At 61.2% G+C, this 56,418-nt stretch carries 53 protein-coding genes (2 of these 53 cut by a window edge); 30 read left to right on the forward strand and 23 right to left on the reverse strand.

The window, feature by feature from the left end; translation table 11 throughout:
• Positions 1-841, forward strand: partial view of an MBL fold metallo-hydrolase gene (locus TRP66_RS11900; RefSeq protein ID WP_333402375.1) — the 3' portion only. The gene continues 41 nt to the left of window position 1, outside the view; the window shows 841 of its 882 coding nt (coding positions 42-882); its start codon lies off the left edge, out of view; the stop codon is at positions 839-841.
• Positions 842-907: 66 nt separating this feature from the next.
• On the opposite strand, the gene TRP66_RS11905 is transcribed toward TRP66_RS11900, so the two are convergent.
• Together TRP66_RS11905 and TRP66_RS11910 are read right to left on the reverse strand one after the other, a co-directional pair.
• Entirely contained in the window at positions 908-1,567 is a 660-nt protein-coding gene (locus tag TRP66_RS11905; RefSeq protein WP_333402958.1) for an HAD family hydrolase, read from the reverse strand.
• A gap of 23 nt (positions 1,568-1,590) precedes the next feature.
• Entirely contained in the window at positions 1,591-2,139 is a 549-nt protein-coding gene (locus TRP66_RS11910; protein WP_333402377.1) for a gamma carbonic anhydrase family protein, read from the reverse strand.
• A 76-nt stretch (positions 2,140-2,215) separates the two neighbouring features.
• On the opposite strand from TRP66_RS11910, the gene prlC reads away from it, so the two are divergent.
• Positions 2,216-4,303, forward strand: coding sequence for an oligopeptidase A (prlC, locus tag TRP66_RS11915; RefSeq protein ID WP_333402379.1), 2,088 nt, complete (start codon positions 2,216-2,218; stop codon positions 4,301-4,303).
• Positions 4,300-4,578 (forward strand): YheV family putative zinc ribbon protein, encoded by a 279-nt coding sequence (locus TRP66_RS11920; RefSeq protein ID WP_333402381.1) that lies wholly within the window; start codon positions 4,300-4,302, stop codon positions 4,576-4,578. Before prlC ends, TRP66_RS11920 begins: the two co-directional genes overlap by 4 nt.
• 125 nt (positions 4,579-4,703) lie before the next feature.
• On the opposite strand, the gene TRP66_RS11925 is transcribed toward TRP66_RS11920, so the two are convergent.
• A complete protein-coding gene (locus TRP66_RS11925; protein WP_333402383.1) occupies positions 4,704-4,940 on the reverse strand; it encodes a hypothetical protein in 237 nt (78 codons plus the stop codon).
• A gap of 382 nt (positions 4,941-5,322) precedes the next feature.
• On the opposite strand from TRP66_RS11925, the gene TRP66_RS11930 reads away from it, so the two are divergent.
• The 3 genes from TRP66_RS11930 (at position 5,323) to TRP66_RS11940 (ending at position 8,955) form a co-directional block, all read left to right on the forward strand.
• A complete protein-coding gene (locus TRP66_RS11930) occupies positions 5,323-6,381 on the forward strand; it encodes a PA0069 family radical SAM protein (protein ID WP_333402385.1) in 1,059 nt (352 codons plus the stop codon).
• A 200-nt stretch (positions 6,382-6,581) separates the two neighbouring features.
• Positions 6,582-7,310, forward strand: coding sequence for a carbonic anhydrase (locus tag TRP66_RS11935; RefSeq protein WP_333402387.1), 729 nt, complete (start codon positions 6,582-6,584; stop codon positions 7,308-7,310).
• 112 nt (positions 7,311-7,422) lie between these two features.
• Positions 7,423-8,955, forward strand: coding sequence for a SulP family inorganic anion transporter (locus TRP66_RS11940; protein ID WP_333402389.1), 1,533 nt, complete (start codon positions 7,423-7,425; stop codon positions 8,953-8,955).
• A gap of 196 nt (positions 8,956-9,151) precedes the next feature.
• On the opposite strand, the gene TRP66_RS11945 is transcribed toward TRP66_RS11940, so the two are convergent.
• Complete coding sequence (locus tag TRP66_RS11945; protein ID WP_333402391.1) at positions 9,152-9,802, reverse strand: hypothetical protein; 651 nt, start codon at positions 9,800-9,802, stop codon at positions 9,152-9,154.
• 358 nt (positions 9,803-10,160) lie between these two features.
• Between TRP66_RS11945 and coxB the strand changes: the two genes are divergently transcribed.
• The 4 genes from coxB to TRP66_RS11965 are packed head-to-tail and all read left to right on the forward strand — an operon-like array spanning position 10,161 to position 14,391.
• Complete coding sequence (coxB, locus tag TRP66_RS11950; protein ID WP_333402393.1) at positions 10,161-11,285, forward strand: cytochrome c oxidase subunit II; 1,125 nt, start codon at positions 10,161-10,163, stop codon at positions 11,283-11,285.
• A 49-nt stretch (positions 11,286-11,334) separates the two neighbouring features.
• Positions 11,335-12,927, forward strand: a complete 1,593-nt coding sequence (gene ctaD, locus TRP66_RS11955; RefSeq protein ID WP_333402395.1) for a cytochrome c oxidase subunit I — start codon at positions 11,335-11,337, stop codon at positions 12,925-12,927.
• Entirely contained in the window at positions 12,924-13,490 is a 567-nt protein-coding gene (locus tag TRP66_RS11960) for a cytochrome c oxidase assembly protein (RefSeq protein ID WP_333402397.1), read from the forward strand. Before ctaD ends, TRP66_RS11960 begins: the two co-directional genes overlap by 4 nt.
• A 10-nt stretch (positions 13,491-13,500) precedes the next feature.
• Positions 13,501-14,391 carry a cytochrome c oxidase subunit 3 gene (locus TRP66_RS11965; protein WP_333402399.1) on the forward strand — a complete coding sequence of 297 codons (891 nt, stop codon included), beginning with the start codon at positions 13,501-13,503 and terminating at the stop codon, positions 14,389-14,391.
• Positions 14,392-14,440: 49 nt separating this feature from the next.
• Here the strand turns inward: TRP66_RS11965 and TRP66_RS11970 are convergent, their stop codons facing one another.
• On the reverse strand, positions 14,441-14,644 hold the full coding sequence (locus TRP66_RS11970) for a twin transmembrane helix small protein (protein ID WP_333402401.1): 204 nt from the start codon (positions 14,642-14,644) through the stop codon (positions 14,441-14,443).
• Positions 14,645-14,717: 73 nt separating this feature from the next.
• Here TRP66_RS11970 and TRP66_RS11975 point away from each other — a divergent pair, with 73 nt between their 5' ends.
• From TRP66_RS11975 to TRP66_RS11990, 4 genes are read left to right on the forward strand one after another with little or no spacing between them, the layout of a single operon-like run.
• Positions 14,718-15,452, forward strand: a complete 735-nt coding sequence (locus tag TRP66_RS11975) for an SURF1 family protein (protein ID WP_333402403.1) — start codon at positions 14,718-14,720, stop codon at positions 15,450-15,452.
• On the forward strand, positions 15,449-16,021 hold the full coding sequence (locus TRP66_RS11980) for a hypothetical protein (protein WP_333402404.1): 573 nt from the start codon (positions 15,449-15,451) through the stop codon (positions 16,019-16,021). Before TRP66_RS11975 ends, TRP66_RS11980 begins: the two co-directional genes overlap by 4 nt.
• 12 nt (positions 16,022-16,033) lie before the next feature.
• Positions 16,034-17,206: a COX15/CtaA family protein gene (locus TRP66_RS11985; protein WP_442965194.1), complete on the forward strand. Its 1,173-nt coding sequence runs from the start codon at positions 16,034-16,036 to the stop codon at positions 17,204-17,206.
• The gene (locus tag TRP66_RS11990; protein ID WP_333402406.1) at positions 17,106-17,738 is read left to right on the forward strand and encodes an SCO family protein; all 633 of its coding nucleotides are present in this window, start codon (positions 17,106-17,108) and stop codon (positions 17,736-17,738) included. Before TRP66_RS11985 ends, TRP66_RS11990 begins: the two co-directional genes overlap by 101 nt.
• A 138-nt stretch (positions 17,739-17,876) precedes the next feature.
• Here the strand turns inward: TRP66_RS11990 and TRP66_RS11995 are convergent, their stop codons facing one another.
• Genes TRP66_RS11995 through TRP66_RS12005 form a run of 3 tightly spaced genes read right to left on the reverse strand, consistent with a single transcriptional unit; the run spans position 17,877 to position 20,390 of the window.
• Entirely contained in the window at positions 17,877-18,650 is a 774-nt protein-coding gene (locus TRP66_RS11995) for a MetQ/NlpA family ABC transporter substrate-binding protein (protein WP_333402408.1), read from the reverse strand.
• Between the two features lie 58 nt (positions 18,651-18,708).
• Positions 18,709-19,383 (reverse strand): methionine ABC transporter permease, encoded by a 675-nt coding sequence (locus TRP66_RS12000; protein WP_333402410.1) that lies wholly within the window; start codon positions 19,381-19,383, stop codon positions 18,709-18,711.
• Entirely contained in the window at positions 19,383-20,390 is a 1,008-nt protein-coding gene (locus TRP66_RS12005) for a methionine ABC transporter ATP-binding protein (protein ID WP_333402412.1), read from the reverse strand. Before TRP66_RS12005 ends, TRP66_RS12000 begins: the two co-directional genes overlap by 1 nt.
• 295 nt (positions 20,391-20,685) lie before the next feature.
• Between TRP66_RS12005 and katE the strand changes: the two genes are divergently transcribed.
• A complete protein-coding gene (gene katE, locus TRP66_RS12010; protein WP_333402414.1) occupies positions 20,686-22,836 on the forward strand; it encodes a catalase HPII in 2,151 nt (716 codons plus the stop codon).
• A 79-nt stretch (positions 22,837-22,915) separates the two neighbouring features.
• On the opposite strand, the gene TRP66_RS12015 is transcribed toward katE, so the two are convergent.
• The 4 genes from TRP66_RS12015 to TRP66_RS12030 are packed head-to-tail and all read right to left on the reverse strand — an operon-like array spanning position 22,916 to position 25,719.
• The gene (locus tag TRP66_RS12015; RefSeq protein ID WP_333402416.1) at positions 22,916-23,632 is read right to left on the reverse strand and encodes a PA5502 family lipoprotein; all 717 of its coding nucleotides are present in this window, start codon (positions 23,630-23,632) and stop codon (positions 22,916-22,918) included.
• 38 nt (positions 23,633-23,670) lie between these two features.
• Positions 23,671-24,459 (reverse strand): zinc ABC transporter permease subunit ZnuB, encoded by a 789-nt coding sequence (gene znuB / locus TRP66_RS12020; RefSeq protein WP_333402418.1) that lies wholly within the window; start codon positions 24,457-24,459, stop codon positions 23,671-23,673.
• Positions 24,452-25,237: a zinc ABC transporter ATP-binding protein ZnuC gene (znuC, locus tag TRP66_RS12025; RefSeq protein ID WP_333402420.1), complete on the reverse strand. Its 786-nt coding sequence runs from the start codon at positions 25,235-25,237 to the stop codon at positions 24,452-24,454. Before znuC ends, znuB begins: the two co-directional genes overlap by 8 nt.
• Positions 25,237-25,719: a Fur family transcriptional regulator gene (locus TRP66_RS12030; RefSeq protein WP_333402422.1), complete on the reverse strand. Its 483-nt coding sequence runs from the start codon at positions 25,717-25,719 to the stop codon at positions 25,237-25,239. Before TRP66_RS12030 ends, znuC begins: the two co-directional genes overlap by 1 nt.
• A gap of 67 nt (positions 25,720-25,786) precedes the next feature.
• On the opposite strand from TRP66_RS12030, the gene TRP66_RS12035 reads away from it, so the two are divergent.
• Complete coding sequence (locus tag TRP66_RS12035; RefSeq protein WP_333402424.1) at positions 25,787-26,716, forward strand: zinc ABC transporter substrate-binding protein; 930 nt, start codon at positions 25,787-25,789, stop codon at positions 26,714-26,716.
• 197 nt (positions 26,717-26,913) lie between these two features.
• Here TRP66_RS12035 and TRP66_RS12040 read toward each other — a convergent pair whose 3' ends face one another.
• Together TRP66_RS12040 and TRP66_RS12045 are read right to left on the reverse strand one after the other, a co-directional pair.
• On the reverse strand, positions 26,914-27,864 hold the full coding sequence (locus tag TRP66_RS12040) for a homoserine kinase (protein WP_333402426.1): 951 nt from the start codon (positions 27,862-27,864) through the stop codon (positions 26,914-26,916).
• Positions 27,865-27,900: 36 nt separating this feature from the next.
• Positions 27,901-28,188 (reverse strand): DUF2782 domain-containing protein, encoded by a 288-nt coding sequence (locus TRP66_RS12045; RefSeq protein WP_333402428.1) that lies wholly within the window; start codon positions 28,186-28,188, stop codon positions 27,901-27,903.
• 74 nt (positions 28,189-28,262) lie between these two features.
• Between TRP66_RS12045 and polA the strand changes: the two genes are divergently transcribed.
• Entirely contained in the window at positions 28,263-31,025 is a 2,763-nt protein-coding gene (gene polA, locus TRP66_RS12050; RefSeq protein WP_333402430.1) for a DNA polymerase I, read from the forward strand.
• A gap of 240 nt (positions 31,026-31,265) precedes the next feature.
• Here polA and yihA read toward each other — a convergent pair whose 3' ends face one another.
• Positions 31,266-31,901: a ribosome biogenesis GTP-binding protein YihA/YsxC gene (gene yihA, locus TRP66_RS12055; protein WP_333402432.1), complete on the reverse strand. Its 636-nt coding sequence runs from the start codon at positions 31,899-31,901 to the stop codon at positions 31,266-31,268.
• Between the two features lie 348 nt (positions 31,902-32,249).
• Between yihA and TRP66_RS12060 the strand changes: the two genes are divergently transcribed.
• The 6 genes from TRP66_RS12060 to TRP66_RS12085 all read left to right on the forward strand — a co-directional run bounded on the left by TRP66_RS12060 (position 32,250) and on the right by TRP66_RS12085 (position 39,124).
• Positions 32,250-32,867 (forward strand): c-type cytochrome, encoded by a 618-nt coding sequence (locus TRP66_RS12060; RefSeq protein WP_333402434.1) that lies wholly within the window; start codon positions 32,250-32,252, stop codon positions 32,865-32,867.
• Positions 32,868-33,020: 153 nt separating this feature from the next.
• Positions 33,021-33,662, forward strand: a complete 642-nt coding sequence (gene dsbA, locus TRP66_RS12065; RefSeq protein WP_333402436.1) for a thiol:disulfide interchange protein DsbA — start codon at positions 33,021-33,023, stop codon at positions 33,660-33,662.
• A 9-nt stretch (positions 33,663-33,671) separates the two neighbouring features.
• The gene (locus TRP66_RS12070; RefSeq protein WP_333402438.1) at positions 33,672-34,547 is read left to right on the forward strand and encodes an endonuclease/exonuclease/phosphatase family protein; all 876 of its coding nucleotides are present in this window, start codon (positions 33,672-33,674) and stop codon (positions 34,545-34,547) included.
• The gene (locus TRP66_RS12075) at positions 34,544-36,544 is read left to right on the forward strand and encodes a GGDEF domain-containing protein (protein ID WP_333402440.1); all 2,001 of its coding nucleotides are present in this window, start codon (positions 34,544-34,546) and stop codon (positions 36,542-36,544) included. Before TRP66_RS12070 ends, TRP66_RS12075 begins: the two co-directional genes overlap by 4 nt.
• 106 nt (positions 36,545-36,650) lie before the next feature.
• Complete coding sequence (locus tag TRP66_RS12080; protein ID WP_333402442.1) at positions 36,651-37,430, forward strand: N-acetylmuramoyl-L-alanine amidase; 780 nt, start codon at positions 36,651-36,653, stop codon at positions 37,428-37,430.
• Positions 37,431-37,510: 80 nt separating this feature from the next.
• Positions 37,511-39,124, forward strand: coding sequence for an EAL domain-containing protein (locus TRP66_RS12085; RefSeq protein ID WP_333402444.1), 1,614 nt, complete (start codon positions 37,511-37,513; stop codon positions 39,122-39,124).
• A 4-nt stretch (positions 39,125-39,128) separates the two neighbouring features.
• Here the strand turns inward: TRP66_RS12085 and TRP66_RS12090 are convergent, their stop codons facing one another.
• Entirely contained in the window at positions 39,129-40,916 is a 1,788-nt protein-coding gene (locus TRP66_RS12090; protein ID WP_333402446.1) for a KinB sensor domain-containing domain, read from the reverse strand.
• Positions 40,917-40,926: 10 nt separating this feature from the next.
• A complete protein-coding gene (algB, locus tag TRP66_RS12095) occupies positions 40,927-42,273 on the reverse strand; it encodes a sigma-54-dependent response regulator transcription factor AlgB (RefSeq protein ID WP_333402448.1) in 1,347 nt (448 codons plus the stop codon).
• Positions 42,274-42,458: 185 nt separating this feature from the next.
• Here algB and TRP66_RS12100 point away from each other — a divergent pair, with 185 nt between their 5' ends.
• The 6 genes from TRP66_RS12100 (at position 42,459) to TRP66_RS12125 (ending at position 48,086) form a co-directional block, all read left to right on the forward strand.
• Positions 42,459-43,304, forward strand: a complete 846-nt coding sequence (locus TRP66_RS12100; RefSeq protein WP_333402450.1) for a BON domain-containing protein — start codon at positions 42,459-42,461, stop codon at positions 43,302-43,304.
• A gap of 218 nt (positions 43,305-43,522) precedes the next feature.
• On the forward strand, positions 43,523-43,807 hold the full coding sequence (locus TRP66_RS12105; RefSeq protein ID WP_333402452.1) for a hypothetical protein: 285 nt from the start codon (positions 43,523-43,525) through the stop codon (positions 43,805-43,807).
• Positions 43,808-43,860: 53 nt separating this feature from the next.
• Positions 43,861-44,025 carry a DUF1328 domain-containing protein gene (locus TRP66_RS12110; protein WP_084378456.1) on the forward strand — a complete coding sequence of 55 codons (165 nt, stop codon included), beginning with the start codon at positions 43,861-43,863 and terminating at the stop codon, positions 44,023-44,025.
• A 1-nt stretch (position 44,026) separates the two neighbouring features.
• Positions 44,027-44,491: an inhibitor of vertebrate lysozyme family protein gene (locus tag TRP66_RS12115; RefSeq protein ID WP_333402457.1), complete on the forward strand. Its 465-nt coding sequence runs from the start codon at positions 44,027-44,029 to the stop codon at positions 44,489-44,491.
• A 638-nt stretch (positions 44,492-45,129) separates the two neighbouring features.
• Positions 45,130-46,449 carry a glutamate/aspartate:proton symporter GltP gene (gene gltP / locus TRP66_RS12120; RefSeq protein ID WP_333402459.1) on the forward strand — a complete coding sequence of 440 codons (1,320 nt, stop codon included), beginning with the start codon at positions 45,130-45,132 and terminating at the stop codon, positions 46,447-46,449.
• Positions 46,450-46,844: 395 nt separating this feature from the next.
• Positions 46,845-48,086 carry a nucleoside recognition domain-containing protein gene (locus TRP66_RS12125; RefSeq protein WP_333402461.1) on the forward strand — a complete coding sequence of 414 codons (1,242 nt, stop codon included), beginning with the start codon at positions 46,845-46,847 and terminating at the stop codon, positions 48,084-48,086.
• A gap of 4 nt (positions 48,087-48,090) precedes the next feature.
• On the opposite strand, the gene TRP66_RS12130 is transcribed toward TRP66_RS12125, so the two are convergent.
• The 5 genes from TRP66_RS12130 to TRP66_RS12150 all read right to left on the reverse strand — a co-directional run bounded on the left by TRP66_RS12130 (position 48,091) and on the right by TRP66_RS12150 (position 54,669).
• Positions 48,091-49,224: a DUF5924 family protein gene (locus TRP66_RS12130; protein WP_333402463.1), complete on the reverse strand. Its 1,134-nt coding sequence runs from the start codon at positions 49,222-49,224 to the stop codon at positions 48,091-48,093.
• 70 nt (positions 49,225-49,294) lie between these two features.
• Entirely contained in the window at positions 49,295-50,677 is a 1,383-nt protein-coding gene (locus TRP66_RS12135; RefSeq protein WP_333402465.1) for a M16 family metallopeptidase, read from the reverse strand.
• A 58-nt stretch (positions 50,678-50,735) separates the two neighbouring features.
• Positions 50,736-52,391 (reverse strand): Na/Pi cotransporter family protein, encoded by a 1,656-nt coding sequence (locus TRP66_RS12140; protein ID WP_333402466.1) that lies wholly within the window; start codon positions 52,389-52,391, stop codon positions 50,736-50,738.
• 180 nt (positions 52,392-52,571) lie between these two features.
• Positions 52,572-53,303: a TerC family protein gene (locus tag TRP66_RS12145; protein WP_333402469.1), complete on the reverse strand. Its 732-nt coding sequence runs from the start codon at positions 53,301-53,303 to the stop codon at positions 52,572-52,574.
• Between the two features lie 58 nt (positions 53,304-53,361).
• Complete coding sequence (locus tag TRP66_RS12150; protein ID WP_333402471.1) at positions 53,362-54,669, reverse strand: CitMHS family transporter; 1,308 nt, start codon at positions 54,667-54,669, stop codon at positions 53,362-53,364.
• Positions 54,670-54,962: 293 nt separating this feature from the next.
• On the opposite strand from TRP66_RS12150, the gene TRP66_RS12155 reads away from it, so the two are divergent.
• The gene (locus TRP66_RS12155; protein ID WP_333402473.1) at positions 54,963-55,364 is read left to right on the forward strand and encodes a GFA family protein; all 402 of its coding nucleotides are present in this window, start codon (positions 54,963-54,965) and stop codon (positions 55,362-55,364) included.
• An 84-nt stretch (positions 55,365-55,448) separates the two neighbouring features.
• Here the strand turns inward: TRP66_RS12155 and TRP66_RS12160 are convergent, their stop codons facing one another.
• Positions 55,449-56,418, reverse strand: partial view of an aminoacyl-tRNA deacylase and HDOD domain-containing protein gene (locus tag TRP66_RS12160; RefSeq protein WP_333402475.1) — the 3' portion only. Its footprint extends 428 nt past the window's final position; only the last 970 of its 1,398 coding nucleotides appear in the window; its start codon lies beyond the right edge, outside the window; its stop codon occupies positions 55,449-55,451.

Here is a 56,418-nt window from a genome sequence, read left to right on the forward strand (position 1 = left end):
TGATCGAACGTCCACCATCAGTTATCTGGTGATGGACCGCGCCAGTCGACAATGCGCTCTGATCGACAGCGTCCTTGACTACGATCCCAAATCCGGCCGCACTTCCACCACCTCCGCTGATCGCCTGGTAGAGCGCGTCGGGGCGCTGCAGGCATCGGTGCAGTGGATTCTCGAAACCCATGTCCATGCTGATCACCTTTCGGCTGCCGCGTATCTGCAACGGCAGGTTGGAGGTCGCACTGCGATCGGTAGCCGTATCGACCGGGTGCAGAAAGTGTTCGTCCCGCTGTTCAATGCCGGTGAGGTGGCTCGTGACGGCAGCCAGTTCGATGTGCTGCTCGATGATGAGTCGACGTTCGCCATCGGCACCTTGCAGGCGCGAGCGCTGCATACGCCCGGACATACCGCGGCCTGCATGACTTATGTGGTCGAAGCCGAGGGTGAAGCCGTGGCTTTCGTGGGCGACACGCTGTTTACGCCCGACTACGGCACGGCGCGCTGCGATTTTCCTGGGGCCAGCGCGCGTACGCTTTACCGTTCGATCCGCCGGATACTCGAACTGCCGGACGAGACGCGTCTGTTCATGTGCCACGACTACCGACCCGACGGGCGCGACCTGGTGTACATGACGACCGTGGCGGAACAACGGGCCACCAACATTCATATCCGGGACGGTATCGACGAGGACAGCTTCGTGCAGATGCGCGAAACCCGCGACGCCAGCCTGGACATGCCGGTCCTGATGTTGCCTTCGGTACAAGTCAACATGCGCGCTGGCCACCTGCCCGAACCGGAAGCGAACGGCGTGCGGTACCTGAAAATCCCGATCGACCGGTTGTAGCCTCGCCAGCAAGCTGGCTCCCACATGGGAACGATCCGTAGGAGCCAGCTTGCTGGCGATCAGCGATCACGCGTCAGGCATCGCCACAAAGGCCTCATGCAATTCGGCCAGGGTCGAAAAGTGATAGGTCGGCTTTTCCGCCGTCAGCTCTTCGTGGCTGCCGAAGCCATAGCCCACCGCCGCGACGTCCAGCCCGTTGCGCAGGCCGCCGATCAGGTCATGTTTGCGGTCGCCGATCATCAAGGTGTGCGCCGGATCAAGCTGTTCTTCGGCCAACAGGTGAGCGATCAGCTCGACCTTGTCGGTGCGGGTGCCGTCCAGCTCGCTGCCGTAAATCAGTTTGAAGTGCCGGGCGAAATCGAAATGCCGGGCGATCTCGCGGGCGAACAGCCAGGGCTTGGAGGTCGCGATATAAAGCGTCCTGCCCTGCCCGGCCAGGGTTTCCAGCAGAGCCGGCACGCCCTCGAACACCATGTTCTCGTACAGCCCGGTCACCTTGAAGCGCTCCCGGTAATGACCGACTGCTTCCCAGGCACGGGCTTCATCCATGTCGTAGAACTGCATGAAAGCCTGTAGCAATGGCGGGCCGATGAAATGTTCCAGCCGGGTGATGTCGGGCTCGTCGATGCCCATGCGCGCCAGAGCGAACTGGATCGAGCGGGTGATGCCCAGGCGCGGGTCGGTCAACGTGCCGTCGAGGTCAAACAGGATGTTCTGATAATGCATGGTCATGCCGTTCTGTTGGAGGGTCAGCAAGGCTGGTCGAAACCTTCGGCCAGATGCTGGTCCTTGAGCTTCACATAATTGCTCGCGCTATAGGGAAAGAACGCGATCTCTTTCTCGGTGAGTGGCCGAACCTGCTTGACCGGGCGCCCCACGTACAGATATCCGCTTTCCAGCACTTTGCCGGGCGGCACCAGGCTGCCCGCGCCGATGATCACTTCGTCTTCGACCACCGCGCCGTCCATGATCGTACTGCCCATGCCGATCAGAATGCGGTTGCCGACCTTGCAGCCATGCAGCATGACTTTGTGGCCAATGGTCACCTCATCGCCGATCAGCAGCGGAAAACCGTCCGGGTTGAACGGCCCGGCATGGGTGATGTGCAGCACGCTGCCGTCCTGCACGCTGGTACGCGCGCCGATGCGGATACGGTGCATGTCGCCGCGAATCACGGTCAGCGGCCATACCGAGCTGTCGGCGCCGATTTCTACATCACCGATCACGACAGCCGAATGATCGACGAACGCTCGCTCGCCAAGGGCTGGCGTGTGATCCCGGAACTTGCGTATGGCCACGATAGACTCCTTCTCTGGCAATGATAGGGGGGTGATGCGGGTTTCAATGCTGCGGTCGGCGACGATTGTAATTAAGATGCCTGAGTGTTTCTTCCAGCCAAGGTGCAAAACCGTGAGCGCGAACAACCCTCTTCTGCAACCCTACGACCTGCCTCCTTTCTCGGCGATTCGCGCCGAGCATGTCAAACCTGCCATCGACCAGATCCTGGCCGATAACCGCGCGGCCATCGCCGATATTCTGGCCACGCAGGGTTCGACGCCGACCTGGAACGGGCTGGTGCTCACCATGGACGAGCTCAATGATCGTCTGGGCGCCGCCTGGAGCCCGGTCAGTCACCTCAACGCCGTCTGCAACAGCGCCGAGCTGCGTGAAGCCTATGAGTCGTGCCTGCCCGCGCTGAGCGCCTACTCTACCGAAATGGGCCAGAATCGCGAGCTGTTCCAGGCCTACGAGGCGTTGGTCAACAGCCCCGAAGCATCCGGTTTCGATGTCGCGCAGAAAACCATCCTTGAACAGGCGCTGCGCGATTTCCGCCTGTCGGGTATCGACCTGCCCCCCGAACAGCAAAAGCGTTATGCCGAAGTGCAGAGCAAACTGTCGGAGCTGGGCAGCCAGTTTTCCAACCAGTTGCTCGACGCGACTCAGGCGTGGACCAAGCTGGTAACCGACGAGTCGGCCCTCGCCGGCCTCACCGAGTCCGCGAAGCAGCAGATGGCTGCGGCGGCCAAGGCCAAGGATCTGGAAGGCTTCCTGATCAGCCTGGAATTCCCCAGCTACTACGCCGTGATGACCTACGCCGAGGACCGGGCTCTGCGCGAGGAAGTGTATTCCGCGTACTGCACGCGCGCCTCTGACCAGGGGCCAAACGCCGGCAACAACGACAACGGCCCGGTCATGGAGCAGATCCTCGACCTGCGTCAGGAGCTGGCCGGGTTGCTGGGCTATGCCAACTACGCCGAGCTGAGCCTGGCGACCAAGATGGCCGAGTCCAGCGACCAGGTCCTGAGCTTCCTGCGCGATCTGGCCAAGCGCAGCAAGCCGTTCGCCGTGCAGGATCTCGAAGAGCTCAAGGCGTTCGCCGCTGAGCAGGGCTGCCCGGATTTGCAGAGCTGGGACACCGGTTTCTATGCCGAGAAGCTGCGTGAGCAACGCTACAGCGTGTCTCAGGAAGCGCTGCGCGCCTACTTCCCGATCGACAAGGTACTGACCGGCCTGTTTGCGATTGTCCAGCGGCTGTATGGCATCGAGATCGCCGAGCAGAAAGGCTTCGACAGCTGGCATCCGGATGTCCGACTGTTCGAAATCAAGGAAAACGGCCAACACGTCGGCCGCTTCTTCTTCGACCTGTATGCCCGCGCCAACAAGCGTGGCGGTGCCTGGATGGACGGCGCCCGCGACCGCCGCCGCACCGCTGACGGCACCTTGCAGAGCCCGGTCGCCAATCTGGTGTGCAACTTCACACCGGCCGCGCCGGGCAAACCCGCGCTGCTGACCCACGATGAAGTCACCACCCTGTTCCACGAATTCGGGCATGGCCTGCACCACCTGCTGACGCGCATCGAGCATGCTGGCGTATCCGGCATCAACGGTGTTGCCTGGGATGCGGTCGAGCTGCCAAGCCAGTTCATGGAAAATTGGTGCTGGGAGCCTGAAGGTCTGGCGCTGATTTCCGGTCACTACGAAACGGGTGAAGCACTGCCTCAGGACCTGCTGGAGAAAATGCTGGCGGCGAAAAATTTCCACTCCGGGTTGATGATGGTCCGTCAGCTCGAATTTTCGCTGTTCGACTTCGAACTGCACGCCACCCATGGCGACGGCCGCAGCGTGCTGGACGTGCTCGAAGGCATTCGCGATGAGGTTTCGGTCATGCGTCCGCCGGCGTACAACCGCTTCCCCAACAGCTTCGCGCACATCTTTGCCGGGGGCTATGCAGCGGGTTACTACAGCTACAAATGGGCTGAAGTGCTCTCGGCCGATGCCTTCTCGAAGTTCGAAGAGGACGGCATCCTCAATACCGAGACCGGCCGTGCGTTCCGGGAAGCCATTCTGGCCCGCGGTGGCTCGCAGGCGCCGATGGTGCTGTTCGTCGACTTCCGGGGACGCGAGCCTTCGATTGACGCACTCTTGCGCCATAGCGGTCTGACTGAGGAAGTGGCGGCATGACGGATGCACCGGTGATTGTCACCAAGAAACGCTTCATCGCCGGGGCTGTCTGCCCGGCGTGCAGCGAACCGGACAAGTTGATGATGTGGAGCGAAAACGACGTGCCCCATCGCGAATGCGTGGGTTGCGGCTACAGTGACACACTCAACGAACAGGGCTTGTCGGTTCCCAAGGAACTGGGCACCCGGGTCAACAAGATCGCCGTGAAAGCGATCGATCCTAAAGTGCAGGGCGTGCAGTTCTTTCCGAACCCCAAGCTGAAGAAACCGCAATGATGCAACGGGAAGGGGAACGCCTGCCGTTCCCTTCCCGCAGTATCCGGTAGACGCCAAGTGATTGTTCTCATACTTCGGTATGAGAACGATCATTGATGAAGGTCGTGCGTTCCGGCGGGTCTTTTCTAATTGTATCGGCCCGGTCCGAAGCTGATTTCCTGGAAGGTTTTGGCAAGCGCCAGAAATGTCCGGAAGTTCTCTTTACGGGAACAGCGGACGGCATTGAGTTCGCCATTGCTGTTGGATGAATAGACCGACGCGTCGTACAGCAACTCTTCATCTTCATAAAGTTCAAGCGTTACTACGGGGTTGTCAAAGTCTTCTACATCTTCAGTCGATATCCGAACCTCGTATAGAGCCATCACTCACCTCGCGTTCAGGTAAAGGTTGCCGATGCCATATGCCACGCCAGCCTGAATTCAGACACTAGTCCCAAGTGGAAGATCGGTCTACTGACAAAAATGACAGGTGGCTGTTTATCCAGTCCCGGTTTATTCGTAATCTAGGGATGTGCAAGAGTGATCTGTCAATGCAGTTTCGTCCACCTTATAAGCGGTTATAGGTTGATATCCATAATCCGTACAGATAGTTGCTGTTATTTCAGTGGAAGCCGCCTCCGAATATGCGAACGCGAGGATCCTGGCCCATGCCTTCGGTCAGCTGACGCGCTTTTTCAAGGTCTGGCGATGGAGCGCCCGGTCGCTTTACGGTACTGTACGAATGAACAGTATCAGGATCTCGCTCATGCACAGTCCCGGTTCGCTTCGCGGTCGCGGAACCGTCACCAATCCCCATAACCGCTTTGCCCCGAGCCATTCGGTGGCGGAAGACGACGGCTGGTATCAAGAGGTGCCGCTTACCCAGGGCACGGAGGTGATTTTCGAAACCGCCAAGACCATCATTACCCGCAACAGCTCGCCCGATATCCCGTTCGATCGCTCGATCAACCCGTATCGCGGCTGCGAGCATGGCTGCATCTACTGCTTTGCCCGGCCCAGCCACGCGTATTGGGACATGTCCCCCGGCCTGGACTTCGAAACGAAGCTGATCGCCAAGACCAACGCTGCCGCCCTCCTCGAACAGCAGCTGTCCAGACCCGGCTATAAATGCGCGCCTATTACCCTCGGTGCGAATACGGACCCCTATCAGCCCATCGAGCGCGAGCAGCGAATCACTCGCGCGACGCTGGAAGTGCTCCTGCGCTATCGGCATCCGGTCAGCATCATTACCAAGGGCTCGCTGATCCTGCGTGATCTGGATCTGCTCGCCGAACTGGCGAAGCTGCGCCTGGTGTCGGTTTTCATCAGCCTGACGACGCTCGACGACGAGCTCAAGCGCATTCTCGAACCCCGGGCGGCAGCACCCAAGGCGCGTCTGCGCGCAATCCGGGTCATGCGCGACGCCGGCATTCCCGTTGGCGTGCTGTGCGCGCCGATGATTCCGATGATCAATGACAGCGAGCTTGAGGCGTTGCTGCGCGAAGCCAGGGCGGCGGGTGCACTGAGCGCCAGCTATGTGATGTTGCGTCTGCCACTGGAAGTGGCGCCGTTGTTCGACGAATGGTTGAAGACGCATTACCCGCAACGCGCGGATCATGTCATGAGTCTGATTCGTCAGAGCCGGGGCGGTGAAGTGTATGACAGCCGCTTCGGTTCCAGGATGCGCGGCGAGGGTGTCTTCGCCGATCTTCTGGCGAAACGCTATGCCATGGCAGTCAAACGCCTGGGATTCGAGGGTCGCGAAGCGCTGAAGCTCGATTGCACCGCCTTCTGCCCGCCTGGAGGACAGATGTCGCTGCTGTGACCTTTGGCGTCATGCCTGCGTCAGCCACGGGCCAGAGCGGTTCCTTCAGTTTGATTTAAGCTTCGCGGGTTAGCCTGCGATTTCGGATCGACGCCTCGGGCAACCTTCAACGGACATGATCGTCATGCCAAACAAGGGGTCATCCGGTTTGGTCAGTGAAAGCATGAATAATCCACATCAATCCGTCAGAGGATGCAGACATGAGAGACATGGATAAACAGCCATCGGCTACTTCGGCAAAAAGTGAACACGCAGAGAGTGCCGAAGTAGCGTTGCAGCACATCGTGGATGGCTTCATGCATTTTCGCCATGAAGTATTTCCCCAGCAGCAAGAACTGTTCAAGAAGCTGGCTACGGCTCAGAAGCCCCGGGCCATGTTCATCACCTGCGCTGACTCGCGCATCGTTCCCGAACTCATCACCCAAAGCTCGCCGGGCGATCTTTTCGTCACGCGTAACGTCGGCAACGTGGTGCCGCCTTACGGCCAGATGAACGGCGGCGTTTCCACCGCGATCGAATACGCGGTAGGCGCGCTGGGCGTGCAACACATCATTATCTGCGGTCACTCCGACTGCGGCGCCATGCGCGCGGTGCTCAACCCCGACAGTCTGGAAAAGATGCCGACGGTAAAAGCCTGGCTGCGTCATGCCGAAGTCGCACGCACCGTGGTGGAGCAGAACTGCAACTGCGAAGGCGAGCATGAAACCATGCATGTCCTGACCCAGGAAAACGTCATTTCCCAGCTGCAGCATCTTCGTACTCATCCATCCGTTGCCGCCAAGCTGGCAAGCGGACAATTGTTCATCCACGGCTGGGTCTACAGCATCGAGACCAGCGAAATTCTCGCCTATGACGCTGAGCAGGACCGTTTCGTCCCTCTGGACGGTTCCGGCGCGATTCCGATGGCAACTCCCAAGGCGCGATTCTAGGCGCCTGACTTGCCTCACGACTGACGGTTAAAACCCTTTTTTCGCCTATGGCGGCTGCGCAGGATGCGCGCCGCCAGGCTTTGTCACGTCTGATGAATCCCGGAGAAGTGTCATGGGTGCAACAGCATTGAAATCCGTTTTACCTCGTGAGCTGCTCGCTTCCGTGGTGGTGTTCCTGGTTGCTTTGCCACTGTGCATGGGTATCGCCATCGCTTCGGGCATGCCTCCGGCAAAAGGCTTGATCACCGGCATCATTGGTGGTCTGGTCGTAGGTTTCCTGGCGGGTTCGCCGCTGCAGGTCAGCGGCCCGGCCGCGGGCCTTGCGGTACTGGTCTTCGAGCTGGTGCGGGAACACGGCATGGCGATGCTTGGCCCGATTCTGCTGCTGGCCGGTCTGCTGCAGGTGCTGGCCGGACGTTTCAAACTCGGCTGCTGGTTCCGGGTCACCGCGCCGGCAGTGGTCTACGGCATGCTGGCAGGCATCGGCGTCCTGATCGTGCTGTCACAGGCGCACGTGATGTTCGACAACGGCCCCAAGCCGTCCGGGCTGGATAATCTGGTCGCCTTCCCCTCCACCCTGATCCAGGCGATAGGTCCGGGATCAGGCATGTATGCGGGCATGCTGGGCCTGGGCACCATCCTGATCATGTACGGTTGGGAAAAGCTGCGGCCTCAATCGTTGCGATTCGTGCCTGGCGCGCTCTTGGGTGTCGGTATCGCCACCGGGATCAGCCTCTGGCTGGCGCTCGACGTCAAGCGCGTGGAGGTACCGGCCAATCTGGCCGATGCGATCGACTGGCTGCGACCGACCGACCTCATGAATCTCGCCGACCCCGCAGTGCTCATTGCCGCCGTTGCCGTCGCATTCATCGCCAGCGCCGAGACGCTGCTGTCCGCAGCCGCCGTCGATCGAATGCACAGCGGCCCGCGTTCCGACTTCGACAAGGAACTCAGCGCCCAGGGCGTCGGCAACATGCTGTGCGGATTGGTAGGCGCACTGCCGATGACCGGCGTGATCGTGCGCAGCTCGGCCAACGTGCAGGCCGGTGCGACCACACGGATGTCGACGATTTTCCACGGCCTGTGGCTGCTGGCATTCGTGCTGTTGTTGTCCAGTGTGCTGCAGAGCATTCCGGTCGCCAGTCTTGCGGGCGTGCTGGTATATACCGGCCTGAAGCTGGTGGATCTGAAAACCTTCCGCGGTCTGGGACGCTACGGCCGCATGCCGATGTTCACCTACGCCGCCACGGCGGGCGCGATCATCTTCACCGATCTGCTGACCGGTGTGCTGATCGGCTTTGGTCTGACCCTGGTGAAGCTGGCGTTCAAGGCCTCGCGCCTGAAGATCAGCGTGGTTCCGCTGGAAGCCGATAACACGCTGGAACTGCGTCTGGTCGGCGCGGCGACTTTCCTGAAAGTACCGGCGCTGACCCAGGCATTGGCGACCATTCCGCCAGGCAGCATCGTCCATGTGCCGCTCAATAACCTGAGCTACATCGACCACTCGTGCCTGGAGTTGCTGGAAGAATGGGGACGTGCCAACGCGGCGCATGGGACCAGGCTGATCATCGAGCCCCGCGGTCTGAAACGCCGCCTCGAAGGGCGGGTGTACACCACCACGGGAATCGGTTCCAGCCCGGCCTGAGTCAGGCTGGCGATGGTGGCATAACGCAGTACGCCTGATATACCGGCGTCGTCTTGATCGCCAGCAAGCTGGCTCCTACAACCGATGCAATCCGTAGGAGCCAGCTTGCTGGCGATGGTTTGATAACGCGATCCGCCTGATACACCGCGTCGCCTTTGTCGCCAGCAAGCTGGCTCCTACGCGTGTTGCAAATACGTCAGGCCTGATGCTGTTCCAGCTCCAGGCCTACGCCCAGCTGGCGCGACAGGCAGGGCCAGCGTTTCCAGGCGGCTTCGGTTGCGGGGCTGCCGAGCCGGTCCCGATAGGCTTCGACTGAGGCCAGTTCGAAGCTTTCTTCGTCGAGCATCTGGTCGACCGCCTGATGCACGGCTTCATCCAGATGATTGGCGAACTCTTCGCCGATCAATTGATGCGCAATGACGCTGGCGACCGTGGTATTCGAAGGAATCAGCGGCCGACCGAAATGACGGATATACAGGTCGTTAACCTCCTCCACCAGCCGATGCGCCAGATAGGCCTCGTCCAGCAGGCTGTCCAGCCCTTCGTGGCCAGCCATGATGGCCGGGGGCGCGATAAAGAAGTGTTCGGCGATCTTCAGGACGGGCTTGATCTGACTTTCGATGCCCGCTTCGACGGCGACCGCATGCGCGGCGTCGAGCAGGTCAGGGACCAGGTCGATATAAGCCGTTACGAAACGGGTCAAGGTGCCTTTCGCATCCACATCGGGTAAATGGATCGCGGGGTGAAGGTGCGGAAGCTGCGCTGCAACCTTGTGCAGCAACTGGCCCGTAGCGGCCTCATGTTGATGGGCGTGTTGAATCAGCTCGCGCAATGCGGCGGTGTTCATGGTTGCTCCTGACGGCACAATACCAGGTAGGTGTAATGAAACGTCATACGGTAGCCTGCTTGGCCCGACAGCTAAGACGTATTTGTCATAACCGATACATATTTATATGCATTGGCTATAAAAGCCCATTCCGGGCGATCTGGATCAGAAATCAGCGGCTGAGAACGACCGTCATGCCGCCAATCCATTCGAATGGCGTGGCTTCCTGCGCTGGCTATACTCGGCTTTGAAGGAAGTCGGCTCATGACCCGGCCTTGCGCTCCAAAGCCTGCCGGTCATCACGTCATTGCAATCGTTGGCCCACTCCCTTGAACGCAGGTATGTCCTGCGGGACGACAAGAGCTTGGGGGAACGCGCGATGATGCGACATCCACACGTCTGGATGAGCTTCCTGCTGTGGTCGATCGTCAGTCCGGCTCATGGAGCCTGGACGACCAACATGGCGCCTGGCGCTTCTGTGGTCAGCAATGCGGTCTACGACCTGCATATGACCATCTTCTGGATCTGCGTGGTCATCGGCATCGTGGTGTTCGCCGCCATGCTGTGGTCAATGATCGTTCATCGCCGTGCAACTGGTCAAACAGCCGCTCACTTTCATGAAAACACCCGCGTCGAAATTCTCTGGACCGTGGTGCCGCTGCTGATTCTGGTGGCGATGGCCATTCCAGCGACGCGCACGTTGATCAGCATGTACGACGCGGCCGAGTCCGATCTGGACATTCAGATCACCGGCTATCAATGGAAATGGCACTACAAGTACCTGGGGCAGGACGTCGAGTTCTTCAGCAACCTGGCGACGCCTGCGGACCAGATCCATAACCGCGATACCAAAAGCGAACACTATCTGCTGGAGGTGGATCAGCCGCTGGTGCTGCCCGTCGGCTCGAAGATCCGCTTTCTGGTGACCGGCGCCGACGTCATTCACTCCTGGTGGGTACCGGCGTTTGCGGTCAAGCGCGATGCCGTGCCGGGTTTCGTGCACGAAGCCTGGACCCGTGTCGAAAAGCCGGGCATCTATCGCGGGCAGTGCACGGAGCTGTGCGGAAAGGATCATGGCTTCATGCCCATCGTGGTCGATGTCCGGAGCCAGGCCGACTACGACGCCTGGCTGGCCGAACGCAAGCAGGAGGCCGCGCGGCTCAAGGAACTGACCAGCAAGGACTGGACCCGTGAAGAGCTGATTGCCCAGGGCGACAAGGTCTATCACACGGTCTGCGTCGCCTGCCACCAGCCCGAAGGGCAAGGCCTGCCGCCCATGTTTCCGGCGCTCAAGGGCTCGAAAATCACTACCGGCCCCATCGCCGACCACCTGGACATCGTTTTCAACGGCAAGCCGGGCACCGCCATGGCGGCGTTCGGCAAGCAGCTTTCCGAAGTGGACATCGCCGCCGTCGTCACCTACGAGCGCAATGCATGGGGCAACGACAAAGGCGACATGATCACGCCAAAGGATGTGCTCACCCTCAAGCAGGCCCAGCAATGAACGCCCCGGCACACGTCATCGCGCGATACCGCGTCGCAGGAGAACCGACATGAGCGCCGTCATCGACGATCATGGTCACGCCGACCACGATCACACGCACGGCCCGGCGAAGGGGCTGATGCGCTGGGTGCTGACCACCAACCATAAGGACATCGGCACGATGTACCTGTGGTTCAGCTTCAGCATGTTCCTGCTGGGCGGTTCGTTCGCGATGGTGATTCGCGCCGAGCTGTTCCAGCCGGGTCTGCAGATCGTGCAGCCCGAGTTCTTCAACCAGATGACGACCATGCATGGTCTGATCATGGTGTTCGGCGCGGTGATGCCGGCGTTCGTCGGCCTTGCCAACTGGATGATCCCGCTGATGATCGGCGCGCCGGACATGGCCCTGCCCCGGCTGAACAACTTCAGTTTCTGGCTGCTGCCCGCGGCTTTCCTGCTGCTGGTGTCGACCCTGTTCAGCCCTGGTGGCGGCCCGAATTTCGGCTGGACCTTCTACGCCCCGTTGTCCACCACCTACGCGCCGGAAAGCGTGACCTTCTTTATCTTCGCCATTCACATGATGGGCATCAGCTCCATCATGGGTGCGATCAACGTGGTGTCGACCATTCTCAACCTGCGCGCGCCGGGCATGACGCTGATGAAAATGCCGCTGTTCGTCTGGACCTGGCTCATCACCGCCTTCCTGCTGATCGCGGTCATGCCGGTGCTCGCCGGGTGCGTGACCATGATGCTCATGGACATCCATTTCGGCACCAGCTTTTTCAACGCCGCGGGAGGCGGCGACCCGGTGCTGTTCCAGCATGTGTTCTGGTTTTTCGGTCATCCCGAGGTGTACATCATGATCCTGCCGGCATTCGGTGCCGTCAGCTCGATCATTCCGGCGTTCTCGCGAAAGCCGTTGTTCGGCTATACCTCGATGGTCTATGCGGTCGCCGCCATCGCGTTCCTGTCGTTCATCGTCTGGGCGCACCACATGTTCGTGGTTGGCGTGCCGCTGGTGGGCGAACTGTTCTTCATGTACGCGACCATGCTCATCGCCGTGCCCACCGGCGTGAAGGTGTTCAACTGGGTCAGCACCATGTGGCAGGGCTCGCTGAGCTTCGAGACGCCCATGCTGTTTGCCGTGGCCTTTGTCATCCTGTTCAGCATCGGCGGTTTTTCAGGGCTGATGCTGTCGATCGCGCCGGCCGACTTCCAGTATCAGGACACTTACTTCGTGGTCGCGCATTTCCACTATGTGCTGGTGCCGGGCGCGATATTCGGCATTTTCGCCTCCGCCTACTACTGGCTGCCCAAATGGACAGGGCATATGTATGACGAAACGCTGGGCAAGCTGCACTTCTGGATGTCCTTCGTCGGCATGAACATGGCGTTCTTCCCCATGCATTTCGTGGGGCTGGCCGGGATGCCCCGTCGCATTCCCGACTACAACCTGCAATTCGCCGACTTCAACATGGTGTCGAGCATCGGCGCCTTCACCTTTGGCGCGACCCAGTTGCTGTTCCTGTTCATCGTGATCAAGACCATTCGCGGTGGCCCACCCGCACCTGCCAAGCCCTGGGATGGCGCCGAAGGACTGGAGTGGAGCCTGCCCTCGCCTGCGCCGTACCACACGTTCACGACGCCGCCGGAGGTGAAATGAACGCCAGGGAGCAGTCCCGTTCGCTGAGATGGCTGATCGCGCGGCTGCTGTTGTTGGTGGTGGCGATGTTCGCGTTCGGTTTTGCGCTGGTGCCGTTGTATGACGTGATGTGCAAGGCGTTCGGCATCAACGGCAAGACCGGGGACGCTTACCGGGGCGAGCAGGTGATCGACCAGACGCGGCAAGTCCGCGTGCAGTTTCTGTCCACCAATGCGGCGGACATGGTCTGGGCGTTCTATCCCCGAAACGATCAACTGGAGGTTTACCCCGGCGCCGTGAACGAGATGATCTTCATCGCCCAGAATCCCACCGACCGGCCCATGACCGCCCAGGCGGTGCCCAGCGTATCGCCGGGTCCGGCGGCGGCCTGGTTTCACAAGACTGAGTGCTTCTGTTTTACCCAGCAGCATCTGGCGCCGGGTCAGCGGATCGAAATGCCGGTGCGCTTCATTGTGGATCGGGAGCTTCCGCCGGAAATCAGACATCTGACCCTGGCCTACACGCTGTTCGATATCAGCGCGAGCCGGACGCCTGCTGCCCCCGTCGCCGGTAATGGCGGTTGAGGAACCTGACATGTCGACACCTCACGAACACTATTACGTCCCGGCACAAAGCAAATGGCCGATCATCGCTACCCTGGCGCTGCTGGTCACGATGTACGGGCTGGGTACCTGGTTCAACGACATGAAGGCCGCGCGGCCGGACTCCAACGGGCCATTGATCTTCTTCATCGGCGCACTACTGGTGGCTTACATGATGTTCGGCTGGTTCGGCGCGGTGGTGAAGGAAAGCCGCGCCGGGCTCTACAGCGCGCAGATGGATCGCTCGTTTCGCTGGGGCATGGCGTGGTTCATCTTTTCCGAAGTGAGCTTCTTCCTGGCGTTCTTCGGGGTGCTGTTCTATATCCGAGTGCTGTCCGGGCCGTGGCTGGGGGGCGAAGGCGCGAATGCCGTCTCCAACATGCTATGGCCCGACTTTCAGTACACCTGGCCGATGCTCGCCACGCCCGATCCCAAGCTGTACCCGGCGCCCAAAGGCATCATCGACCCCTGGCAGTTGCCCTTGATCAACACGGCCCTGCTGATCAGCTCCAGTGTGACCATCACCTTCGCGCATCACGCGCTGAAGAAGGGAAACCGCACGGCGCTCAAGCGCTGGCTGGCGCTGACCATCCTGTTGGGCTGGATCTTCCTGATCCTGCAAGCCGAAGAATATATCCACGCCTACCACGAACTCGACCTGACCCTGGGTTCGGGTATCTACGGCGCGACCTTTTTCATGCTCACCGGCTTTCACGGCGCCCACGTCACCATCGGTACGCTCATTCTGTTCGTCATGCTGATGCGAATACTGCGCGGGCATTTCGATGCCGAACACCAGTTCGGATTCGAGGCTGCCAGCTGGTATTGGCATTTCGTGGATGTGGTCTGGGTGGGGTTGTTCATCTTTGTGTATGTGTTGTAGCGCTGATTCTGTAGGAGCCAGCTTGCTGGCGATCTGGTGCGCAAAAAATTTACCACGTCCCATGAGAAACCAACTGACCGCTGTAAAACCCCCAGGCAATAAGCGCCAGCGTCAACGCCGCAAGTATGACGCGCAGGGTCAGCGCCTTGATCAGGCGAGTGGACTGGCTGTCGTCCTTGATCAGAAAGAACAGGCCGCTGAACAGGCTGGTGATGGTCGCGGCCAACATAAGAACAATCGCTGCTTTGAGCATGTGAAACCCCGGGAGCAATCGCGATGGTGGATGGGAGTATAGGCAGGCCTGTGGAACCGGTCGGGACGGTGTCATGAAGCGCTTCACGCCTGGTTTGCTGCCAACCGTCGTGGTGCTTTTGCTGCTGCCGACACTGATCTCTCTCGGCTTCTGGCAATTGAGCAGAGGCGAGGAGAAACGTGAAATCCTGCGCGACTATGCCGAGCGCCGCGCGGCGACCCCGGTCAGTGCCGCGCAAATGCTCTACGCGCCGGAGCCCGCCTGGCGTCGGGTGCGTTTGCTGGGCCGGTTCGATGCCGATCACAGCCTGTTGCTGGACAACGCCATTCGCGACGGCAAGGCCGGGGTCGAACTGCTGCAACCCTTTCTGGACCATGCCAGCGGCCTGTGGCTGCTGGTCAATCGCGGCTGGCTGCCCTGGCCGGATCGCCGCTCTCCACCGACGTTCGAGACACCGGATCGACCGCTGGAACTCAGCGCCTGGGTTTACGACGTGCCCGGCAAAGTCTTTCAGCTGCGACCCGACACACCCTCTTCCAGCTGGCCCAAGCTGGTGACCTCGATAGAGCCGGAAAAACTCTGGCTCGAACTGGGACGTGAAGGTTTCCCCCACGCGCTGCGTCTCGAGGCCGGCCCGGCCGCCAACCGGGTCGACTGGCCGATCGTGGCGATGATGCCGGAAAAGCACTCGGCCTACGCGGTGCAGTGGTTTTCCCTGGCGCTGGCGCTGCTGGTTCTCTACGGCTATCTAGGCTGGCACCAGGGCAGGCAGCGTCAGACAACCTCCATCGAGCAGGAGTCCACATGAATCCCACCGTCATCTCTGAACCGCGCATCCGGCGACGCGGACGTCTGCAACTGGTGTTTCTGATCATGGTCGCGGTGGTGCCCATGTTGTTGGCGACCAGCATGTATCAGTTCGGCTTCTGGGTGCCCGAGGGGCGCACCTATCACGGCCAGCTCATTGCAACCGGCCAGAGTCGGGCCGACCTGGGGGTAAAGGCCGATGAGCGTCGCTGGCAACTGCTGGTCAGCGCGCCGAGCCGCTGTGAGGCTGACTGTCAGCATCTGGTGTATCTGGCCCGTCAGGTGCAGATCGGCCTGGGACGAGACGCCGCCCGCGCCAGTCATGCGCTGGCGACCAGCCAGGTTCTGAGCGTCGACTACGCCGAGAAACTGGAGCGCGAATACGCCGAGATCAAGCGCTACCCGCTTGAACCCGTGCGTTACTGGCAGACCATGCCCGGCCTGGATGAGCCGCAACTGTGGATCGTCGACCCGCACGGCAATCTGGTTTTGCGCTACGGCGCTCAGGTGAATGGCAAGGACCTGCTGGATGATCTGCGACGATTGCTGAAGTTATCGAATATCGGATAAGGGGAGGCCGCCATGACCCGGCCCGGATTCCGTCTCGCCCTGCTCGCCACCCTGCTGGCGCTGATCGTGGTGTTGCTCGGCGCCTGGACTCGGCTCACTCACGCCGGATTGGGCTGCCCGGACTGGCCCGGCTGCTACGGGTTCATCGCCGTCCCGGCGAGCGAAGCGCAACTGGCTCATGCGCAGCTGCATTTTCCCCACGTGCCGGTCGAAGCCGGAAAAGGCTGGAGCGAGATGGTGCATCGCTATTTCGCCGGCGCGCTGGCGCTCACCATTCTGGCCCTGGCCTTTCGGGCCTGGCGGACGCGGCATTTGATCGGACAGCCGCTCAAATTGCCGCTGCTGATCCTGGCCGTGGTTATCGCCCAGGCCGCATTCGGGATGTGGACGGTGACGCTCAAGCTCTGGCCGCAGGTGGTGGTCACCCACTTGCTGGGTGGCTTCGCGACGCTGGCCCTGCTGCTGGTCCTGACCTTGCGTCTGGCCGGGACCGGCCCGGTTCGGGGCGATTACGACGCACGACTGCATCGTCTGGCCCGGTTCGCCTCGCTGATGGTCATTACGCAGATCGCATTGGGTGGCTGGGTCAGCGCCAATTATGCGGCCATGGCCTGCACCGATCTGCCGACCTGTCAGGGCCAGTGGTGGCCCGATGCGGATTTCGCCAACGGCTTTCACCTCAGCCAGCATATAGGCCCGAACTACCTGGGCGGTCGACTCGACAGCGAAGCGCGCACGGCCATTCACCTGACCCACCGTCTCGGCGCGGTGCTGGTAGCTCTGAGTCTGACGACACTGGCCTGGCAACTGCGGAGAGCCGGGTTCAAAACGCTGGCCGCCGTGCTGATGCTCGCGCTGCTCATGCAGCTTGGGCTTGGCGTCGCCAACGTGTTGCTGCACTTGCCGCTGCCCGTTGCGCTGGCCCACAACGCCGGTGGCGCGGCACTGTTGCTGTGCCTGGTGACCATCAATTACCGGCTGGCCTGTACCATGGCGCAGCCCTCGACGCCTTCAAGTATTCTGTCGGGCATCCGCCGCCGTTTTTCGTCGCGCCATCCACTGATCACTGTCGACTGCCGAACCCATGACCCGAACCCAGAAAACCGTATTCATCCTGGTCGCCATCGTAGCGCTGATCATGGGCCTGACTGTCCAGCGTGTGCTGCTCAACCAGAGCGCCGGTGACCAGACTGCTCTGATCGACGCCGGCATTATCCTGCTGCCGCAAAGCCGCGTACTGCCGGCATTTGAGGTCACCGATCAGAACGGTGCTCCGCTAGCGCTGGATTCGTTCAAGGACAAATGGACGCTGATGTTCTTCGGCTACACCTTTTGCCCGGACATCTGCCCTACGACGCTGGCGCAGATCCGTCAGATCAGGTCCGAGCTGAGTGCCGAACAAGCCGAGAAGCTACGTGTGGTGCTGGTGAGCGTCGACCCCGAGCGCGACACGCCGCAGCGGCTGAAGGAATATCTGGGATTTTTCGACAAGGGCTACATCGGCATCACCGCGCCGGTGGCCGACCTGCAAAAGCTGGCGAACGCGGTGAGTGTCCCCTTCATCCCCGCCGATACCAGCAAGCCGAACTATACGGTGGACCACAGCGGCAACCTCGCGCTGATCGGCCCGGACGGCACACAACGCGGGTTTATCCGAGCGCCGTTGAACGGCCAGAAACTGGTGGCCAGGCTGCCGGAGTTGCTGGAAAGACAATGAACCCGCGCATACCTGTAGGAGCGAGCTTGCTCGCGATCTGCCGCAAAGCGGCAGTAAAACCGGAGGGCGCGATTTTCAGGTAGAGCGCGTTATCGTTTATCGCCAGCAAGCTGGCTCCTACAGGTGGTGTGCGAATCCTTAGAACGCCGGCACGACCGCGCCTTTGTATTTCTCGACCAGGAAAGCTTTGACTTCCGGGCTGTTCAAGGCGGCGACGAGTTTCTTCATCGCGTCCGAATCCTTGTTGTCCGGACGGGCGACGAGGATGTTGGCGTAGGGCGATTCAGCGCCTTCAATGACCAGCGCGTCCTTGGTCGGGTCCAGCTTGGCGCTCAGGGCGTAGTTGGTGTTGATCAGCGCCAGATCGACCTGAGTCAGCACGCGCGGCAGCGTGGCGGCTTCCAGCTCGCGGAATTTCAAGTCCTTGGGGTTGTTCACCACGTCCGAAGGCTTCGCCAGGATGCTGGTCGGGTCCTTGAGCGTGATCAGGCCGGCCTTGGCCAGCAGCAACAGCGCACGGCCTTCGTTGGTGGCGTCGTTCGGCAGGGCCACGTTCGCGCCGCCTGGCAGATCCTCGAGCTTCGTGAATTTCTCGGAGTACGCACCGAAAGGTTCGACATGGACTTTTGCCACCGCCACCAGGTCGGTGCCCTTGCCCTTGTTGAACTCATCCAGATACGGCTGATGCTGGAAGAAGTTGGCGTCCATGCGCTTCTGGGACACCTGAACGTTCGGCTGGATGTAGTCGTTGAACACCTTGATGTTCAGGTCCACGCCCTCTTTCGCCAGCGTCGGTTTGACGAATTCCAGGATTTCCGCGTGGGGCACGGCCGACGCCGCGACGGTCAGGGTTTCATTGGCCTGCGCAGACATCGCTGTCACGGCGGCAAATACGGCCAGTAGTTTTTTCATTCGATAACTCCTTTGAACGGCCCGCTCGCCCTGGAGCGGACCATTGCCAACTGTTCGATCAACGATGAGTGAAGTGAGCAACCAGCCGGTCGCCGACGGTCTGCAGGATCTGCACCAGCACCAACAGCAATACGACCGTCACGAACATCACATCGTTCTGGAAGCGCTGGTAGCCGTAGCGAATCGCCAGATCGCCCAGCCCGCCCGCGCCGACGGCACCGGCCATGGCGGTGAAGGACACCAGCGCGATCGCCGTCACGGTAATGGCCGCGAGAATGCCAGGCCGGGCTTCCGGCAGCAGCGCCTTGAGGATGATCTGCCGCGTGGTGGCACCCATGGCCTGGGTAGCTTCGATGATGCCGCGATCCACTTCGCGCAGCGCGGTCTCTACCAAACGCGCGAAAAACGGCGTAGCGCCGGCGATCAGCGGCGGTAAGGTGCCGAGGATACCCAGCGATGTGCCGGTGATGATCTCGGTCAGCGGCATCATGACGATCAGCAGAATAATGAACGGCAGCGCCCGCAGCATGTTCACGACCAGCCCGACCGTGGCGTAAAGCGGCTTGTTTTCCAGCAACTGGCGCGGCGAGGTGAGGAACATCAGCACGCCCAGCGGCAGGCCGAACAGGATGGTGAAGCCCAGCGAGACACCGAGCATGATCAGGGTATCGCCCGTGGCGACCCAGATTTCGTACCAGTCGACGTTGGAAAACAGATTCAGAAAAGCGTCCATCAGCGCAGGACCTCCATATGCACGTCCGCAGCCTTGAAGCGCGCGAAGGCGGCGTCCATGTCGCCGCCGGTGATGGCCAGCGTCAGCTGCCCGTAAGGCGTGTCCTTGATGCGGTCGATGCGACCGGCCAGGATGCTGTAGTCGACGCCGGTTTCCCGGGCGACCGTGCCCAACAGCGGCGCGTAGGTCGCCTCGCCCTGGAACGTCAGGCGCACGATACGGCCCTGGACGTGAGCGAAGTCATCACGCTGTTCGTTTTCATCGACCTGCTCGTCTTCCTGCACGAAGCGCCGGGTGGTCGGATGCTGGGGATGCAGAAATACATCCGCCACCCTGCCCTGCTCGACGATCACGCCGGCGTCCATTACTGCCACCTGATCGCAGACCCGGCGGATCACATCCATCTCGTGAGTGATGAGCACGATGGTCAGCTTCAGCTCGCGGTTGATCTCGGCGAGCAGTTGCAGCACCGACGCAGTGGTCTGTGGGTCGAGCGCGCTGGTGGCCTCGTCGCACAGCAGAATCTTGGGCTTGGTCGCCAGGGCGCGGGCAATGCCGACGCGCTGCTTCTGGCCGCCGGACAACTGGGCCGGATACTTTTTGGCATGATCGGACAGGCCGACACGCGCCAGCAGTTCGGCGACCCGCTGATCGATCTGCGCCCGAGGCATGTCGCCGGCCAGAGTCAGCGGCATGGCGACGTTGTCCGCCACGGTGCGCGAAGCCAGCAGATTGAAGTGCTGGAAGATCATGCCGACCTGCTGGCGGAAGCGACGCAGACCATTGGCGTCGAGTGCGGTGACGTCTTCACCATCGACCACGATCTGCCCGCCGCTTGGGGTCTCAAGACGATTGATCAGGCGCAGCAGCGTGCTCTTGCCGGCGCCGGAGTGGCCTATCAGGCCGAATACCTGGCCATTCTCGACCCGCAGGCTGGTGGAATGCAGGGCCGGGATTTCCTTGCCTGCAACCCGATAGGTTTTGTGGACGTTATGAAACTCGATCACGGAGCGAACCTTGTGGGGGCGCGTTAAGAAATCAGCGCAGTGGACAGGGTGCCACTTGCTTCGTAGCCCGGCCGGATTGAGCCGGGCGCGCATTTTAGCCTGTCCGCGCGGTCGTGCTTAGCATTAATTTATCGGCCGGGCCACACAAGTGACATAAGGCGTCGCGCAGGCCGGTTGCGATTGCGACGGGGAACGGCTGTTTCCACAGCTTGTCACTTCTCCATTACCGTGATTCCCGCGCTCGCGGGGATCTGACCGAACCCGGCTTCACGAGCGGGAAGATATGGAGCAGACGATGGCTGACGAGAAGAATTCACCACTGGGCAATACCGCTAAAAGCGAAATGGCCGGCACCGACACGCTCGATCGCGGCAACACCAATGCCAAGCTGGACGACCTCGAACAGTTTCGCTCGGACGCCACCGGGCAGGCGCTGCGCACCAACCAGGGCGTGAAGATCGCCGACAATCAGAACACGCTCAAGGTTGGCAGTCGCGGCCCGTCGCTGCTCGAAGACTTCATCATGCGTGAGAAAATCACGCACTTTGACCATGAGCGCATTCCGGAACGCATCGTTCACGCGCGTGGCACTGCCGCCCATGGCTATTTCCAGACCTACGAGGATCATGGCGCGATGAGCAAGGCCGGCTTCCTGCGCGATCCGGGCAAGAAAACTCCGGTCCTGGTGCGCTTTTCCACGGTCCAGGGGCCGCGCGGCTCGGGCGATACGGTCCGCGACGTGCGCGGTTTCGCGGTCAAGTTCTACACCGACGAAGGTAACTTCGACCTGGTCGGCAACAACATGCCGGTGTTCTTCATTCAGGACGCCGTGAAGTTTCCGGACTTCGTGCACGCGGTAAAACCCGAGCCGCATAACGAAATTCCTACTGGCGGCTCCGCGCACGACACCTTCTGGGATTTCGTTTCGCTGGTCCCGGAATCCGCGCACATGGTCGTGTGGGCCATGTCCGATCGCGCCATTCCGAAAAGCCTTCGCACCATGCAGGGCTTTGGCGTGCATACCTTCCGCCTGATCAGCACGGAGGGCAAATCGACCTTCGTCAAATTCCACTGGAAGCCCAAGCAGGGTGTCTGCTCGCTGGTATGGGACGAGGCTCAGAAGCTGGCCGGCAAGGATACCGACTACCACCGTCGCGACCTCTGGGAATCCATCGAGATGGGCGATTACCCGGAGTGGGAGCTGGGCGTACAGATCGTGCCCGAGGAAGACGAGCACAAGTTCGACTTCGATCTGCTCGACCCTACCAAGATCATTCCCGAAGAATTGGTGCCCGTCACCCCGCTGGGCAAAATGGTGCTCAACCGCAACCCGGACAATTTCTTCGCCGAAGTCGAGCAGGTTGCATTCTGCCCTGGCCATATCGTGCCCGGCATCGACTTCACCAACGATCCGCTGCTGCAGGGTCGCCTGTTTTCCTACACCGATACGCAGATCAGCCGCCTGGGCGGGCCGAACTTCCACGAAATTCCGATCAACCGCCCGGTTGCGCCGAACCACAACGGACAGCGCGACGGACAGCATCGGATGACCATCAATCGCGGGCGTGCGTCGTACGAGCCGAACTCGATCGATGGCGGCTGGCCCAAGGAAACTCCCGCAGCTGCGGAAGATGGCGGCTTCGAGACCTATCACGAGCGTATCGAAGCGCATAAGGTGCGCGAGCGCAGCGAATCCTTCTCCGATCACTTCTCCCAGGCGACGCTGTTCTATCGCAGCATGAGCCAGCACGAGAAGGAACACATCATCGCCGCCTACAGCTTTGAGCTGGGCAAGGTGGAGCGAGAGTTCATCCGCGCGCGGCAGGTCAACGAGATCCTCGCCAACATCGACCTGGAACTGGCGGGTCGTGTAGCGGCCAACCTCGGCCTGCCCGCGCCGACCGCTCGCACCGTGCCTGAACGTCAGACCTCGCTTCAGGAATCGCCGGCGCTCAGCCAGGACAACTTGCTGTCCGGCGATATCGTCTCGCGCAAAGTCGGGATTCTGGTCGCCAACGGCGTGGATGCAACGGCCGTGGAAACCATGAAGGCTGCACTGGCCGCCAAAGGCGCGCACGCCAAAGTCCTGGGTCCGACCTCCGCGCCGGTCACCACGGCCGATGGCAAGACGCTGCCTGTAGATGCCTCGGCCGAAGGCCTGCCTTCAATCGCTTTCGACGCGGTGTTCGTGCCCGGCGGTGCCGAGTCGGTCAAAGCGCTGAGCACTGACGGCGTGGCGCTGCACTTCATCCTCGAGGCCTACAAGCACCTCAAGGCGATTTCGCTGTCCGGCGAAGCGCGCTCGCTGCTGGACCTGCTGCACCTGGATGAAGACGCCGGCCTGCTGGTGGTGTCCGACAGTGCATCGTTCGAAGCCTTCTTCGACGCTATCGCCCAGCACCGCGTATGGGCGCGTGAGCCGAAAGCCAAGGCCGTTCCGGCGTGATGCATTGAGGTCTTCGCGGATGAATCCGCTCCTACACGGTCTGTAGGAGCGGATTCATCCGCGATATGCCGCAGCGGTATCAGGATCTGGCAGGTGTCAGCACGATCCGTGCGGATTGATGGCGGTCGATCTGGCGACGCAGGTCCAGCTCGAAACTCGGATTGATCCTGACCACGCGCTTGGTCAGCAAGGTCGCCAGCCATGGGTAGTCATCGGTGCGCGGAACGACGATCAGGACGTCGCAGTTGAAGGCTACGGTATCGGCTGCGATGGCATCCAGCTGACGACGCAGCTCGGGCATGTCGCCGATCTTGAGTTCGATGGTGGTGTTCTCGGCCGCCGGATCGATCAGCTTCGCCTGACGGCGGGCCTCCGCGGCTCGCAGTTCGGCCTCGGCTTTTTCCAGCTCGGCTTTGCGCGCGTGGGCAATTGCGCTGTTCACGCCACTGGTCAACGCCGGCGCCTTGGGCATCAGCGAGCGGGCGCGGGTCAACGCAGTGGCGGCGGCATTCATGTCGCCCTTCTGCAAGCCGATCTGGCTGCGGCTCAGGTAAGCCTCGGCCAGGCGACGCTGCAAGGCTTCCACGCGAGGATCGTCTGCATTGGCGGCCTGCAAGGTTGCCAATTGCTCTTCGGCGGTCGCCAGTTCATTGCCTGCGATGCTTTGTTCAAGCTGTGCGAACCCGTCGGGCTGGGTATCGGCCACGGACGTCTCAACCGTCGGCGTGCTCTGGCAGGCACCCAACAGGACGGAAAATGCGACCAGCAGCAGATAGCGTGAGGCGAGCGGCTTCATTCCTGCGATTCTCTAGTTTGCGCAAAAAACGAGCAAGTCTACACCGCTCGCTTGGGGAGAACAAAGCTGAGCAAGAACAGCGCAGCGGCGCAGACCACGATGGACGGGCCGGCGGGCGTGTCCTTGAACCACGACAACGATAGCCCAATACCTACCGCCGTCACGCCCAACAGACTGGCGCCCAGGGCCATTTGTTCCGGCGAGCGGGCGTGACGTTGTGCCGCGGCAGCCGGGATGATCAGCAGGGATGTGATCAGCAGCACGCCGACGATTTTCATCGCTACCGCAATCACCACCGCGATCAACAGCATCAGCGTCATGCGCAATGCAGCGACGGGCAGTCCCTCGACCTTCGCCAGCTCTTCATGCACGGTGACCGCCAGCAGCGGCCGCCACAGCGCGACGATGAGCACCAGCACCAGCGCACTGCCGCCCAGGATCCAGGCCAGATCGGTCGGGCTGATCGCCAGCAGGTCGCCAAACAGATAGGCCATCAGGTCGATGCGCACTTCATGCATGAAGCTCAGCACCACCAGGCCCAGCGACAGCGTGCTGGGCGCGAGAATGCCCAGCAGCGTGTCGGAAGCCAGCGGCTGGCGCTGCTGCAAGGTGACCAGCAGGACCGCCAGCAGCAGGCAGCCGCAGGTGACCGCAATGGTGGGACTGACATCCAGCAGGAAACCCAGCGCAACACCGAGCAATGCCGCATGGGACAAGGTGTCACCGAAATACGCCATGCGCCGCCAGACCACGAAGGAACCGAGAGGACCAGCCACGATGGCCAGCGCCAGGCCTGCGAGCAAGGCATAGAGTAGAAAATCAGCCATGCTTGCAGCTGTCTCCGTGAACATGAGGATGAGGGGTTGATGTGTCGCTTACCACCTCGCCATGCAGATCGTGGGCGTGATCGTGATGATGGTGATAAACCGCCAGACTCGGCGCGTTCTGGCCGAACAGCTCGACGAACGCCGGGTCGTGGCTGACCTGCTCGGGATGGCCCGAACAGCAGACATGCCGATTCAGGCACACGACCTGATCAGTCGTGCTCATCACCAGATGCAGATCGTGGGACACCATCAGCACGCCGCAACCATGCCGGTCGCGCAATCGGGTGATCAGGCTATACAGCTCGGCCTGCCCGGCGACGTCAACGCCCTGCACCGGCTCGTCGAGCACTAGCAGTTCAGGTTCGCGCAACAACGCGCGGGCCAGCAGTACGCGCTGCATTTCACCACCGGAGATGCCTTGCAACGGACTGTCGATGACTTTCTCGGCGCCCACTTCTTCAAGCGCGGCCAACACCGCGGCGCGGTCCACTCCAGGCACCAGACGCAGAAAACGCAGCACCGAGAGCGGCAAGGTCTGATCGACATGCAGCTTTTGCGGCATGTAGCCGACGCGCAATTTTGGCTTGCGCCATACCGTACCGGAATCCGGCTTGAGCAGACCTAGCACGGCGCGTACCAGTGTGGTCTTGCCCGCGCCGTTGGGCCCGATCAGGGTCACGATCTGCCCTGGCTCGACGCTCAGATGAATATTGTCCAGTACGTTTTGCCCCGAGAGCGCGACCGCCACCCGCTCAAGGCGAATCAAGGCTGTCCTCATCAGGCAGCCTTGCAACCAGAACATATCCCGACGATTTCGACAGTCTGCCCTTCCACGGCAAAGCCGACTTCCGCCGCCGCGTCGACAATGCTGCTGCTGATGCTGGGGTGTTGCAGTTCGATGGCGGCGTGGCATTCACGGCAGATCAGGAACTGGCCCTGATGCGCGTGAGTGGGGTGATTGCAGCCGGTGAAGGCATTCAGCGACGCGATGCGATGCACCAGGCCGTTTTCCAGCAGGAAATCCAGCGCCCGGTACACGGTAGGCGGCGCGGCGCGGCGGCCGTCTTCTTCGCTGAGGACACCCAGGATGTCGTAGGCGCCCAGCGGCTTGTGGCTTTGCCAGACCAGTTCCAGCACCCGGCGGCGCAGCGCGGTCAGGCGCAGACCCTTGCTCGCGCACAGGGAATCGGCTTCGGTAAGCGCTGAATGCACGCAGTGAGAGTGGTCGTGGGGACGGCTGGCCAGAGGTGTAATGATCATGAGCGGCGACGATAAGTGACAAGGACGTTATTATGTTACCCGTTCCTGCCTTACATGAGTGGATCACGTGCGCCGTCTTCTGAAGTTTTTTGCATTTATCTCGACCAGTCTGCTGGTTTCTCTCTCAGCCCAGGCCGATGTTCAGGTCCTGACCAGCATCAAGCCCTTGCAGCTGATCGCCGCCGCCGTACAGGACGGCGTCGGCAAGCCCGATGTGCTGCTGCCGCCCGGCGCATCCCCGCATAACTATGCCTTGCGGCCGTCCGACGTACGACGGGTAAGGGGTGTGCAATTGTTCTACTGGATCGGACCGGACATGGAGAGCTTCCTGCCCCGCGTGATCCAGAGTCGCAGCCAGCCGGCGGTGGCCGTGCAGAGCCTGCCAGGCATGAAACTGCGTCATTTTTCGGCCGACAGCTCGTCCCATGACGATCACGACGAGGGGGGTCACGATCACGATCATGACCACATGCCGGGAAGCCTGGACTCGCATTTGTGGCTGTCGAGCGCGAACGCCCGGGTCATTGCCCGCAAGATGGCCGATGACCTGAGCGCGGTCGATGCCGCCAATGCCGCGCGTTATCGGCAGAACGCCGATGCGTTCGTCGACCGTCTTGACGCGCTGGATGCGCGGATCAAGAGCCGGGTCAGCGGTATCGCCGATAAGCCATATTTCGTGTTTCACGAGGCATTCGATTACTTCGAAGATGCTTACGGGCTCAAGCACGCCGGTGTGTTCGCCGTTGCCGCTGAAATCCAGCCCGGCGCTCAACATGTGGCAGCCATGCGCGAACGCTTGAAGGAAGCGGGCAAGACCTGTGTGTTCAGCGAGCCGCCAATGCGGCCCCGTCTGGCGCAGACCCTGACCGCGGGCCTGCCGGTCAAGCTCGCCGAGCTGGATGCGCTGGGTGGCTACACCCCGGCAACCGCCCAGGGGTATGAGCAGATGCTGCAAAAGCTGGGCGATGACCTGGCGGGGTGTCTGGAAAGCCTTTGATCACATGGGTTTCAGATAACCGCAAGGCCCGTAGGAGCGGCTTTAGCCGCGATCTGCCGCAGAGCGGCAGCAAACGGGCGACGCGGTGTTTCGGGTAGACCGCGTTATCGTTTATCGCGGCTAAAGCCGCTCCTACAAACCCAGCACCATCCGTAGGAGCGGATTTATCCGCGAAAAATGCAAATCCAGTGCGGGCTTTAAAGGGCGAACGGCAGGTTGATGCCGACGCTCTGGCGCTGGGCCAGGCGCTTTTCGAATTCCACCGGATCATGGATCAATACGTCCTGCCCGGCGAACGATTCGGCCGCGATCAGGCGTGACAGCCAGAAGCGCACGCAGGCGACGCGCAGCATGACCGGCCATAGCTGCGCTTCCGCGGCGGTGAACGGACGCAACGCCGCGTAGGCACCCAGCAAGGCGCGGGCATGCACGAGATGCAACTGGCCGTCTTCGTCAGAGCACCAGTCGTTCAGCGCGATGGCCAGGTCGTACAGCATCGGCCCCGAGCACGCGTTGTAGAAATCGATGACGCCTGTCAGGTGGGTGCCTTCGAACATGGTGTTGTCGCGAAACAGATCACCGTGCAGGTTTGCCCGAGGCAGGGCGAGAATCTGCGGCTTGAACGCTTCGATCTCTTTTAGCGCCTTGTCCAGCAAAGCGCGCTCGCGCTCGCCCAGGTGCGAGAGGAAGTTGTTGCCCTCTTCCAGCATCCAGTCCAGACCACGGTCGGTCTTGCGCTCGATCACCCGATCGCAGGTCGCCAGATGCAGCTTGCCCAGCAGGCCGCCGATCTCGATGCAATGCTGGGTATTGGGCTCCTTGATGTGCTTGCCCGCGAGGCGCGGCTGCAACAATGCAGGTTTGCCGGCCAGTTCGCGCAATGCCTGATTGTCGGTGGTGCGCAAGGCATAAGGCACCGGCAGGTCGGCGTCATGCAGCACGTCGAGCAGTTCGATGAAAAACGGCATCTCCTGCACGGGGCCACGCTCGACCAGCGTCAGTACGAATTCGCCCTGCTCCAGGCTGATGAAATAGTTGGTGTTTTCACTACCGGCGGCAATGCCCTGAAAGTCACGCAGACGGCCGAGCCCGTAAGGGGCGAGAAATGTTTCCAGCTCGGGCCGAGCCAGGGGTGTAAAGACGGACATATCGAGATTGCCAACCCGTTGAATGAATGAAAGGTCTTACCAGCTGAATATTTCCCATTGGGGAATCAGCATGTCCGGTTGATCCGAACGAATGAAATTGGGGCTTGTACCATCGGCGCGCACAAGGAAATACGGCTTGCCGCCTTTCGGCGTGATTTTCACGGCGTAGAGAAATCCGTTCTGGCGATATTCCTGGATGGTCCGGCCACCGTCAGTGCGGATAGTCACTTCAGGGTCCGGCGACGGGGCATCTTCGGCCGCGAACGCAATCATCGGACAGAACGCCAACACGCCGGTCAACAACAGTCGATTCGCTGTGCGCATGATAACCTTACGCCTTTGTCGTCAATGGTCCTCGCATTCTAGCGCCGACCCCGCCGAAAAGGTTGATTCTGCTCATGAGCCAAGCCCCCCTCGTCCTGGTAGACGGTTCTTCGTATCTATACCGCGCTTTCCATGCACTGCCGCCGCTGGCGACCTCCAAGGGCTTGCCAACCGGCGCCGTCAAAGGCGTGCTGAACATGCTCAAGAGCCTGCGCCGGCAATATCCGGAAAGCCCGTTCGCCGTGGTGTTTGACGCCAAGGGCGGCACGTTCCGTGACGAGCTGTACGCCGAGTACAAGTCCAACCGGCCCAGCATGCCGGACGATCTGCGGGTGCAGGTCGACCTGCTGCACGCCTGCGTCAAAGGCCTGGGCTATCCGTTGTTGTGCATCGAAGGCGTCGAGGCGGATGACGTGATCGGCACTCTGGCGCGCAGCAGTGCGGCGGCGGATCGTCCGGTGATCATCTCCACCGGCGACAAGGACATGGCGCAGCTGGTGGACGGCCATATCACCCTGGTCAACACCATGACCGGCAGCGTGCTAGACGTCGCGGGCGTAAAGGAAAAATTCGGCGTAGGCCCCGAGCACATCATCGATTACCTGGCGCTGATGGGCGACAAGGTCGACAACATTCCGGGCGTGCCGGGCGTGGGCGAAAAAACCGCCGTGGGCCTGCTGTCCGGCGTCGGCGGCGGCCTGAAGGAGCTGTACGACAATCTCGAAGCCGTGGCAGGCCTGCCGATCCGCGGTGCCAAGACGCTGGCGGCCAAGCTCGAAGAGCACCGGGCCATGGCGTTCCTGTCCTATGAGCTGGCGACCATCAAGATCGATGTGCCGCTGGATATCGAACTCGACCAGCTGCATTGCGGCGAGCCGGACCGCGACGTGTTGATGGAGCTGTACACCGAGCTGGAATTCAAGAGCTGGATCGAGGACCTGCAACGCGACGCCAAGCGCGCTGGTCAGGAACTGGTCCCGGAAGAACCCGTGGTGGTTCGCGAAGCGTCCTACGAGGTCATTCTCGAACAGGCTCAATTCGACGACTGGCTGAAGAAGCTCGAAAAGGCCAGCCTGTTCGCCTTCGTTGCCCAGAGCAACGGCACCGACGCTCATCGCGCCCAGATCGTCGGTCTGTCGTTTGCCATCCAGACCCATGAAGCCGCGTACATCCCGCTGAACCACTCCTATATGGGCGTGCCTCAGCAACTGGACCGCGATAGCGTCCTGACCGCACTCAAGCCGCTACTGGAAGATCCCGCGCGAATCAAGGTCGGTCAACACGCCAAGTTCACGATCAATCTGCTCGCCAACTGCGCGATTGGCGGCGATCCGCAGCAAGGCATTGCTCTGCAAGGCGTGAAATTCGACACCATTCTGGAGTCCTACGTGCTGGACTCCACGGCGACCCGCCATGACCGCGACAGTCTGGTGGCCAAATATCTGACCCATACGCCGGTCAATTATCAGGATATCGCCGGCAAAGGCGCCAAACAGCTGTCCTTCGACCAGATTTCCCTGGAACAGGCAGGCATCTATGCGGCCGAAGAGGCCGATCTGACCCTGCGCTTGCATGAAGTCTTTGAAGCGAAGCTGGCGGCCATTCCGAGCCTGCAACCGGTCCTCAACGAAATTGAAATGCCGCTGCTGCCCGTACTGGCGCGCATCGAGCGTCAGGGCGCGCTGGTCGACGCCAACCTGCTGGGCATTCAGAGCGTCGAGCTGGGCGAAAAGATGACCGCTCTGGAGCGCGAGGCATTTGCCATTGCCGGCGAGGAATTCAACCTCGGCTCGCCCAAGCAACTGGGCGTGGTGCTGTACGAAAAGCTCGGTATGCCGATCATCAGCAAGACCGCGACCGGTCAGCCTTCGACAGCCGAAGCGGTGTTGGCCGAGCTGGCCGAGCAGGATTACCCGCTGCCCAAGGTACTGATGCAGTACCGCTCGATGAGCAAGCTCAAGAGCACCTACACCGACCGGCTGCCGGAACAGATCAACCCGCGCACCGGGCGCATCCACACGTCCTATCATCAGGCCGTGGCCGTGACCGGACGTCTGTCGTCCAGCGATCCGAACTTGCAGAACATCCCGATTCGCACGGCCGAAGGTCGTCGTATCCGCCAGGCATTCGTTGCGCCCAAGGGTTACAAGCTGCTGGCGGCGGACTACTCGCAGATCGAACTGCGCATCATGGCCCATCTGGCCCAGGACGAAGGTCTGCTGCATGCGTTCCGCAACGATCTGGACGTGCACCGGGCCACGGCTGCCGAGGTCTTCGGCGTGGAGCTGGACGGGGTGACCACCGACATGCGTCGCAGCGCCAAGGCGATCAACTTCGGTCTGATCTACGGCATGAGCGCGTTCGGCCTCGCCAAGCAGATCGGCGTCGATCGCAAGCAGTCCCAGGATTATGTGGACCGTTACTTCGCCCGTTACCCGGGCGTGCTGAATTACATGGAGCGCACCCGCGCTCAGGCCGCCGAGCAGGGCTTCGTCGAAACCATCTTCGGGCGTCGGCTGTATCTGCCGGACATCAACGCCAAGAACCCTTCCCTGCGCAAAGGCGCGGAGCGCATGGCGATCAACGCCCCCATGCAGGGCACGGCCGCGGATATCATCAAGCGCGCCATGGTGGAAGTGAACCGCTGGCTGGACGAATCCGCGCTGGACGCCCGCGTAATCCTTCAGGTGCACGACGAACTGGTGCTGGAAGTGCGTGAGGATCTGGTCGATCAGATCAGCGAGCAGATTCGTCCGCACATGAGCGGCGCGGCAGAGCTGGCAGTGCCGCTGCTGGTCGAGGTCGGGGTTGGAAGCAACTGGGACGAAGCGCACTGACGACGCCGGACGAGCCTGGGAACAGGCTCGTCGACCGGCCGCCGGAAAATGACATTTTCTGACCGGCGGAACTTAACCGGTGAAAACCCGGTCAGACCTCTCGATTGGCTGAGAAGCCGGTCATGCTCCTATGTTGTGTTAAGTGTTGGCAGATATCCGGGCCCCACCCTAAGGGTCTGGACCTTAAACCCCGTTCTTCCCCCTCCCCATACGAAGTCCGGGGTTTTTTTTGCCCGCGATTTATTCCGCCGCCACCTTGTCTTCCAGCTCCATCCATCCGGCCAATACGCTATAGGCTTCTTCCAGCCCCATGCGCTTGGGCGCGGAGAACAGCTGGATGGTGACTGCATCGCCCCAGCCCTTGCGGATTTCGGACTGCACCTTGAGCAAGGTGTTTTTCGCGGCGCCGTACGTCAGCTTGTCGGCCTTGGTCAGCAAGATATGCATCGGCATCTGGCTGGCGATGGCCCAGTCGAGCATCAAGGTGTCGAAGTCTGTCATTGGATGACGGATGTCCATCATCAGAATCAGACCTTTCAAGCTCTCGCGGCTGCCCAGGTAGGCTTCCAGATGGCGCTGCCAGTGCTGTTTGAGCGGAATCGGCACCTTGGCGTAGCCGTAGCCGGGCAAGTCCACCAGCCGGCGTTCTTCGTCCAGACTGAAGAAGTTGAGCAACTGGGTACGGCCGGGCGTCTTGGAAGTGCGCGCCAGACTGGCGTGGGTCAGGGTGTTGAGCGCGCTCGACTTGCCGGCGTTCGAACGGCCGGCGAACGCGACCTCATAGCCTTCGTCATCGGGGCACTGATCGACCTTGGCCGCGCTGAGCATGAACTTGGCCTGTTGGCACAGACCCAGAATGGGATTCTTGAATTGCATGTGATTTCCGGTGAGGCCGTGCCTGCAAGGGTGCGGCAAGAGGTGTCGTTTCCGTATGGATGGGTCGAGTATATAATGCCGCAAATTTTGTGTGTGCTTTCTCCCGGCCAAGGGAGGAAGAGCACGAAAGCGAGAACTAATATGCGCATTAGAACGCAGTCCGCTTTCAACCTGAAAGGTTTTTGCTGAGTAAGAAGGCTTGGATCAGCTGTTCACAGGATTCAAAGCGATGCCGCCGCGTGGAATGTGCAAGGACCGCAGTAGCCGGATTTGCTAACCATCGTCCGTTGGATGAGCAAATCGCCTGCTACCTGACTTTTTCACCTTTTAGCCGATTTGGATTACCTGATGAACAAATCACTCGTAAGTATGCTGTTGGCGCTCGGCATCTGCGGTTCGTTGCACGCCGAGGAAAAGGTCGTGGGCGACGCTGCCGCCGGGCAGGCCAAGACGGCTGTATGCGGCGCGTGTCATGGTCCGGATGGCAACAGCATGGCGCCCAACTTCCCCAAGATCGCCGGCCAGGGTGAGCGCTACCTGCTCAAGCAGTTGCATGAAATTAAGGACGGCAAGCGCGTGGTGCTGGAGATGACCGGCCTGCTCAACAACCTCAACGACCAGGACCTGGCCGATATCGCAGCGTTCTATGCCGGACAGAAAGGTACGGTCGGCGCCGCGGACCCGAATCTGATCGCGCGTGGCGAAGCCTTGTTCCGGGGCGGCAAGCTGGATCAGGGACTGGCTGCCTGCATCGGCTGTCATTCTCCGGACGGCAGCGGTAACGCGCAGGCCGGCTTTCCGCATCTCGGTGGCCAGCATGCCGACTACATCAAAAAGCAGCTGACCGCGTTTCGCGAGGGAGACCGCACCAACGATGGCGACACCATGGTGATGCGTTCGATTGCGGCCAAGTTGAGCAACAAGGACATCGAGGCGCTGGCTCAATACATCCAGGGTCTGCACTGAATCTGGCTGTCCAAAGGGTGAACGCATATGCAAAAAGGGCAGCTTCGGCTGCCCTTTTTTATGATGACGAGCGTTACACTAACGAACTCGAGCCTGGGCGGCCGGTCGAAAAAGCTGTCGTCCGAAGGCGATTCATCTGTCCAGGAGTTAAGCATGCGTAATCTGATCATCAGCGCCGCTCTGGTTGCCGCCAGTCTGTTCGGCATGTCCGCCCAGGCCGCCGAACCTGTCGAGGCCGGCAAGCAATACGTCGAACTGAGCAGCGCTGTGCCTGTATCCGAACCAGGCAAGATCGAAGTCGTGGAGCTGTTCTGGTATGGCTGCCCACACTGCTACGCATTCGAGCCGACCATCAATCCCTGGGTCGAAAAACTCCCGTCGGACGTGAATTTCGTGCGCATTCCCGCCATGTTCGGCGGTCCTTGGGATGCCCACGGTCAGCTGTTCATTACCCTCGACACCATGGGCGTCGAGCACAAGGTGCACGCTGCGGTTTTCGATGCCATTCAGAAAGGTGGCAAGCGTCTGACCGACAAGAACGACATGGCTGACTTCGTTGCCACTCAAGGTGTCAACAAGGAAGAATTCCTCAAGACCTTCGATTCCTTCGCTGTGAAAGGCAAGATTGCCCAGTACAAGGAATTGGCCAAGAAGTATGAAGTCACTGGCGTACCGACCATGATCGTCAACGGCAAATACCGTTTCGACCTGGGCACCGCTGGTGGTCCGGAAGGCACTCTGCAGGTAGCTGACCAGCTGATCGCCAAAGAGCGCGCGGCTGGCAAGACCCAATAAGGAATTCCCATGCGGCGCTGGGGCAAAGGCACGGAGCGAGTCGTCGGCCTGCACGAACCGCGGGTCAACGAGCATCACCTGACGCAAAGCGGGTTACCGGAAGACGGCCGGCTCCGCTTGCTCAGCTTCAATATCCAGGTCGGGATCAGCACTGAGCGATACCGTCACTACCTGACCCGTGGCTGGCAGCATCTGCTGCCCCACGGCGGCCGGGCAGGCAATCTGCAAAAGATCGGTCAGTTGCTCAACGACTTCGATCTGGTGGCCTTGCAGGAGGTCGATGGTGGCAGCCTGCGTTCAGGGTTCGTCAACCAGGTCGAGCATCTCGCGCAGCTCGGTGCCTTCCCTTACTGGTATCAGCAGCTCAACCGCAATCTCGGTCGCTTTGCCCAGCACAGCAACGGCGTGCTGAGTCGCCTGCGTCCGGGCAAGATCGAAGATCATCCGCTGCCTGGTCCGGCCGGGCGTGGTGCGATCCTGATGCGCTTCGGCGAGGGCGAAGACGCTCTGGTCGTCGTCATGATGCATCTGGCGCTGGGGACGCGGACCCGCACGCGGCAACTGGCCTACATTCGCGAGCTGATCGGCGGTTACCGCCACCAGATTCTGATGGGTGACATGAATACCCATGCCAACGACCTGCTGGAGCTTTCTCCGCTGCGTGATCTCGGCCTGCTGGCGCCGCAGATCGAAGCGACCTTTCCCAGCTGGCGGCCGCAACGCTGCCTCGATCACATTCTGCTCAGCCCGACGCTGACGCTTGAACGTGTTCAGGTCCTGGCCCAGCCTATATCCGACCATCTGCCGGTCGCAGTGGAAATCCGCTTGCCCGATTCGCTGCGCGGCGACTCCCTGCCCGTGGTTGCGGGTAGCTCCGGTACATGAGCGACGACGCCGAACGCTGGAAAGAGAAATACCTCAAGGGCATCGAGCAACAGGACAGGCTCGAGCAGCGCTGGAGTGCCCGTCTCGACCTGCTGCGGCGCGGTCTGGTGCGCAGCAGTCTGGCAGCGGAAGGTACCGATCGCGCCGTCGATGAGTGCATGAAGGAAATGCGCGAAATCGTCCGCAAGGACGACATGGACGCTGGTCTTTCCGCGTTGATCCCGCGCCTTGAAAAAGCTGTGCTCGAATCGGAGCAGCGTCGCGAAGTGCGCGCCGGGCAGACGCTCACGGCCCTCAACGCGCTGGTTCAACAACTGCAGGCGTTGCCTCTGCCGCGCGATGTGCGCAAGCCTCTCAAGCGATTCGCCAAGAATCTGGACGACCGGGCGGCGCAGGCTCGCGAGCTGCCCTTGCTGTTGAGCGAGCTGAGCGGTTTGCAGGGCAAAGCCCTCCGCACACTCGACAAGCCTGAAGAGGCGCCACGTCCGGGGCTGTTGCAGCGCTTGTTCGGCGGCCGTGAGGCGGAGAGCGAAGACACGCCGGTCGAGGCGGCGCGAAACGCTGCCGTGGCACCCGAGGTTGCCGGCGTCGCGGAGCCTGCGCCCGAACCTGCTACTCAGGATGCACAGGTAACCGAGCCTGACGACGAAGTGCTCGATCCGCCAGAGACTTTCGGCACAGAGGCTCCGGTCGAGCAGCCGGCTCCGGTTGCGGTGGACAGTTCCACTCAGGCGCCAGCCCCCCTGCCTGTCGTGCAAGCGGTCGACGAGCCCGAGCCGCAGCCTGTCAGCGAGCCGCCAGCTATCGTCGAAGGCCTGCTGGCGCCGATTCCAGTCGTGCCGTTCGAACAGCGTCCCGAGCCGATCGAAGCACCTGAAGCCGGACCGGAAACAGAGCAGGCGGACAGCGACGAAGACGTTGCCTATGCGCTGCCCGCTTCGCCCGAACCCAGCTACAGTTCGGTCGCGGCGCATATCGAAGATACGCTTCTAGGCCTGCTCGACGATCTGACCCTGTCCGAGCACCACCGCCCGCAGGTCGAAAGCATGCGGCAGCGGCTTGAGCACGGCTTGAACTGGTATGAGCTGTTGCCGATTCTCGATGACCTCGCCGTGCTCATGCTCGCCATCAACAATGGCGAGCAGCAGGCATTTGGCGTCTATCTCAAGGAACTCAACGAACGATTGGAGTCGTTTCAGAGCCACTTGCAGGCCGCCAGTGAGGATCATGCCGAAAGCCGGACCTCGGCCCGCGACCTCGATGAGCAGTTGCGCGAACAGGTCGGCGGCCTGCAGAGCAGCGTTCAGGATGCCTCTGACCTGGTCAGCCTCAAGCAGGTGCTGGACAACCGCCTCGAAGGCCTGCTCAGTACCATGGACGACTACCAGCGCAAGCGTGACGCCCGCGAACAGGAAGTGGCGGCGCGCTTGCAGGGTCTGGCGGCGCGTGTCGCGACAATGGAGCAGGAGGCGCAGAGTTTCCGGGCGAACCTGGAGGAACAACGACAGAAAGCCTTGATCGACCCGCTGACTCTACTGCCTAACCGCGCCGCCTGGGGCGAGCGACTGGAGCGCGAACTGGCGCACTGGCAGCAACGCAAGAACAGTCTGCTGGTGTGCATGCTGGACCTGGACCGGTTCAAGAGCATCAACGACGGTTACGGGCATCTGGCCGGGGACAAGGTGTTGAAAATCGTCGGCAACGTGCTGAATAAACGTTTGCGAGCCACTGACTTTCTGGCCCGGTTCGGCGGCGAAGAGTTCGTCATGCTGCTGCCCGGCACACCACTCGAAGAAGGCCGGGCGCTACTCGACAAGCTGCGCGCGGCGGTAGAGCGATGTCCCTTCCACTTCAAAGGCGAGCGGGTAACCATCACCGTGTCCATGGGCGTAACGGCGTTCCAGCCCGGCGAGCGCAGCGATATAGCGCTCAAACGCGCGGATCAGGCGCTGTATCGCGCCAAGGAAAACGGTCGGAACAGGGTCGAAGCGGGCTGACCGAAACATTTGGAAGCAACCGCCTGACCCGTTGCGGTCCAACGGTCAGGCGCTCGACGCCCACTTTGTTATGCTGTTGCGTTTTCCGCCGACGTATCTGAAGTCTATGAAGCTGTTCGTCCCTGCCCTCCTGATGTTGTTCCTTGCCGCCTGTTCCAGCGGTCCGAAACTCGACACCAGCCATCCTTCGGTGAATTTCGACAACCGAATCCAGTTCATTGTGATGCACTACACCTCCGCCCCGCTGGATCGCTCCCTGCAATTGCTGACCCGTGGCGAGGTGAGCAGTCACTATCTGATCGGCGACGACGATCCGGCGACCATCTACAAGCTGGTCGACGAAGGCGCCCGGGCCTGGCATGCCGGAGACAGCGAGTGGGACGGGCGCACCTGGCTCAACTCCAGTTCGATCGGCATCGAAATCGTCAATCCCGGTTACCGCGACACCCCTACCGGACGCTTGTGGTATCCCTATACCGAGAGCCAGATCAAATCGATCACCGTGCTGCTCAAGGACATCGTCAAAAGGAACAAGATCGACCCTCGCTATATCATTGGCCACAGCGACATCGCGCCGATGCGCAAGCTTGACCCCGGCCCGCTGTTTCCCTGGAAACGCCTGGCCCAGGAAGGTCTTGGCGTATGGCCGGACGAGCGGCTGGTCGCCCAGCGTCAGGCGCTGTTGGCGACCAATCCACCCGGCATCGCATGGTTCCAGCAGCAACTTGCGCAATTGGGCTACAAAACGCCTCGTACCGGAGTCTTCGACGCTGAAACCCGCAACGTTCTGGCTGCGTTCCAGATGCGTTATCGCCCGGCGCGCTTCGACGGCGAACCCGATGCCCAGAGCGCCGCGATCCTGCAGGTGCTCAACCACAGCAATTAAATCGACCGCCGCCTGTTTTGCGGCGAGCGATTTTCAGGCTTGTTGCTATACCTGATGGGTATTCCTCTGGATATCCATCAATGCCCTCGGCTGCCCGCCCTCGCCTGAACCTGTCCAACCCCTGGTTGCTTGCCATGCTGGCCGCCTTGCTGAGTGCCATCGTGCTGGTATGCGGCAGTTTCGGGCTGGCGGTTCATCAGGCCCGGCAGAACGAAACCTTGCAAATGAACGCCCAGGGCGAGCGCTTTCTGGCAAGGCTTGAACAACTGTTCAGCCAGTTGCGCGCCGGGCTCGATCAGCTGGAACAGCAGCCGTTGCGTCGTTGCAGTCCGGAGATGGTCAGCCGGTTGCGTGAGGTCATTTCCGGCAATCGGTTCATCTATGAAGCCGCGTACGTGGGCGATGCTCGAACCTGTTCAAGCTGGTCGCGCAAAAAGGTCATCCACGATCCCCGCCCGCCCGATATCCAGGGGCCTACTTACGATTACTGGCTCAATACCTCGGCACAGCCGGACGATAATCTGGCGGCGCTGGTGTTGGGGCGCGGAGACTTTCGCGTGTCCACTTCTCGCGGGCATCTGACCGATGTCGTCGATCTGCCCGCCGGGGGCAGCCTGCTGGTGGTTCTGGACAACGGCGCGCGTGCCATTCCGGTGCTGGGCCCCGCCCAGGCATGGCCTCCCCAGGACTGGACGTCCGGCACCAATGGCGCCTTGATCACCACTCAAGGACAGCTGATCTACAGCATGCCTACCCAGAGTCCGGAGTATCAGCTGGTGTTGATCACGCCCAGGCTGGGGGTTCAGGACAAGATCACCGGTGCATGGGAGCTGCTGATTCCGGTCAGCCTGCTGATTTCGCTGTGCATCGGCGCGCTGGTTTTCCAGGCGCTGCAACAGCGCAAGAGTCTGGGCTTCGAGCTGACCGGGGCGCTGCGCCGCGGCGAGCTGAAAGTGCTGTACCAGCCGATATTCAATCTGGAAACCCGGCGCTGCGTGGGTGCCGAGGCGCTGGTGCGCTGGCGGCGCCCCGACGGGACGCTGACCAGCCCTGACCTGTTCATTCCGCTGGCGGAAAACACCGGGCAGATCCGGCAGATCACTGATTTTGTCCTGCAGCAATCGCTGGAGCAGCTCGGCTCACTGTTGCGCGCCAATCCCAGTCTGTATATCTCGGTCAATCTCGCGGCGTGCGATGTCGTATCGGCGCGGATCGGACGCGTCAGCGCCCGTCTGCTGGCGCTGCACAAAGTGGCGCCCAGGCAGATCGCCTTCGAGGTGACCGAGCGCGGCATGGTCGATGTGGTGGTCGCGCGCAATCACCTGCAGGTTCTGCGCGACCGGGGGCATCAGGTATTGATCGATGATTTCGGCACCGGCTATTGCAGCTTGTCCTATCTGCAAACGTTGCCGGTCGATTGCCTGAAGATCGACAAGGCTTTCGTCGATGCGCTGGGTTACGACGCGGCCAGCAGCGGCGTGGCGCCGCATATCATTCGCATGGCCCACGCGCTGCAGTTGCGGGTGATCGCCGAAGGCATCGAGTTCGAATCCCAGGCGCTGTTGCTCAAGAGCGAAGGCGTGACCCATGGTCAGGGCTGGCTGTTCGCCCGGCCTTTGACAGCCACGCAGTTCGTCGAGTTGGTCACCGGCGGCCGCCGCAACTCGCCTCGACGTCGCGACGACGTGGCCTGACCGCCTAAAGCGGCAATGCCATGTAGAACTGCGTGCCCTGTCCCGGACGCGAATAGACGCCCATCCGGCCGCCATGCAGCTGCACGATTTCCTTGCACAGTGCCAGTCCCAGCCCCGCGCCGCCTTTCTTGCGCCCTACCTGCACGAACGGCTCGAAGATCCGCCCTTGCTGGCCGTACGCAATGCCTTCGCCGTTGTCTTCGACGCTGATGATGACCCGCTCGCCGTGGCGCCGGCCCTGCAGGCGGATCAGACCGTTCTGCGGGGTATGTCGCAGGGCATTGTCCAGCAGATTGTCCAGCACCCGCTCCAGTTGCGAAGCATCGACATGCAGGCGTGGCAGCGGCTCCTGGATGTCCAGCATCAGCACTATGTCCTGCTCCTGAGCCTTGTCACTAAAGCGCGACCGGGCTTCTTCCAGCAGTTGCTCGATCGAACATGGCGCCAGTTTGAGTTTCTGCAGACCGTTCTGATAACGCGAGAAGTTCAGCAGGTCATTGATCAACTGCATCAGCCGCTGCATTTCTTCGGTCACGGTGTTGAGCAGATCCGCTTCGCGTGAGTCCGGCTTGAAGTCCAGCCGCTCCTGCAACAGGCCGAAGGCCATGTGCATGCCGGTGACAGGCGTACGCAATTCGTGGGAAGCGCGCAGCACGAACTCACTGCGCACCCGCTCGAAAGCCCGCTGTTCGGTCACGTCATGCAGAACCATCACGGCGCCCAGGATATGCCCCTTGGTATGGCTGACCGGCGTCAGGCTGTAGGTCAGCAGGCGCGACTCGCCGTCGACCTCGATGACCAGATCCTCCGGCGCGCGCTCCAGTGTGCCGCCGCGCAGAATCAGGAACAGCTGGTCATCGAGTTCGGGACGACCCAAGGCTTCGCCCAAGCCCTGGCCCAGACGACTTTCGTCCCAGCCCAGTTGCCGCTGCGCCACTGGATTGAGGTGCTCCAGTTGCCCTTGGCGGTCGATCATCAGCAGACCGTCGTCGATACTGTCGAGAACGGCCTGCAAACGTTGCTGACCCGCCAGAAGCTCGTCGACGTTGGTCGCCTGGTGCTGGCGCAGCGCCTCAGCCATGATCCCGAAGCGTCGCGTAAGCAGATTCATCTCGGCCGCCGAGGAGATCGGCAAGGTCACTTCGTAGTTTCCCTGACCGATGCGGTCGGCCGCCTGAGCCAGGGCTTCGATAGGTGCTCCGAAGCGTCGCGCGATACCGTGCGCGGTGATGAAGCCGATGCACAACACCGCAAGGCCGACCATTCCCAGCAGGCCGGCAATCCACAGCGCGCGTTGACGCGAGCTGATTTCAGCGTCGCTGATGTTCTGCAGCGCGTGCTGATGGGTTTCCTGAAGGCCCTGGCGCAATGCATCGAACGCCTCGCGCAGCTCAGGCACCCCATGGATGCCGCGGCTGTCGGCGCCTATGCGCTGATACACCTCCAGAAACCGGTCGTATTCGGCCCTGGTCTTTTCGAATCCGGAACGCACGTTGCTTTGCGTGTCCTGCCCGAAGCCCTGCTCCAGGAGTTCCTTGAACTGCTCCTGCACCGCTGCCAGCGCGGCTTCGTCACGTGGGTAGCCGGTCATCATGATCAGCTGGTCGCCCACGTTCTGGCGCAGCTTGAGACCGAGATCCAGAGTCGCGAAGTTGTGCTGGATGAGGGATTCCTGGGTACGGGCCATCTGCATGACGCTGACCAGGCCCAGCAGTAATCCCAACAGCGCCACCGTGATCAGCGCCGAAATGCTCAGGAACAGGCGGGTCCGTAGTTTCATTGCCAGTTTCATGGGCGGCAATTCACAGGTTGTATTGTTTACGTTTTCGATAGAGCGTCGACGCGTCGATGCCCAACGTCTTGGCTGCCTGATCCAGCGTGTCGCTGGAGGCCAGAACCGCGCCGATATGGGCTTTTTCCAGCTCGTCCAGACTCAGTGCGGCACCGACCCGTGGAGCGTTGTTGACCGGCTGTTCGGCCATGCCCAGATGGCTGACTTCCACGCGCTCCGATGGGCAGATGATGCTCGCCCGCTCGATCACGTTACGCAGTTCGCGAATATTGCCCGGCCACCGATAGTTGAGCAGCGCCGCGCGGGCTTCCTCGCTGAAGCCCCGTGCCGGACGTGCGTAGTCCTTGACGAAGCGTGCCAGGAAACGGTCCGCCAGGGTCAGGATGTCTTCGCTGCGCTCGCGCAGGGCCGGCAGGTGCAGAGTGATGACGTTGAGGCGGTACAGCAGGTCTTCCCGGAAGCGACCGCTGCGGACCATGTCCTCCAGATTGAGGTTGGTCGCGGCCAGGATGCGCACATCGGCACGGCGGGTCACGGGGTCGCCGACGCGTTCGTATTCCTTGTCCTGAATGAAGCGCAGCAACTTGGGCTGCAAGGTCAGCGGGAAGTCGCCGATTTCGTCGAGGAACAGCGTGCCGCCGTCGGCCTGATTGACCCGGCCAAGCGTGCTTTCGCTGGCGCCGGTGAACGCGCCACGACTGTGACCGAACAGCTCGCTTTCCATCAGTTCGGCGGTGAGCGACGGGCAGTTGATGGTCACGCAGGCTTTTTTGGCGCGCTTGCTCCAGCCGTGAATCGCACGCGCCAGTTCGCCCTTGCCGGTCCCGGACTCACCGAGGATCAGAATGTTGGCATCGGTCACGGCCACTTGGCGGGCCGTTTCCAGGATCGCCATCATGGACGGACTGTGGGAATCCAGGCCGTCCTTGGGCTTGCGGATCTCACCTTCGAGCGCTTCCAGCCGGGCCGACAGCTGACGAACCTCCAGCTGTTTGGCGGTCGCCAGACGCAACTGGTCCGGGCTGCAGGGTTTGACCAGATAGTCGGCCGCGCCAGCCTGGATCGCATCGACCGCGGTGTCCACTGCCGAGTGAGCCGTGACGATCACCACGCGCATCCATGGCGCCTGAATACGCATTTGTGCCAGTACATCCAGTCCGTTGTCTTCGCCCAGACGCAAATCGAGAAAACAAAGATCAAACACTTGGCGTTGCATCAGCAGATCGGCCTGAGCTGCACTGTTGGCAGTGGCGACGCTGTAGCCCTCGTCTTCCAGGCAGTACCGGAACGTGCGAAGGATGGCGGACTCATCGTCCACGAGCAGAATACGGCCCTGATTATCAGTGGCTGCTTCCATTTTTCCTACGCTCCTTAATGAATAGTCTCAGTTAGTCTCGGAATCATCGGGCAAGTTGCATGGTCCATTCTGATTGATTCTGCGGCATGCATGGTAGCTATCTGCGCATGTCATGGCGAACGGGCGCGCTCGCGAATGCTGCTGCGCGTCTGTCATCCATCTGAGAAAGCCAACAGGAGACTCCTATGCACCTGCTGAAAAAGCTCGCGCTGATTACCTCGACCGCCGCTGTACTGGGCGGCGCGACACTGGCACAGGCGGCCCAGAATGACCTGGCCGGACAACTCGCCGAAGCGCGTCAGGAAGGCTCTATCTGGACAGCGTTTGCCCTGAACCGCCATTTGAGCCCTTTTAAACTCGATGTCGACGTCGAGCAAGGCACAGCAATCCTCAAGGGCAAGGTTGAAAACGAGGTCGATCGCGAGCTGGCCGAGCGGATCGCGCTGGATATAGAAGGCATCGACAAGGTGGACAACCAGTTGCAGGTCGATTCGGCGGTAGCCGGCGAGCCTGGAAGCCGCGGCGCACTGGCGCAGCGTTTCGAAGATGCGACGCTGACCGCCACGGTCAAGTCCAAGCTGCTGTGGAGCAGCGTTACCGAAGCGTTGCATATCGATGTAGACACCCGCGACGGTGTGGTGACCCTCAAGGGCCGCGCGCAGAGCCCCGAAGCCAAGGAACTGGCCGGAAGCCTGGCGACCAACACCGACGGTGTAATCACAGTCAACAATCTGATCAGCATCAGCGCGGCGGATTCGATTGCCGCCAAAGCCCAGCCCCAGAACCTGAGCCCTGCCGAACAGCTCAGCGATGCCTGGGTGACCAGCAAAGTGAAGTCGAGCCTCATCTATAGCCGGACGTTGGACGGGCTGAATATAAAGGTGTCGACCGATAACGGAGTCGTGAGCCTTGACGGTATCGTCGCCAACTTTGCCGAGAAGGAACTCGCGGTAGAAATCGCGCGCAATATCCGTGGTGTGAAAGGCGTGAATGCAGACGCGCTCAAGGTCATGGCACGCAGTGCTGGCTGATTAGGCAAATGGCCATTATTGGCGCCGTGCAGAACGCACGATTATCCAGGGGTAATCGTGCAGCTTGCTAGCGATTCGCTCCGGCAGATATCTATAACCTATTGATTTAATTGAACAAAATCTTCTCATTAAAACTGGCACGCACTCTGCAATATCCCTTTCAACGAAGGTCGTGACACGGCCGGTACGATTGAATAGCACCCAGTGGAGAGAATTCGATGATCAGCCAGCGCATTGCACAGTTGCGGATCTCCTCTCTCCATATCCAGCAGGCCCTGTTTCTACTCCTGGCCGTACTGGTAACACTGATTGCCATTCAGCAGTTCCAGCATTGGACCCAAGCCAGCGACGCTGCCCTCGTCAAACACCCTGTCTCACACAGCACTCCCTGCATTCGCGCCTTCAACGCGGCGGCTGTGACCAGCGAGGCGCAAGCTGTTCGTCCAGTGGACGGGCTGGTGTCTGTGGATGAGGTGGCGCCGCAGCAGAAGTGGGTCTTCTGATCCGATCCCGAGTAAACCCTGAAAACTAAAAACGGCAGTAAAGGAGTATCACCATGTTGAGTTGGGCTATCACGTTTCTGATCATTGCTATCGTGGCTGCTGTACTGGGCTTCGGTGGTATCGCGGGCACCGCTACCGGTATCGCCAAGATCCTGTTCGTTGTGTTCCTGGTGATGTTCATCGTGTCGTTCTTCTTCGGTCGTCGCGGACGAGGCTGACATGCGCAAGACGTACCTTTCACTGGCAGCCGCCCTGCTGATGGGCGGCAGTGCCTTGGCAATGGCTGCCAATGACGGGCAGGCCCGGGTCAGCGAGTTGCTCAGCAGTGCTCCCGAGTACCGCGAGACCTGGACTGAAGTCGTGCGCAAGGAAGAGCGGTTACCGGACTGGGTCCTCAACCTGTCCGGCTCCTCCGAACAGATGACGGCTGTAACCGAAGACGGCGACCAGTACCTGGTCGGTCCGCTTTGTGAAACCGCCGGCACCTGCAAGAGCAAGCGGCTGATCGTTGCATTCAGCCTGGATAAAGAAGATGCGTACGCGATGCTGGTCGAAGTGCCTGCGGGGCTTCCTTCAGACAAATCGCCTACCCGTCATGCAACTTACCGTTTCCTGGGTGAGCCTGACGAAGGCATGCAGAAGCTCCTGCACGAGCAACTGCGCAAAGACCCGAACTGGTACTGATCGAGCAGGAAGGCATACCAACGTGCTTTCTATCGTTGCGCGGTCCGAAGAGGATACGCGCATGACCAAGGGGCCGGGACGCGTTGACTGAAAGAGTCGGCGGGACCTAGGAGTACAGGGAGTACTCCCGTGAATGGGCCGGGTCAGGCAAAGCTGCCACATCGGATGGCGACAAGGCTTCGACAAGATCGAAGAGAAGGTCGGCGAATGATGTGGCGCTTTTATATTCTCTCCATCGTGTTTTTTCCCAATTGACCGTACGTCCAGCAAATAACGTAGGAATATTCCTCGGTCCGGTCTTCGTTTCTGCTGCCCACCATCCCCCCTCTTGCCAGCCTGAAGGCGACGCAATAGCCAGTTTCCGGACAAATCACCCGCTTCCGTACGCTCATCAAACCGTGACATTTCGTCTGAAGCTTATGCCGATTCGGCATGGGCTAGTCGTTTCTGGCATTAGACGCCGCTTGTTGCCGTGGGAATAGTTGCGCCTTTTTCTCGCGCAATAGGGCCTGGATGCCCGCCTGCGCGGACCTTTTGTGGACATGTTCGAGGAAGTAGCGATTCACGAACCGGTGGTTGAGCGCCGGGTCCGCGTGTCGCTTTTAGATATGTCCAGCCATTTGCACAAGGGTATGCGTATGAAGAAGGCAAAACTGAGTCTGGCCTGGCAGATTCTGATCGGACTGGTGCTGGGAATCGCCCTGGGCGCTCTGCTCAATCATTTCAGTGCTGAAAAAGCCTGGTGGATCAGTAACGTTCTGCAACCGGCCGGCGATATCTTCATTCGTCTGATCAAGATGATCGTCGTGCCGATCGTAGTGGCCTCGCTGGTGGTCGGTATCGCAGGGGTGGGCGATGCCAAGAAACTCGGTCGCATCGGCCTCAAGACCATCATTTATTTCGAAGTGGTTACCACCATCGCGATCATCGTTGGCCTGTTGCTTGCCAATATCTTCCAGCCAGGCGCCGGCATCGACATGAGCACCCTGGGGACTGTGGATATTTCCAAATATCAGCAGACCACCGCCGAGGTTCAGCATGATCATGCCTTCGTCGCCACTATCCTGAACCTGATTCCGGCGAACATTTTCGCGGCCATGGCCCGTGCCGACATGCTGCCGATCATTTTCTTCTCGGTGATGTTCGGCCTCGGCCTGTCCAGCCTGCAGGCTGACGTTCGCGAGCCGCTGGTCAAGATGTTTCAGGGCGTGTCGGAAACCATGTTCAAGGTCACCCACATGATCATGAACTACGCGCCAATCGGAGTTTTCGCGCTGATCGCAGTGACCGTCGCCAACTTCGGTTTCGCTTCCCTGCTGCCGCTCGCCAAACTGGTCATCCTGGTCTACGCGGCGATTGCGTTCTTCGCGTTCGTGGTGCTGGGTCTGATCGCCCGCGCCTTCGGCTTCTCGGTCGTGAAGCTGATGCGCATCTTCAAGGACGAGCTGATCCTGGCCTACTCCACCGCCAGCTCTGAAACCGCACTGCCGCGGGTGATCAGCAAGATGGAAGCCTACGGCGCGCCGAAAGCCATCTGCAGCTTCGTGGTACCGACCGGCTATTCGTTCAACCTGGACGGCTCCACGCTGTACCAGAGCATCGCGGCGATCTTCATTGCCCAGCTTTACGGCATCGACCTGTCCATCGGCCAACAGCTCATGCTGGTACTGACCCTGATGGTCACCTCCAAAGGCATCGCGGGTGTTCCGGGTGTGTCTTTCGTGGTGCTGCTGGCGACTCTGGGCAGCGTCGGCATTCCTCTGGAAGGTCTGGCATTCATCGCTGGCGTCGACCGCATCATGGACATGGCCCGTACCGCACTGAATGTGATCGGCAACGCGTTGGCAGTGCTAATCATCTCGCGCTGGGAAGGCATGTACGATGACGCCAAGGGCGAGCGCTACTGGAACTCCCTGCCGCACTGGCGCAGCAAGGACGCCGTGCCGGTGTCCGAGTAACCCGGGCCCCTGCAAACTCTCTCCCGTGGGAGCCAGCTTGCTGGCGATTGTGGCGACGCGGTTTTACTTGAAACACCGCGCCGCCTCGGTCACTCCTACGGGCCCTGTAGGAGCCAGCTTGCTGGCGATTGTTGGGGACACGGTTTTACCTGAAACACCGCGTCGCCTGGTTTTGCTGCCGCTTTGCGGCAGATCGCGAGCAAGGCGGAACGCCGCCCCGGTCACTCCTACGGGCCCCGTGGGAGCCAGCTTGCTGGCGATGGCTGGCGACGCGATTGACCTGACATATCGCATCGCCAGCAAGCTGGCTCCTACCGGCAGGTGTGCCGAACCCCGATTTCCCTCCCGGACACCTGCGCCGTTATCATCGCCGCAACTTTCGAAAGGTGTATCCGATGCTCAACGGCCTGTGGCTTGGTTTCTTTGTCGTGGCGGCGATTTCCGCACTGGCGCAGTGGCTGGTCGGCGGCAACGCCGGGATCTTCGCGGCGATGGTGGAAAGCATCTTCGCGATGGCCAAGCTGTCGGTCGAGGTGATGGTGCTGCTGTTCGGCACCCTGACGCTCTGGCTCGGTTTTCTGCGAATCGCCGAAAAGGCCGGCATCGTCGACTGGCTGGCCAAGGTGCTCGGGCCGCTGTTTCTGCGCCTGATGCCGGAGGTGCCGCCCGGCCACCCGGCATTGGGCCTGATTACACTCAATTTCGCCGCCAATGCCCTGGGGCTGGATAACGCGGCGACGCCCATCGGCCTCAAGGCCATGCGGTCGTTGCAGGACCTCAACCCGACACCTAATGCCGCCAGCAACGCCCAGATTCTGTTTCTGGTGCTCAATGCCTCTTCGTTGACGCTGTTGCCGGTCACCATCTTCATGTACCGGGCCCAGCAAGGCGCTGCTGACCCGACGCTGGTGTTCCTGCCGATTCTGCTCGCCACCAGCGCCTCGACCCTGGTGGGCCTGCTATCGGTCGCGATTGTCCAGCGTCTGCGCCTCTGGGACCCTGTCGTGCTTGCCTATCTGGTGCCGGGCGCTCTGTTGCTCGGCGGCTTCATGGCGTTCCTCGGCACTTTGTCGGCGGCCGCATTGGCCGGATTGTCCTCGATCCTTGGCAATCTCACGCTGTTCGGCCTGATCATGCTGTTTCTGGTGATCGGCGCGCTTCGGCAAGTGAAGGTTTACGAAGCGTTCGTCGAGGGAGCCAAGGAAGGTTTCGATGTCGCCAAGGGCCTGCTGCCGTATCTGGTGGCGATGCTCTGCGCGGTGGGCGTCCTGCGGGCTTCCGGCGCCCTGGACTTCGGCCTGGAAGGCATCCGGCACCTGATCGAATGGCTGGGCTGGGACACGCGCTTCGTCGACGCGCTGCCGACCGCGATGGTCAAGCCGTTTTCCGGCAGCGCCGCCCGGGCCTTGTTGATCGAGACCATGCAGACCCAGGGTGTGGACAGCTTCGCGGCCCTCGCCGCCGCCACCATCCAGGGCAGTACCGAAACCACTTTCTACGTGCTGGCCGTTTACTTCGGCGCGGTGGGCATCCAGCGCGCCCGACACGCAGTTGGCTGCGCGCTGCTGGCCGAGTTCGCCGGCGTAGTGGCGGCGATCTTCGTGTGCTACTGGTTCTTCGGCGCGACCGCGAGCTGACCTGTCAGGGGGTGGCGGGACTCGCCGGCGTTTCGGTTTCGCTGGCGGGTAGCTGCTCCCGGCTGTCGCCGCCCGGCTTGAGCCGGATGATCCGCCCGGACTGACGCGATACCGCCGGCTCATTGGTGTCCGTCACGATAAAGCGCAGCACCCCGATCATCTGCCCGTCCTCGGTCAGCACCCTCACCTGCCAGCGCCCGATCACGTCCTCAGGGAAGTTTTGCTTGTGGGTCCAGGCGCGATAGCCTTCCTTGCGTCCGCCATGGATGTCCAGCGCGATGCGGTCCATGTCTTTTCCTTCATGACGCCAGACGTGATAGATCCGCTCCTCCAGACCACGCGGCGCGTTGATCGCGGTGTACGCATACAGCCCGCCATTGCGAAGCTGGCTGGCGCTGATCTGGCTGATGCTTTCACCCGGTTTGCGGTTCTTGTTGTCGAAATCGGTGCTGACGGCGACGTCGGTCAGCCACAAAGTCGCCGGCGGCACCCAGGAGCGCAGCAGCCAGCCGCCCGCTCCGATCGCCAGAATCACGGCCGGCACCACGATTGCCCGCTGCCAGTTGTTGATCGGAAAGCTCGACGCCAGGCTGGGAAACGACAGCAGCATCGCCACACCCAGAGCCAGTTTGTAACTTTGCGCGGTGGTCAGGTGGACGATGATCGGCAGCGCGGTCAGCAACGCGGCGAACAACGTCAGCGTGTGCAGCGCCATGAACAGCCAGCGTCGCGGCGCCAGCCATTTGTAGTACAGCGGATCGATGATGGAAATGAGGCCGGCGGCTCCGAGGATGGCCGTGAATATGGCCTGTCCGCTGTTCCAGGTGGTGGTGATGAAAAAGAACGGCAGGACGAAGAACAGACTTTCCTGATGGATCATCTGCGTGCCATAGCGCAGCAGGCCTTGCGGAATCTCTCTGCCGAAGCGTTTGTTGAACAGGCTGACGATGGAGTTTTCCACCATCAGCCAGACCCAGCTGATCAGCATGACCACAGCGATCCAGCTGGCAAGCCCGGCCTGGCGGTCCACCAGAATGAAGCTGCCGACACCGGACACGAACCCGCCCGCCGCGATGATGCCTGGGTAGCGCTTCATAAGCTCGATTACGCGCGAAACATAGCTTTTCCAGTCAGGCATCGAACGATTCACTTTGATGGTCAGGAACGAAAACCCGCGCAGCATACAGGGCTGCCCGGACGACTACCTTTCATTTGCGGCGCCTTTGCGCGCGCCAGCCCAGGAACGCCAGCAACACGATCAGCCCTGCGGCCGCGGCAAATACCCATGCCAGCCCGTTGTAGCCGATCAGGGGTTTCTCGATACGCATATAACCGGGCTGCTCCAGCAGCTGGCGCATCGCACGGTTGGCGGTTTCCAGGCTGACGGCCTTGATGCGTTTGACCGGGTCGGCGAAACGGCCATTGTCATAGTCGTTGAGCGCGCTCCAGTAGTAATCGGCAAGCCCGCTGTTGCCTTGCACGGCCCAGGCCTGACGAGCGATGGCCGCCTGCTTGAGGCGCTCGAACGCGGCGGGTTGCATGCCTTCTTTTTGCAGCCGCTCCACCAAGGCACGCAGCGCGGTTTCGGCCTGTTCGAGATCGTCCCGTTCCAGATCGGCATTGAGGCTCAGAAAACCCGTGTCGCCATAGACGTCCCGGTCGGCGGAAGGTCCGTACGACAGGCCCTGCCGGAGGCGCAGGTCGGTGTAGAGCGCCCAGTCCAGATAGGCTTTGACCAGATCCCAGGTTTCATCGTGCTGCTCGTCCAGTTGCGGCTCGGGATAGATCAGATGCAGTTTCGCACCGTCCCCCAGGCCACCGCGCTCCAGCTCCAGCCTTGGCTCGGCGGAAGCCGTGCTGTGTGCCAGGGGTGGATGGTCAATGGGGTCGGCCGGGTTGAGCAGGCCGTAAGTGCGCTCCAGATAGCTGGGCAGCAATTTGTCGAGATCGCCGACCACGATCAGCGTCATGTTGTTGGGCGCGTACCAACTGGCGAAAACCTCCTCGACCTGTTCCAGCGAGATGCGCTCGACTTCCGGCCGCTCGGCGCACTTGAGGCCCATTTCGACGGCCAGCTCACTGACGGCGCCGCGTGTGGCTGCGCCATGCTCCAGCAGACGCCGCAAGTGCGAGGTATGGCCACCGTCCTCGCGTTCGACAATCCGCTTTACCGTGTCCAGTCGTGACTGATCCAGCTCGGTACGCGCCAGCACTTCCAGCAGCAGGTCCAGTACCTTGCGCTGGTTGCGGGCCGGGGCTTCGATGACGAAGGTCGTGTCGGTGTTGCTGGTGAAGGCATTCCATTCGCCGCCCAGTGCCTGCATGCGTTCTTCGAGCGCGCCCTCGCCGCCGCCGTCCAGCCCGCTGAACAGCAGATGTTCGAGCAAATGTGGCAGCTCCTTGTCGGCACAAGGGAAATCGTCGAAGCCGATCCCCACGACCAGCCGGATGGCAACGTGGCCTTTCTCATAACCCGGCTTGAGCAGCATTTGCAGACCGTTGGGCAGCAGATAGCCCTCGACCTGTAGTCGATCAAGGGCAAACGCGGGGAGACAGCTCAGAAAAAGACAAGCGAACAGCAGGCGACGCATAAAAGCAGCTTTCCTTGCGGGCCGGTATGTCTAACAGACTTCGAGGCGCTGCTTATGTTCATCCAATGGATTGGCCAGGTGCATCCTCGCCGGGCAACGCGCCGGTTTCAGCGGTTTCAAGCACGGCATAGGCGCTGGCGCAGAACAGTGAGTTGAGCCGTTTCATGTCGGCCATCAACTCCAGATGTAATGAACTGGTCTCGATGCTCTGCACGACCTTGTGCTGCAGCCGGTTCACATGCGCATGGGCCAGGCGCCGTTCCTGCGCCCTGAAGCGCCGCTTCTCCCGCAGCAACTGCCGGGCGCTGTGCGGGTCGCCGCTGAGGAATACCGACAGCCCCAGGCGCAGATTCGACTGCAACTGAATCTGTAGATCGGCCAGCTCTTCAAGACCCGTTGGCGAGAACGAACGGCGCTGGGAAGTCTTCTGCTGCTGGATCTTGCGCAGCATGCGCTCGATCAGGCCTGCCGCCAGTTCCAGATTGATGGTGAGCTCGATGATCTCTGCCCAGCGGCGATTGTCCTGCTCGCCCAGCTCTTCACGAGGCATTTGCGCCAGATACAGCTTGATCGCGTTGTACAGCGCTTCCACGTCATCGTTCATGCGCCGCACTTCCTGGGTGACCGCCGTCTGCGTCCCGCGCAGGACCGCCAGCATCGAGCCGAGCATGTTCTCGACCCGGTCGCCCATGCGCAGCGTCTCGCGGACTGCGTTGGCGAGCGCCAGGCTGGGGGTGGAAAGCGCGGCGAGATCCAGATGACGGGGCTTCGCCAGGCCGCCGATTTCGTTCTGTTGCGGAAGCAGCGCCGAACACAGCCGCGCCATCGGGCCGACCGTCGGCAGCATGATCAGGCAGCGCGCGGTGTTGTAGATCAGGTGAAAACCGATGACCAGTTCCTGCGGCCGGTAACCCAAGGTATCGATCCAGGCCACCAGCGGGTCCAGCACCGGAATGATCAGCAACAGGCCCAGCAGCTTGTACAGCAGGCTGCCCAGCGCGACCTGCCGTCCGGCCACGTTCTGCATGCTGGTACTCAGGAAAGCCAGCAGACCGCTGCCGATATTGGCACCGATCACCAGCCCGATCGCCACCGGCAGGCCGATGATCTCGGCGCCCGCCAGCGTTGCCGTCAACAACACGGCCGCGAGACTGGAGTAGGAAATCAAGGCAAACAGCGCACCGACCAGCGCATCGAGTAACAGATCGCCCGTGAGCGACGCGAACAGCACCCGCACGCCTGTGGCCTGGGTGATGGGCGCCGCGGCACTGACGATCAGTTGCAGGGCCAGCACGATGAGGCCCAAGCCAATACTGACGCGCCCCAACTGACCGGCGCGGGTCTGCTTGCGGGACAGGAAGAACACCACGCCGAGAAAGATCAGCAACGGCGACAGCCAGGACAGATCGAAGGTCAGTATTCGCGACATCAGCGCCGTGCCCACATCGGCGCCCAGCATGATCGCCAGCGCCGGAGTCAGGCCCATCAGGCCCTGGCCCACGAACGAGGTGGCAAGCATGGCCGTGGCGTTGCTGCTTTGCACCAGTGCCGTCACCAGAATACCGGCGACGAATGCCAGCGGCCGCTTCGTCATGTTCTGGCTGAGCACGCGCCGCAGCTGCGCGCCATAGACCCGCAGGATGCCGGTCCGAACGATGTGAGTGCCCCAGATCAGCAGCGCGACGGCAGAAAGCAGATCGAGCAGGGTCAGCATACTGAAAGCCCCCTGTGTGTACGTTGAAGGTCAAGCGGATAGCGAGCCGATCCAAAGGCGTCGCTCAACTAAGCTGTAGTCGGCCATTGGCTTGGCCGCCAGCATCGCATAGCTGCAGGGGCATTGAAATAAAACTGTCACAATTGCCAAGGCGCTTTGTCGGCCCGGCGTTCGCGCAGATCATTCGTCCGAAGCCTGTCGTGCCCTGGCCATGCGCATTTTGATGTTGATCGTCTCCACCGCCAGCGAGAACGCCATCGCGAAGTAGACGTAGCCCTTGGGCACATGGACGCCGAACGCCTCGGCAATCAGCACGGTTCCGACCAGGGTCAGAAACGACAGCGCGAGCATTTTCAGGGAAGGGTGGCGATCGATGAAATCGCTGATGGCGCCCGAGCTCAACATCATGATCAATACCGCGACGACGATGGCGGCGATCATCACCGGAATGTCCGACACCATGCCGACGGCCGTGATGACCGAATCCAGCGAGAAAACGATGTCGATGATCGCGATCTGGATGATGGTGTAGAAGAACTGACCTCGGGCGGCCTGCGGTTCTTCATTGGGCTCGTCGTCGCCTTCCAGACCGTGGTAGATCTCCTGCGAGCTTTTCCACAGCAGGAACAGCCCGCCGAAGAACAGAATCAGATCACGGCCGGAAAAACCCTTGCCCATGACCGTGAACAGCACGTCGGTCAGGCGCATGACCCAAGTGATGGAAAGCAACAGCAGAATGCGCGTGACCATCGCCAGCGCCAGCCCGGTGATCCGGGTCCGGGCTTGCAGGGCTTTGGGCATGTGGCCGACCAGAATCGAGATCATGATGATGTTGTCGATACCCAGCACGATTTCCAGCACCGTGAGGGTCAAGAACGCCACCCAGATCTCTGGGTTGATCAGCCATTCCATCGCAAGCTCCTTGAACGTGGAGGCCCGCCGCCCTGAGGCGGGCCTGCGAGTCAGAGCTTTATAGACTGCCGAACAGCGGGAAAATCCCCATCAACAGCGCGGCGACCATGATGCACAGGCAGACCAGCACCGCCCATTTGAGGGTGAAACGCTGGTGGTCGCCGAACTCGATCCCGGCCAGGGCGACCAGCAGATAGGTCGAAGGCACCAGCGGGCTGAGCAGGTGCACCGGCTGGCCAACGATCGAGGCACGCGCCATGTCCACCGGGCTGATGCCGTAATGGCTGGCGGCCTCGGCCAGCACCGGCAGGACGCCGTAATAGAACGCATCGTTGGACATGAAGAAGGTGAACGGCATGCTCACCAGCGCCGTAATGACTGCCAGGTACGGACCCAGCGCGTCGGGAATCACCGCCAGCAGGCTTTGCGACATGGCGTCCACCATCTTGGTGCCGCTCAGGATGCCGGTGAAGATGCCTGCCGCGAAGATCAGCCCGACCACCGCCAGCACGCTGCCGGCGTGGGCCGATATGCGGTCTTTCTGGTCCTGCAGGTTCGGGTAGTTGATGATCATCGCGATACTGAAGGCGATCATGAACAGTACCGGCAGCGGCAGCAGGCCCATGATCAGCGCGACCATCAGCGCCAGCGTCAGGGCGCCGTTGAACCAGATCATCTTCGGCCGACGCGCTTCGGGAAACTGCGAAACGCTGATTTCACTGTGATCCAGCTCGTCGCCCGGCAGATGCAGCTCGCCCAGCCGCGCACGCTCGCGTTTGCCGTAGAAGTAGGCGATACCCAGGATGGCGACGACACCGGCCAGCATCGCCGGAATCATCGGCACGAAGATATCGGACGCATCCACGTGCAACGCGCTGGCCGCGCGCGCCGTCGGCCCGCCCCAGGGCGTCATGTTCATGACCCCGCCGGCCAGGATGATCAGGCCCGCCATGATTCGTGGGCTCATGCCTACACGGCTGTACAGCGGCAACATGGCCGCGACGCAGATCATGTAGGTCGTCGCGCCGTCGCCGTCCAGCGATACCACCAGCGCCAGCACGGCGGTGCCGACGGAAATGCGCACCGGGTCGCCCTTGACCATCTGCAGGATCTTGCGCACGGCCGGGTCGAACAGGCCCGAGTCGATCATCAGGGCGAAATAGAGAATCGCGAACATCAGCATCACGCCGGTGGGCGCAAGTTTGCTGATACCGGCCAGCATCATCGGACCGATTTCGGTCGCGAAGCCGCCGAACAGCGCAAACAGGATTGGAACGATGATCAGCGCGATCAGCGCGCTCAGGCGCTTGGTCATGATCAGGTACATGAACGCAATGACCATGGCGAAGCCAAGGAAAGTCAACATGGGGAAACTCCAGACGTAATGCGGCTACGGAAGAAACGAAGGATTTCGGATCAGTAGGGAAGCGGTACGCGGAGTGGAATCGCAGGGAGGGTGCAGCACAGGACATCAAGCATCGGAATCACCATTATTCTTGTTAATCGGGCCGGGAACCGTGCTTGACGTATTCCCAGGCTGACCGGTCTGTTGCCGGAAGTGACTCGATGCTAATGGGACAAGCTTTCGCTGACCTTTCAGCCAACCGACGCGCGAATCGATTGTCACAAACGATACTGACTGCCGCGGGGAGAAGAGAAATGGAACAGGTTCATACTGGCGGCTGCCATTGCGGCAGCCTGCGGTATCAATTCGAAGCGCCTCTGCAAGACATCGCCCACTGTCACTGTTCGATCTGTCGCCGGACATCGGGCGGGACGGTGATGAGCTGGATCACCGTGCCTCTGGGCGCCTTTCACTGGCTGGCCGGAAGCCCCGCGACCTACGATTCGGGGCCGACCTGCGTGCGCTATTTCTGCAACAACTGCGGTGCCCACGTGGCCTTGTTCACGCGCAACAGTCCCGAGGAGATGGACGTCACCATCGCCACCCTCGACCACCCGGAACAGGCACCGGCATCCCGACACATCTGGATAGAAAATCGCCTGCCGTGGCTGCATCTGGACGAGCATCTGCCGGGGAGGGAGGGAGAGGCGCCATGAGCATCGCGTTGGACGATTTCGCTGCTGCTTTGCGGATCGCCAGCTTGCTGGCGATCAAACGATGACGCAGTTTATCCAAGGGATTCAATGCCCGAACTGCGAAGCCAGTTCGCGCAGCATGGCTTCGGCTTCCAGCACCTTGCGCACCGATTCGTTGGCCTTGTCGCGGCTCAGGCCGAGGCGTTCGAACAGTTCGTCGGGAATCTCTTCCTGCGGGCCGGAGCCGACGCCGTTGGCGCGCAGCAGGCGGACTGCCAGATACACCAGGTTGGCGTATTCGCAATGTTCACCGGCGTAATACGGGTCGTGCTGGAAGCGCAGGGCCGTCGACAGTTCGTCGGGCATGTCCCAGTAACGCATCAGCCAGGCACCGATCTGCTCGCGGCTGATGCCCAGCAGGTGATGCTCCACGTAGCTGTGATGCAGGTGCGGATTGACCTCCAGCTGGCGGCAGATCAGCGAGAAATGCGGCGGGAAGACGTGGGCCAGCAGCAGGTAGCCAAAGTTGTGGAGCAGACCGGCCAGGTAGGTCAGCCCGCCTTCCGGACGCTTGGCGCGCGGAATGGCGCGGGTCAGGCCTTCGATGACCGCCGCGGTGTAGATCGATTGCTGCCAGTAAGGCGTGGTTTGCTGCGGATGGTCCTTGGGCAGGCTCAGGGTCTTGCCCAGCGCCAGGCCCAGCGCGAGGTTGATCACCAGATCGAAGCCCAGCACGCGGACGATGGCATCTTCCACCGAGCGGATCTTGCCGGTCGAAGCGTAGTAGGGCGATGCCGCCCAGCTCACGACCTGTGCGGCCAGCGCCGGATCGGTCTCGACCACGCCGGTGATGTCGTCGATGGTCGCATCGGGGTCTACACGCAGCTTGATGATCTTCTGCGCGGTTCCGGCCAGTGGCGGAATTTCCAGAGTCGCTTCCAGCCGCTGCTGGATGCGGCGCGCGGTGAAGGCGTGCATGGCCTGGGTGATCTCCGCCCGGTCATCGTGCGGACGGTCGATGTTCGGATGGATCAGGCCGGTCGGCTCACCGAAATGCGCGGCGCTGGCCTTGCTG

It is taken from the genome of Pseudomonas sp. JDS28PS106 (genome assembly GCF_036706555.1).
GTDB lineage: Bacteria > Pseudomonadota > Gammaproteobacteria > Pseudomonadales > Pseudomonadaceae > Aquipseudomonas.

Excerpts from the sequence above, each read along its gene's own strand:
- TRP66_RS12145 (WP_333402469.1), bottom strand. The coding sequence starts at position 53,303 with ATGGAATGGCTGATCAACCCAGAGATCTGGGTGGCGTTCTTGACCCTC.
- TRP66_RS11980 (WP_333402404.1), top strand. The coding sequence starts at position 15,449 with ATGAATCCCACCGTCATCTCTGAACCGCGCATCCGGCGACGCGGACGT.
- TRP66_RS12155 (WP_333402473.1), top strand. The coding sequence starts at position 54,963 with ATGGAACAGGTTCATACTGGCGGCTGCCATTGCGGCAGCCTGCGGTAT.
- TRP66_RS11970 (WP_333402401.1), bottom strand. The coding sequence starts at position 14,644 with ATGCTCAAAGCAGCGATTGTTCTTATGTTGGCCGCGACCATCACCAGC.
- TRP66_RS11940 (WP_333402389.1), top strand. The coding sequence starts at position 7,423 with ATGGGTGCAACAGCATTGAAATCCGTTTTACCTCGTGAGCTGCTCGCT.
- TRP66_RS12070 (WP_333402438.1), top strand. The coding sequence starts at position 33,672 with ATGCGGCGCTGGGGCAAAGGCACGGAGCGAGTCGTCGGCCTGCACGAA.
- polA (WP_333402430.1), top strand. The coding sequence starts at position 28,263 with ATGAGCCAAGCCCCCCTCGTCCTGGTAGACGGTTCTTCGTATCTATAC.
- prlC (WP_333402379.1), top strand. The coding sequence starts at position 2,216 with ATGCCTGAGTGTTTCTTCCAGCCAAGGTGCAAAACCGTGAGCGCGAAC.
- TRP66_RS11920 (WP_333402381.1), top strand. The coding sequence starts at position 4,300 with ATGACGGATGCACCGGTGATTGTCACCAAGAAACGCTTCATCGCCGGG.
- ctaD (WP_333402395.1), top strand. The coding sequence starts at position 11,335 with ATGAGCGCCGTCATCGACGATCATGGTCACGCCGACCACGATCACACG.
- TRP66_RS12140 (WP_333402466.1), bottom strand. The coding sequence starts at position 52,391 with ATGCTGACCCTGCTCGATCTGCTTTCTGCCGTCGCGCTGCTGATCTGG.
- TRP66_RS12115 (WP_333402457.1), top strand. The coding sequence starts at position 44,027 with ATGCGCAAGACGTACCTTTCACTGGCAGCCGCCCTGCTGATGGGCGGC.
- TRP66_RS12130 (WP_333402463.1), bottom strand. The coding sequence starts at position 49,224 with ATGCCTGACTGGAAAAGCTATGTTTCGCGCGTAATCGAGCTTATGAAG.
- TRP66_RS12110 (WP_084378456.1), top strand. The coding sequence starts at position 43,861 with ATGTTGAGTTGGGCTATCACGTTTCTGATCATTGCTATCGTGGCTGCT.
- znuC (WP_333402420.1), bottom strand. The coding sequence starts at position 25,237 with ATGAGGACAGCCTTGATTCGCCTTGAGCGGGTGGCGGTCGCGCTCTCG.
- TRP66_RS12030 (WP_333402422.1), bottom strand. The coding sequence starts at position 25,719 with ATGATCATTACACCTCTGGCCAGCCGTCCCCACGACCACTCTCACTGC.
- TRP66_RS12015 (WP_333402416.1), bottom strand. The coding sequence starts at position 23,632 with ATGAAGCCGCTCGCCTCACGCTATCTGCTGCTGGTCGCATTTTCCGTC.
- TRP66_RS12100 (WP_333402450.1), top strand. The coding sequence starts at position 42,459 with ATGCACCTGCTGAAAAAGCTCGCGCTGATTACCTCGACCGCCGCTGTA.
- TRP66_RS11975 (WP_333402403.1), top strand. The coding sequence starts at position 14,718 with ATGAAGCGCTTCACGCCTGGTTTGCTGCCAACCGTCGTGGTGCTTTTG.
- TRP66_RS12080 (WP_333402442.1), top strand. The coding sequence starts at position 36,651 with ATGAAGCTGTTCGTCCCTGCCCTCCTGATGTTGTTCCTTGCCGCCTGT.
- TRP66_RS11905 (WP_333402958.1), bottom strand. The coding sequence starts at position 1,567 with ATGCATTATCAGAACATCCTGTTTGACCTCGACGGCACGTTGACCGAC.
- yihA (WP_333402432.1), bottom strand. The coding sequence starts at position 31,901 with ATGCAATTCAAGAATCCCATTCTGGGTCTGTGCCAACAGGCCAAGTTC.
- TRP66_RS12105 (WP_333402452.1), top strand. The coding sequence starts at position 43,523 with ATGATCAGCCAGCGCATTGCACAGTTGCGGATCTCCTCTCTCCATATC.
- TRP66_RS11935 (WP_333402387.1), top strand. The coding sequence starts at position 6,582 with ATGAGAGACATGGATAAACAGCCATCGGCTACTTCGGCAAAAAGTGAA.
- katE (WP_333402414.1), top strand. The coding sequence starts at position 20,686 with ATGGCTGACGAGAAGAATTCACCACTGGGCAATACCGCTAAAAGCGAA.
- TRP66_RS11960 (WP_333402397.1), top strand. The coding sequence starts at position 12,924 with ATGAACGCCAGGGAGCAGTCCCGTTCGCTGAGATGGCTGATCGCGCGG.
- algB (WP_333402448.1), bottom strand. The coding sequence starts at position 42,273 with ATGGAAGCAGCCACTGATAATCAGGGCCGTATTCTGCTCGTGGACGAT.
- coxB (WP_333402393.1), top strand. The coding sequence starts at position 10,161 with ATGATGCGACATCCACACGTCTGGATGAGCTTCCTGCTGTGGTCGATC.
- TRP66_RS12090 (WP_333402446.1), bottom strand. The coding sequence starts at position 40,916 with ATGAAACTGGCAATGAAACTACGGACCCGCCTGTTCCTGAGCATTTCG.
- TRP66_RS11925 (WP_333402383.1), bottom strand. The coding sequence starts at position 4,940 with ATGGCTCTATACGAGGTTCGGATATCGACTGAAGATGTAGAAGACTTT.
- TRP66_RS12000 (WP_333402410.1), bottom strand. The coding sequence starts at position 19,383 with ATGGACGCTTTTCTGAATCTGTTTTCCAACGTCGACTGGTACGAAATC.
- TRP66_RS12135 (WP_333402465.1), bottom strand. The coding sequence starts at position 50,677 with ATGCGTCGCCTGCTGTTCGCTTGTCTTTTTCTGAGCTGTCTCCCCGCG.
- TRP66_RS12060 (WP_333402434.1), top strand. The coding sequence starts at position 32,250 with ATGAACAAATCACTCGTAAGTATGCTGTTGGCGCTCGGCATCTGCGGT.
- TRP66_RS12125 (WP_333402461.1), top strand. The coding sequence starts at position 46,845 with ATGCTCAACGGCCTGTGGCTTGGTTTCTTTGTCGTGGCGGCGATTTCC.
- TRP66_RS11985 (WP_442965194.1), top strand. The coding sequence starts at position 16,034 with ATGACCCGGCCCGGATTCCGTCTCGCCCTGCTCGCCACCCTGCTGGCG.
- TRP66_RS12085 (WP_333402444.1), top strand. The coding sequence starts at position 37,511 with ATGCCCTCGGCTGCCCGCCCTCGCCTGAACCTGTCCAACCCCTGGTTG.
- TRP66_RS12075 (WP_333402440.1), top strand. The coding sequence starts at position 34,544 with ATGAGCGACGACGCCGAACGCTGGAAAGAGAAATACCTCAAGGGCATC.
- TRP66_RS11945 (WP_333402391.1), bottom strand. The coding sequence starts at position 9,802 with ATGAACACCGCCGCATTGCGCGAGCTGATTCAACACGCCCATCAACAT.
- TRP66_RS12150 (WP_333402471.1), bottom strand. The coding sequence starts at position 54,669 with ATGTTGACTTTCCTTGGCTTCGCCATGGTCATTGCGTTCATGTACCTG.
- gltP (WP_333402459.1), top strand. The coding sequence starts at position 45,130 with ATGAAGAAGGCAAAACTGAGTCTGGCCTGGCAGATTCTGATCGGACTG.
- TRP66_RS11995 (WP_333402408.1), bottom strand. The coding sequence starts at position 18,650 with ATGAAAAAACTACTGGCCGTATTTGCCGCCGTGACAGCGATGTCTGCG.
- TRP66_RS11990 (WP_333402406.1), top strand. The coding sequence starts at position 17,106 with ATGACCCGAACCCAGAAAACCGTATTCATCCTGGTCGCCATCGTAGCG.
- dsbA (WP_333402436.1), top strand. The coding sequence starts at position 33,021 with ATGCGTAATCTGATCATCAGCGCCGCTCTGGTTGCCGCCAGTCTGTTC.
- TRP66_RS12045 (WP_333402428.1), bottom strand. The coding sequence starts at position 28,188 with ATGCGCACAGCGAATCGACTGTTGTTGACCGGCGTGTTGGCGTTCTGT.
- TRP66_RS11930 (WP_333402385.1), top strand. The coding sequence starts at position 5,323 with ATGCACAGTCCCGGTTCGCTTCGCGGTCGCGGAACCGTCACCAATCCC.
- znuB (WP_333402418.1), bottom strand. The coding sequence starts at position 24,459 with ATGGCTGATTTTCTACTCTATGCCTTGCTCGCAGGCCTGGCGCTGGCC.
- TRP66_RS11965 (WP_333402399.1), top strand. The coding sequence starts at position 13,501 with ATGTCGACACCTCACGAACACTATTACGTCCCGGCACAAAGCAAATGG.
- TRP66_RS12040 (WP_333402426.1), bottom strand. The coding sequence starts at position 27,864 with ATGTCCGTCTTTACACCCCTGGCTCGGCCCGAGCTGGAAACATTTCTC.